This window comes from Halorhabdus sp. BNX81 (assembly GCF_029229925.1).
GTDB lineage: Archaea > Halobacteriota > Halobacteria > Halobacteriales > Haloarculaceae > Halorhabdus.
Map to the genome: position 1 here is coordinate 2,238,015 of NZ_CP107254.1, position 52,910 is coordinate 2,290,924.

Consider the following 52,910-nt stretch of genomic DNA (forward strand, 5'->3'; position numbering starts at 1 on the left):
CCGAGTCAGACCGTCCCGGCGATCGGCAGGACGACGAACGTGGCGTAGGACATGGCCGTCGCGACCGTCGGGCCGATGATCCAGAAGGCGACGAACCGGACGACGACCGACGGATCGAACAGTTCACCAGGCTCCTGTAATTCCTCGCCCGATTCCTCACCGATGGCCGGCACGTCGTCGCCGGTTTCGGCCGCGAGAGCGTCGACGGAGGGCGTCGTATCGATATCCCCGCGGGCGAGTTCAGTCGCCGTCGCCGGGCGCGTCGCCCGCCCCCACCCGAGGCCGACGATCGTCATGACCGTCGACAGCGCCAGGCTGATCGGGATCCCCATCGCCGAGGCGACCGTGGTGATCGTCGCGCCGATGACCATCACGACCATCGCCGCCAGCAGGGGGAGGTCAGTGATCCCGTTGCCGACGGACTCCATCGTCCGCCGGGCGATAGTGAACGACCCGAGCCCGATCGTGGCCGTGCCGAGAATGACGGCCGGACCCGGCTCGAGCAGGCCACCGCCGACCAGCGGCGCGACGGCGTTGGCCACGTTCGACGCGCCCGCACTGAAGGCCATGTAACACGCGATGAGAAGGACGACGATCGTACTCACGAACTCACGTGTCGTGGTTCCCGGCCCGAGTCGCGGCATCGGAACGAGGCCGGATCGCTCGACGGTGACGAGAGGGCCCTCGGACTGCTCGAGGGCAAAGTACTGGTCGAGATACGGATAGACGTATCGGCCGACGATCGAGCCGAGCCAGAAGCCGACGACGGGGGCGATGAGCCACCAGACAGCGATCTCGCCCAGGACGGCCCAGTCGAGCGTTTGGGTCGCGAGGCCGAGACCGGCGATCGCGCCGACCGCCGTCATCGAGGTCGAAACGGGCACGCCGTAGAGATTCGCCACGAGCATCCCGAGCCCGATGAACGTGAGGACGACGATGCTGGCTTCGATCGAGAATGCGGCCTCCGGGACGATATCACCGCCCAGTGTCTCGATGACTTTCCGACCCACCGTCCAGCCGCCGAGGAAGACGAAGCCGGTCATCAGCGCCGCTGCGCCCGTTTTGCTGACGACGTTCGCGCCGACCGAAGGCCCCCAGGCCACGCCGGTCGAGGACCCGCCGATGTTGAATCCGACGAACCCCGCTGCCGCGAGTCCGACGAACAAGAGGAGAGAAATCATATGGAACTGTTCCCGCGTAAGCAGTGTATATGTTCTGGAACGGAGAGCGGAGATCGACGTTATAGTTTTATCACGCTGTCGACCGTATTGAGCGTATGATCTCCCGCGTTCTCGTCCCGATGGACGACTCCGAGATGGGCGAGAGAGCACTCAGATACGCCCTCGAATCCCATCCCGATGCTGAGGTGACGGTCCTCCACGTCGTCGGCGAGCCATCGCCGATGATGGGCCAGGCGGTCCGACTGGCGCTGGAAGACGACATCCAGGAGACCGCCGAGGAACTCGCCGAATCCCTGCTCGATCGCGCTCGCGAGATCGCCGCCGAGTACGACGCCGAGATCGAGACCCAGGTTGGCTGGGGGAACCCGGCGAAGGTGATCGTCGCCCGGGCCGAGAACTTCGATACCGTCGTCATCGGCAGCCACGGCGGGTCGCTAACCGAGCAACTGTTCGTGGGCAACATCGCCCAGAAAGTGTTCCGCCGGTCGCCCGTCCCCGTGACGACGGTTCGATGAGCCGCCGAAAGGGAAGTTTCCCAAGAGGACGGTCCAGCGTGCGTCCGGCAAGGATAGGTCCACACGGGGATACAGGCCCCACCCGAATCACTCCGGCGTGACGTCGAAAACGACCTCGAAGGCGACGGTCCGCTCCCCGTTCGTGGCCAGCCGAAGGTCGGCGTAGGCGTCGATCGATCGTTCGGCGAGATAGAGTTTCAACCCGCTCTTGCGCGTGACCGGCTCGAAGAGTGCCGCCTCGACTTCAGGCGGAAGGGTGGCCGGCGTAGCCGTAAACCGGACGACGACTCGACCATTGTCCGGCTCGCATGCGCAGTCGATCCGTCCACCCTCCTCGGTGACACTGCCAAGGGCTTCCAGCAGCAACGCGAGATCCTGCTCGACGGACTCGCCGGCCAGCACGTCGGGGCCCGCCTCAAGCGTGGCCACGGTGACGGCCGCGTCCACCGCAGCCAACCGGCTCGCCCGCTCGGTCACATTACAGACGTTGGCGACCGGCGAGGGGTGATCGATCCCGGCTGCCGGGCCGAGCCGATCGACGTGCTCGGCGACTGTTTCGATCGTGCGAACGCGATCAGCGACCGTCTCGATGTTGGCGCTGGCGGTGTCAAGCTCGACGGCGTCCCCGTCCACAGTACTCCGGAGTTCGTCCAGCGCGAAATTGATGACTGTGACCGAGTTGTTGACGTAATGGCGAAAGACAGTCGTCAACTCACTCCAGCGTTCGCGTTCGTCCTCCAAGGCCGTGAGTCGTGATTCGGCACGGGTCGCCTCCTCGGCGCGGGTGAGCGCTCGCGCCTCGAAGGCCCCGACCGCGGCCCCGAGAGCCGAACCCATGCCGAGGGAAACTTGCACGATGTGGAGCAGTTCCTCCGCCGTGACCTGTTCCTGGGCGAGCGGCTGGGTGATGACGAACACTGCCAGCAGCGTCACGGCACCGAAGGCAGTCAACACGAGGATGCGTCGGTTTCGGGCCGGGGAAAACGACTGGTCGGACAGCCAGTACCCGACGTACACCAGCCCGATACCCCCACCGCCGGCGACGGCGAGGTTGCTCGCGATGTGGAGGGTCGGGACGGTGTTGATCTCGTGGGTGAGAAAGTGGACCACGGCGAAGCTAACGAGACCCGCACCGCCGACTGCGAGGACGGCCGCTACCTGTCTCGTTTGCATTATCACTGAATGGTTCGTCCCGGCCAACAAAAAGACACACCACGGTTTTCTACCGGACTGGACTCTGTATCGGACGCTTCCAGCTCCCGTACTCCATCTCAGAGGCGTTCGTACCCGTAGTAAGTCCCGGTCGTGATGTCGTTCGCCACGGGGCCGATGCTGAGGGTATCAACCGGTATCCCCCAAGGCAACGAGGACGGTGAGCAGCACCATCAGCGTCCGATACGGAGGGGTTTGATGAGACCGCGCGACAGCCGCTGCTGTGGGGACCGCGTGACGATACCGGCCGCTAGCCGCTTGCGTCGGTCGAAGACACCCATGGCCCCGACATCAAAGCGGAGCCAACCGAAATGTTATGCAGAAGGCGTTCGCGTTGGGAAAGCCTGGCCGACGGAATCGGTCGCCGTTCCTCGCGCGACAGGAAGGCCGGTGGCCGTTACCGCGTCCGCTCGGACGGGTTCGCCAACATGCGACCGCCACAGACCGCACAGGCGACCGGGCGGCGGTCGGCTGTTGTTTCCCACCCGCATTTCGCACACTGGAACGTGTACGCCGGCTCCGCGGCATCGTCGTCAGTTCCCATTGTCCTCCTGTGTCTCTCTCGCGATGGAAACCGATTTCGGAAATTATTGCTGGGATACCGCCGGGGCCCGACACCTTGATCCGTGACTGTGGCTGGATTGATCCGCAAGAGCAGTCACGTTCCAGTCGTCCATTTATAAACCGCGAAATATATCGAGGGAAACGCTATACTGGGTTCGTCCCCTACCTCTCCCCATGGACAGTGAGCGTGAAGAGTCGATCACGCCAGCGGGCAAGAAATCGGCCGTCACCGTGGAAGATCACCTCCGGAACGCACTCAACGCGACTGAGGACGAAAACGTCGAGTACCACATCCACACCGCGCTGGAGATGCTGACTGGCGATTGAGCGAGGGAGTAGATCGGTATCTGGAAGGGTGTGTGGGGGCGCTTCCACCGGAGACAGGAGGCCGGTCGTGGGTCGGGGCGACGATCCCGGGAGGTGATTGTGGGGGCCCCGCCGGTGTCGCATGCTCGGTCCCCGATCGTCCAGCGGGTGGTGGTTTTGGTTTCGTATCTGGCGAAAACGATGGCTATCGCCGTGGCACCACGACGCGATACTGGACGCCCACAGCGAGTGAGTGCTCGCCCGGAGTGCAACGCACGATGGCCGCCCGTCGACAGCGTCTATGGGTCGAAATGTGAACGCACGCGGCACAAACTATCGAGATGTTCACATATGGCAAAAGTACGCAGTTAGGAGCGTGTGAAAGGAGGGGGGTTGGGGGTGCCGCGCTGGGTCACTTCGGTGTGGTACTCTTGACGATGTGCCGTTCGCCAGTGTCCGGGTTCTCCCACACGAGATGGATCGTCGTGCCACTGAATTCGTTGGTGACGTTACCAGGACCCGCGTAGCCGCTTGCGGAGATCCGGATCTTCGCGCCGGGCTTCAGTTCGCTCTGAAGGGAGCTCCCGGTCGACGTCTTGAAGTCAGCCAACGCATACTCGGTCCCACCGATATCGACGACGAACTCGGAAACTGTGATCGCGGCACCGCCGTCATGCACCAGGGAGATTCGATCTTCCGTAATGGATCCGGGGGACGTGGTGTCCTGGGAATACATTTCCCAGTAGGTCTTGGGCGGACTATTCGAGTCCGCCCCCATGTTCAGCACGAACAGCCCGATGACCACAGCGAGAATGACGGTGATCCCCATCACGAGGACGACCTCAACTGACGATAGATCGCGATCTTCGCCCAAGAATAATTTTTTCAGTGTCATGAACACACTATATAGGACCCGGGAGTATATAATATAGATCAATCGTTCTCACCCAGTGAACACCGGTTTTAGACGGTTTACTGCCTACTCTCTCCGAACATCCCCTCAAATATCGAATATATAGTCGGCCCGCGCCAAATTCGATCGCTGATTGCGCAAGGAGGGGCTGGCGGCCGTTCGTGCTGGTTCCGTCGCTCGTCGGCTGCCTGGGATATCACTGCGCGCCGTCGGCCCGCTCGCTTGATACGATATTTCGACTTTCGATGGCCAGATACGCAAATTAGTACGCTAATCTCGGAGCGTAGTATCTGGGGCTTCACTGAACGGCTCACAACCGCGATAAGCGCTTGTCGAACCGTTCAAGACAGTTGAACAGACTACCGCTTATCTTTCCTGAAGGCCTTCGAAAAAGAGCGAGAGTATCCAGTAGCCTGTTCCAAGTGTAACGATCACACCGATAATACCGATCAGGTAATCCCCTACCAGAAGTTCCCTTGCCATCCCAATAGCAAATATACCAACTATTCCGAGAAGCAGTCCTAAGAGCCCACGGTGAAGTGATGACGCTAATTGGTCAGTCTTGGATTCTGGGGAGGGCATGTCAGTGTAAAATACTACACACGACTTGTTGAGCATTTCGGTGCTTGGTCAAAGCTTCAATGGGCAATACGCAGACCTCCAGAACGGGTATCTCACTACACAGGGGGCTAAATCAAGTCGCTCGCTCCGGGCGCTCCGCTCCCGATGGTCGCTCCGCTTCGATCGCCGTGCTCGTACGATCTCCGCCTTCCGGGTTCTCCTCGCTCAGTCCGGCTTGCCGGTCCGGGCTGCCTGGCTCGACTTGAGGTTCGATCGGGGCCGCTCCGCTTGCGCGTCGAGCAAGTAGGGGCTGCCGGCTCGCTACGCCTGCGGCTGCCGCGACAAAATATCGCTATGGTAGGCTTTCCATTTTCTTGTTAGCGTACGCGCTCGCTTCGCGAGCGCGTTTCACTGCGAGCGAGCCGAAGGCTCGCGAGCAGATGTTTTTGGTCCAGCTTTTTGCAAGGAGGGGTGCCGACAGGCACCCCTCCGCAGTAAAAAGGTGGTTGTAGTGGGGCCACCGACAACTCGCTTCGCTCGTTGTCGAGCACTCAGTTTTCGTCGCTCGCGTTGCTCGCTCCGAAAACTGAGAACGCCGAGATTCGAACGAAGGAAGACGGTCCTGCGCTCGTCGTTTGGTCTCACTCCGTTCGACCTCACGACGAGTCGCGGGCTGCGACTTCCAGGCTCGAATCTCGCCGGATCCAGCAATTGCTGCTCACGTATTTGTTCGCAGCAAATGGATGGGGCCGCCGAGATTCGAACTCGGGTCCGACGCACCCCATGCGCCGAGGATACCGCTACCCTACGGTCCCGTGATTCGAAGAATGACTGAGCCGGAGTTAAGGCCTTCGTTTCGTCGCGGAGTTAGACGAGCACGCGTTCCAGTTCGACAACGGTCCCCTCGTCGGCGTCCGGGTCCCCCGCGAGGGTCCCCAGACACACCGCAGCGCCGTTGGGAATGTAGCAGGCGACGAGCGGTTCGGCGGCGGGATCGAGGCCGTCGTCGGCGTCGATGACGCCCGGCGCGTAGACGGGGGCACCCTCCGCCACGGATTCCGCGGCACTCGGGGCAATCGTGACCGACGGGAGATCAACCAGCGCGCGTTCGGCGGGCTGGACCACCTCCCGTAGTGGGTCGGGGTCGTCGTCCTCGCGCCACCACGCCAGGGCGTCGACGAAGTCGTGCATCGTCACCAGATCGCTATCGTCGAAGGGGTCGGTCGCCGTCCGGCGGAGATCGCCCATGTGCGCGCCGGTGCCCAGCGCCAGCCCCATGTCGTGACAGAGTTTCCGGATGTAGGTGCCACTCTCACACCGGATCGAGATGAGTGCGCGGCGATCCTCGGCTTCGAGGACGTCCAGGCTGTGGATCTTCCGGGAGCGCAGCCGACGGACGACGGCGCTTTTCTTCGGCGGTTTCTGGTAGAGTTCGCCCTCGAACTCGTCGGCGACGGCTTCGAGGGTGGCGGGGTCGGCCAGTCGTTCGTGGAGTTCGAGCACGGCGATGTACGCCTTGTCGCTATCGTCGAAGACCTGGGCCATGCGGGTGGCGTCGCCGAGCAACATCGGGAGACAGCCGGTGACTTTTGGGTCGAGCGTCCCGGCGTGGGCCGCCCGCTCGACGGTCGCAAGATCGCGCACCCAGGCGGCGACCTGGTGGGCAGAAGGACCGGGGGGCTTATCGAGGTTCAACACGCCGAAAGATAGGAGTTCGGCCGGCGATCGGTCCGCGGGTGGCCCTCGGAGTGTCATATTAGAAATCGTACTCGATGCCTTCGATGGGGGCTTTGCCCTCGTCGCCGTTGGCTTCGTAGGACTCGACGGCGTGGAGCACGACGCTCAACATCCCCTGGGGGCTCCATCGGGCGGTGTTGATCGCCAGGTCGTAGATGGAGAGGTCCTCGATGTCGATGTCGTAATACTCCCGATAGCGGTGGGCTTCACTTTCGGCGCGTTCACGAGTTTCAGTACGGGCCTGTTCGACCGGTTTGTTCTCCCGTTGGGAGATCCGTTCGGCACGAACGTCGAGTGGGGCATCGAGCCAGAGTTTGAGATCGGCGTACTCGCCGGCCATCCAGCCGGCAAGTCGGGATTCGAGCACCATATCTTCCCGATCGCGGGCGACATCTCGGAGTCGCCGATCCAGATCGCGATCGATCTCGTCGTCCTCTTCGGCCTGCTTGTTGAGTTCCAGCGGCGTCATGCCGCGTTCCTCGGCGAGCGAGCGGAAAATGTCGCCACCGCTGACGTGATCGTGGTCCAGTGCGTCAGCGAGGCTCACGGCGAGCGTACTCTTTCCGCTCCCGGCCGGCCCGGAGACGGTGATCAACATACCTGACGTGGGACAGTGAAGCTAAAAGAGGTTGCGTCTCGCCGGCGAGAAAGACCGAACTGTCCGGGTGGCCCTGGCAATCACGTCGGCGATGTCTGGACGTTCAGGGCCTTGCGGATGATCTGGGTGAAACTGAGCGAGCAGATGAAATACCAGAACAGCCACGCCGGCCACGGACCGAGCGTCCCGGCACCCCAGCTCTCTTTCGCGCCGAAGAAGGGCATGACGATGGCGATCCCGTCGACCGAGAGCTTCGGAACCTGCCAGTACATCCACAGGAACACCGGGATTGTCAGCAGCATGATCCAGACCATCGGGCGGAACTGCTTGGTAAACGCCCCCAACTGATCGCTCATCATCTCCATCTGTTCCTGCTGGATGCGATCGAGTTCCTCCTGATCGTCGCGCTCTTTGGCAGCCTCACGGCGCTCTTTGAGCTCCTCCATCTTTTCCTGGTGCTGGCTCATCCCGCTCATGTCCATGAGGTTGTCCTGCAACAGCGTCGACCACAGTCCCGTTAGCGTCGCCAGTACCAGAATTGTGAGATAGAACATCCCCTCGCCGCCGAGTACCGTTATGAGGTTCCCAAGCAGGAGGTCGAGCGTCCCGCCGACCACGTTCCGGACTGACGTCAGCGAGTAACCCAGAAACAGGGCGATGACGCCGACACCTGCGAGTTTGTCCCAGGTCGACCACCCGCCATCGTCGTCATCACTGTCGGGGTCAGCTGCTGCAAGGGCGTCGTGGACGCCGTCGGGGTCGTCGATGACGAATCCGTCACCGTCGGCGTCGACGAGTAAGCCGGTCTCGATGAGGCGGCCCCACTGGCCGCTGGTCAACTCGTCACTAACGTCACCCCACGCAACGGTTCCCTGCTCTTCGGCTGTTGCCAGCACCGTCTCGATCGCTGCCTCCATGCTGGCGTCTTCGGCCACGAGCCGATCTATCTTCTCGCCTGTACGTGCCATTATATTCCCTCTTTGGACTGGGGGTAAATCAACGTTTTAGTTCGTCTTCGACAGCGGCCTCGAGGTCAGCCCAGACGGCATCGAGGGACTGTTCGCCGTCGATCTCGACGAACGCCTCGCGGTCGCTGTAGTAGTCGATGACGGGTTCGGTGTTCTCGGCGAAGACCTCCAGTCGATTTCGAACGGCGTCTTCCTGATCGTCCTCCCGTTGGATCAACTCGCCGCCACAGTCGTCACAGACACCCGCATTTTCGGGCTGATCGAACTCGACGTGGTAGTTCTCGCCACAGTCCGAACAGACCCGGCGACCGGTGAGCCGATCGACGAGTGCCGACTCACTGACTGACAGCGAGGCGATCACGTCCAGGTCGGTCATCGATTCGAGTTCCTCGGCCTGCTCGAGGTTGCGGGGATACCCGTCCAGCACGAACCCGTCAGCGCTGGTCAACGCTTCCTCGACGATAGCGGTGACGACCTCGTCGGGGACGAGTTCGCCTCGGTCCATGTACTCGCCGGGCGTGTCGTACGCCAGGCCGAGGTCGGAGATGTCCATCTCCTTGTTCGACCGAAGCGCGTCACCGGTCGTGACATGTTCGACGTCGAACGCGGAGACGAGGTTTGAACTCTGCGTACCCTTGCCTGCGCCTGGTGGCCCCAGGAGCAAAATCTTCGGATTGCGCATAGTCGCCGGTTTGCGACGGGTGGTTAACTAAGTGACGTTCTCTCGCCACCCCGCGTCGATCAACGGCCGTCACTACGCGCTGTCGAGTTCGTGGACCGTCACGTCCTCGAAGCGGGCTTCGGTCGTCAGGTCCTCAGAGTGGCTACAGACGGCAAGCCCCACGTAGTAGGGGGCGTCGAGTTCGATCGGCAACTGATCGAGTGGTTGCCACTCCTTGCCGTCCGTCGAGAACGATAACGTCACACCCCGCTCGTCCACCACGAGCTGATACCACTGGAAGGCATCGTAGGGCTCCTCGTACTGGGTACTCTCGGCGTTGGCGCCGGTACTGGTCCGCCAGAGCGTCTCGCTTCCGTAGTCACGGGTCGCCCCGATAAACGCGAGGGCATCGTCGTGGCCCAGCCCGTCACGGACCATCAGGCCGGCTTTGCTGTACTCGTGGACCCCCTCGAGGTCAGCCAGGCGGCCCTGGATGCGAACGGGCTCGGACGTCCTCGCGTGGACGAAATGGAACTCGTCGATATCCTGCCAGATATCCCGACCGTCGCCGACGACGGTCCAGACATCGGTTGGAGCATCGTACTCCGCCTTCCCGGGAAGGGAGACATCCCCGATGTCCTCGTTGGTCGTGAGCGAGATGGATGCGCCCGGCGTTGTCGTCGACGGTTCGATGATCGGACAGTCGGTGATCTCGAAGCGTGCACCACCCGCCTCGCTCTCGGTGACGTCCAACTCCCATCCCTGCTGTGCGACTGTCTCACTGACGATCGTGAGACCAGTCCCGCTCCCCTCCTCGGCCGTGGTGTAGCCCTCTTCGAAGATACGGTCGCGCTCCTCGGACGGGATGCCGGGGCCGTCATCAGCCACGAAGAACCCACGCCCCATCGTGCCGACCCGAACGGTCACCTCGGGACCGGCGTGATCGACAGCGTTTTTCAGCAGGTTTTCGACGAGCGGCCGGACGGTCTCGGTCTCGGCGACCACTTCTGTGCCGTCGGCCATGTCGATTTCGACCGTCGCCGAGTCCGGACTGTCGAGTTGCCAGACACTCTCGACGAGCGAGGGGAGTTCGGTCGTCGAGACACCGATGTCGAGTGCGTCGAGCACTTCCTCGGAGAAGGAGCTGTTGTCTCGATCGCCCCGCGAGAGCGAGCTCAGGTCGTCGATGATCTCACCGACGCGATCGGTAGCACGCTCGATCCGGTCGAGGGCTTCGGTCTCGCCCTCGCGGGCACGTTCCAGGGCGCCGACGATGATCTGCAGCGGGGTCCGAAGATCGTGTGAGACGTAACTCGCAAACTTGTCGAACCGGCGGCGCTCTTCCTCGAACCGTTTCTTGTACTGCATCCGTTTGGTGACGTCCTTGGCGTACCCAACCAGGCCGACGATCTCGCCGTTTTCCCGCCACGGGATCTTCGTCGACTCCGACCAGTAATCCCCCCCGGTCCCACTGAACTTTTCTAGCTTGTCGCGGATCGGCTCCCCCGTCTCGACAACGCGAACATCGTCGGCAAGCGCCGCCTCGGAAACCTCTCGCTGGTTGAAGATTTCCGGATCGGTCTTTCCCCTCGCCTCCTCCGGGTCGACCGTATACGGCACGTCGGCAAATCGGACATACCGTCCGTGGGTGTCCTTGGCGAACATCGACATCTTGCCTTCCGCGAGCAACGTCCGGAGAATGCTGCTGTTTGCTGCCTCGTTACGACGTCGCTCGTAGGTAGCGAGCGCGTCCTCGACTGTCTCACGAAGGGCGTCCTCACCGACCTCGATCGGGGTAAGTCGACAGCCACAGCGTTGGCTGACTGCAGCGGCAAGGGACTCATCGATGCCAGCGTAGACGACGATCGGCAAAACATCGTCGACGGCCCGTACAGCGTCGTAGAGTTCGACAAACGTCGACGCCTCGGCATCGAGTGCAAGGACGCAGCCGGCATCATCGCGAGCCGCAAGCGTCGACTCGATCTCGGATAGTCCATCCACCTTGACGACATCGTCCACACCCGCCCCAGCGAGTGCTGATCGGGCAGCATCGAGTTCGGTAGATGATCCACCCACGGTCAGCACCGTCGTCGGATCTGTAAGGAGACAACTCATCCGGTCTTGACGGACGGCTACGCAATGCAAGTAAATAATACCCCGGGCTTTTTGTTATCCGGCGTGGCGATCGGCGGCGGGCCACTGCCAATCGTCCGAAAGCGGTATTCAGGACGAGCCGGTTGCCCCGTGAAACGACGAGGGAATGCTTAACCACGCACGCGATCAAATGCCCTGACGATGAACGATCTACTCCGCCGGGCGGCTCGCGGGGAGCGCACCGAGCGACCCCCGGTCTGGCTGATGCGACAGGCCGGTCGCCACCTCCCCGAGTATCGGGAGGTTCGTAAAGAATACGACTTCCTCGAAGCGGTCACCACACCGGAGATTGCCGCCAAGATTACACTCCAGCCATGGGATCGATACCGTCCCGACGGGGTGGTGATGTTCTCGGACATCCTGACGATCCTCGAACCACTCGGGTTCGACTATCACATCGAATCGGGGACGGGTCCGGTCGTCGAATCACCCATCACCGACCCGGCTGACGTCCCGGAAACCTACGACGTGATCGAATCGACGCTTTCGTACGTCGGCGAGTTGCTCGACCGGCTCGATACGCGGGTCGGCAACGAAACCGGACTTATCGGCTTTGCCGGCGGTCCATTCACCCTCGCGTCATACGCCATTGCCGGCCATCCGACCCGGAATCACTATCCAGTCCGGCAGTTCAAGGCTCGTCATCCCGAGGCCTTCGCGGACCTTCTCTCGGTGTTTGCCGACGCCGTTCGGGAGTTTCTCCAGTACCAAATCGACCACGGCGCGGACGTCGTCCAGCTGTTTGACACCTACGCCGGCGTGTTGCCACCGGCGGCCTATCAGGCGTTCATCCAACCGCTTCATCGCGAGATCCTGACAGACATCGATGCCCCGACAATCCTCTTTGTCCGAAACATGGGCGGCCGTCTCGACCAGCTGGCGGCGACGGGCGCGGATGTGGTCAGCCTCGACTGGACGGTCGAGATGGCAACTGCTCGCGAACAGTTGGGAGATCGTCCTGTGCAGGGAAACCTCGATCCGTCCGTCCTCTTCGCCGGTCCGGAAACCGTCCGCGAGCGAACGCGTGAGGTGATCGAAGCGGCCGGGGATCAGGGCCACATTCTCAATCTCGGCCACGGCGTCCACCAGGACACACCGATCGAGAGCGTCGAGGCGTTCGTCGAGACGGCCAAATCGATCGAGCGGTAAGTCCGTTCAGACGGACAGAACGAATCGTGAGTCCTACTAGGGGATTCGATCCACCGCCGATCGTAAATCCGCCGGTTCCGACCACGGAAAACAACGGCCATGGAGTTCGAACAACCGGAACTCGTTCAGGTGAACCCAGCTGTAGGACGCAACGTCCGAGTCACGTTGTTCGATGCTGTCGTTGATCTCATCAAGTGAGATAGCAATTCCGTTCGATCGAGCGTTTTCGACGACCGTTTCTAGTTCCGCTTGCACGCCATCATCGTCGAGGTCGGCGTTACCGGCAATCCGGTTAGCTGCCGCAAATGCGTCCGTCTTTGTTTCCAGTCGACGGTCGGTCATCCAGGCGTAGTCACGCGGGAACACGTAGGTATCCTCGAAGAACGGCGTCTCGCTGATCTTTCCGAGTTCAGTCACCTCGCCGCCGGCGTCCTGTTCGTAGACAGCTGCGATGGCATCGGCATAGGAGGCGATGATGTAAAACCGAATACGGAACACCGGCAGTCGTTCACTATCGATCTCACGCAAATCACCGAGAACAAACGCGTACGAACCGATTCGCTTGTTCAATTCGTTTTCGATCAAACGAAGCCGACGGATATACGGCGATCGAAAGCTGCCAAGAACGAGATACGAGGTTTCGGGCGTCTGCAGATGCGGAACTTCCTCGTTGGCGAACCCGAGGATTGCAGCCGTCTCCTCGGGTTCGAGTTCGATCCCATGGAGTGCCTCGTCGATGTGAGATTTGAGCTCGGCGACATCCGGCGGGGCTGGCATCGATAACGTGTTCCTGTGACTATCATAAAGGCTCTTCGATTAGTTTGGTGTATGCCTGAATTACCAAACTAGTTCACCCAAACCATTAACTGTCAGCTGGGGCTACTAGCAAACGAGAAGAGATGAGTGACGCCACGAGGACGAACGCGAATGCTCCGTTCGAGGAACAGCGGGAGATGTACGAATTACTCTCCCAGGAGACGCGCCACCTCGTGTTGCAGTACGTCCTCGCACATCCCGATCATCTGCCGTCGCTGGCCGAACTCGCGTATCTGATACCGAAGAACAAGGCCGCGATCCGCGATCAAATCCATCGGTTGTGTGAGGAGGAGATCCTCTCGCGATACGACCACCCACCCAACGAGGATTCGCGCGATCTGCCCTCGCAATTCTACGGGCTGACGACAGAGGGCGTCGAGATCCTCGAACAGTACAACTATCTCCGTGGACTGGGGATGGCCCGGGCGCTGTACGACAATACACGCCTTTCCGAAAGGGCTCGGCGACACCGAGATGCACCGCGACCGGAGTTGCCCGAAGCTGTCGACCAGGCACTCCGAATCGACTCCACTGGGAAGTCCGGGGATTTCGAGCGACTGGAAGCGTACATCCGGGATCGGAACGCCCGTATGCCCAGCGTTGACGATCAGGTCGAGGTCGCGACGGCCCTTGCCCGGGACGATATTGGACCGGATCACGACGGGATCAAACGGGCCGGTATCGTCGAGCAGTTCGATATCGATCTGGATTTCCAACCGAATACGGTTCTGAAAAACCTCCTCGACATCGACATTCTGGAGGAACAGCGACCGCCTGGTCCGGACATTTTTGCGATCAGCGAACGGAAAGACGAGATTGTCAACGGGAACGTAACAGGGGAGGCGAAAGAAAGCCTCGAGGCACTCATCGAGCACATCGACGACGAACTTCACGGCGTCGAACTCGACGACGGGGCAGCGGAGTGGTCTGGTCGTGACACGGACTCGAGTGCACCGTCTGTAGCTCTCGCCGACGGCGCAGGACGGACTGTCCGAAGTATCCTCGCCACCACGTTCAACATCGACCCCGAACGCGTCGTCGAACACCTCCGTTCCGGCAATCCGGTGGAACGACTTAACACGGCCGTCGAGGCCATCGAAAGCTCGGAAGCAGTAACGAAGTCCGAAGAGTACGGACGCATCGTCTTCGTTTATCCGACCTATCGATATCGACTCAGTCAAACGGCCATGGAGCTACTGTAAGCACTACAGTTGAACTCGTCAGGAATCTAGTGGCGCGTTCAGACACATCGTTCCCGGTTCGTCCCGACACTGACACTGCCGAAGCTGGTAGACCGCAGGATCGAAATCAGCGATAAATGGTTCGACGAGATCCTCCAGCACGCCGACGAACCGCTCGTCATCGTGCGGGATGGGGACACGGTGGAACTCCAAGCCCGCCTCCTCGGCTTCCTCCCGCAATTCCACGTCGAGTTCCGAGAGCGTCTCGCTCTGTTCGTGCATGAAGCTGATCGGCTCGACGACGACACGCTCGGCATCGGCCGTTTCGATGACGTCTTCGATCTCGGGTTCGGTCCACGGGATGCCCCGATTCTCGTGGTTCTGATAGCCGAGTTCGTACTCGTCGATCCCGAGCAGCCCCGCAACGGTCTCGACGTATTCGGTGACGTAGATGTCGTAGCGACTGCCCTCTTCGAGATAGTGCTGTGGTGTGCCGTGGGCCGAGAACACGAGGGCCGTGTCGGGATCAGTCAGGTCGACGCCCCGCTCCTCGGCCAAGGCCTCAATCCGATCGGCTCGCAGGCGTGGATAGTCAGGATGGCGATGCCACCCCGACAGTTCCTGGAGCGCGGCGAAGTCGCGCTCGTCGGCGGCCGCACGGAGTTCCTCGAGAGCGTCGACGGTCGTCGAGGGACCACACAGCGGATAGATCGGGAGCCCGATGATCCGGTCGTGGCCGTCGGCGATGGCACTGTCGAGCGCCTCGTCGATGAACGGCTCGGTGAACTGCATCCCGATGTAGGTCTCGACCTCGCGGCCACGCTCGCGGAGTCGATCTTCCAGGGCCTGGGCCTGCTTGCGGGCCTGTTCGTTCAGCGGCGACCCGCCGATGGCCTCGTACTCCTCGATAAGCGGGCCGGCCCGGCGCTCGGCCAGTTCGCGGGAGCGCTCGCGTGCCTCGGCCTCGGTCGTATCGCCCTCGATCTCTCGGTTGTTGAAGAAGATGCGTTCGAGATACGAGACGACAGCCTCGCGTTCCGGCGTCGCTGGTTCGCCGAAGTTCAACAGCAGGATTCCGGTCGACATGATCCGTCCTAAGCGCTGGATCGGAAAAGAGGTTTGCCTGCCGGCGGATCGATCGAGTAACACTCGCCGTCCGCGAACGAAGTGAGCGTCTCGAATGCGAGCGGTCGAACCGCGAGTCGTCGGCCTTTTTTGGTGCAGATTTTTGCGCCGAGAGGTGCGCGTTGGGCACCCGAGGCGGAAAAAGGTGCTAGCCGAACATCTGGCGCATCATGGGATGCATCTCCATGAGTTGCTCCTCGGCGATCTCCTCGTAGAGCTTGTAGGTGATACTCACCGTCAGCAGCAGGCCCGTCCCAGTGACGCCACCAACGGTACCCAGCATGTTTGCCATCACGGCGAGCAGGCCGACCAGGGCCCCGCCGATGACCGTCACCTGTGGGATGTAGCGGCCGAGCACCTTCTCGAGGACGCCGGGGCTCTGGCGGAACCCGGGGATCTGCATCCCGGAGTTCTGGATCTGCTGGGCCGTGGCTTCAGGCCCCATGTCGGTGGTTTCGACCCAGAAGACAGCGAAGATAGCGCCGCCGATGATCATGAACGTCAGGTCGACGCCGATCCGGATCAGGATCTGCCAGACGTCCTGGGTGATCTGACCCCCGAAGACGAACCATGCCCATTCCTGGGGACTCTGGATCGGGGCAAGGTAGTAAAACAGCCCGCTCACCGCCTGCCCGTTTTCGTAAGCCCCCAGCCAGGCAGGCAAGCCACCGAGCTGGGAGTTGAGCAGTCGACCCATGAACTGGATGTTCATCTGCAGCGCCCGGACGAGGATCATCGGCAGGACGCTCGCATAGATGAGCTTCACCGGGAATCGACCACGTGCGCCCTTCACCCGAGCGTGGCTGAGTGGGATCTCGACGCGAACGGACTCGGCGTAGACGACGATCACGAAGATCGAAACCGTCGTGAGAATGGCGATGAGCCCGATGTAGTTCTGTCCACTCGTATGGAACAGCAGTTGACCCATCCCTCGAGCTGTCAGCGGTGACGGGATGTCGACGATCCCAAAGATCGCACCGGTCCAGTAGGGAATGAAGCCCCAGTTCCCGGAGATCTGTGGGATACTGATGAGGCCGCCGACGAGACTCTGACTGACGCCGGCGACGATGAACAGCCCGATCCCGCTGCCGACGCCCCATTTGCTGATCACCTCGTCCATGTAGAGGATGAGGACACCGCCGACGGCGATCTGGGCGAACATGAGCCACTTTACCGCCCCAGTGGGCAGTCCCATGACGGATTCGGCCGGCAGGAATTCCGCGGCAAACACCATCGGAAAGCCCGTCAGGACGATCATCACGAGCACCAGCACCTTCTGGAGGCCCTGATACAGGATCTGATCGCGCGGATTGTTCTGGGTGTCCAGCCCGAGCAGATCGGCACCGCCAAGCAGTTGCAGAACGATGCTCGCCGTGACGATCGGCCCGATCCCCAGTTGCATGATCGAGCCCTGCTGGGTGGCAAGGATCGATGAGAACCGACCGAACGCACTCGATCCCCCGGTGCCACTGAGCCCGTAGAGGTTGATATTTCTCAGGAAGAAAAACAGGACCAGCACGCCGGCCGTCCAGCCCAGCTTCCGCTTGAAGGGGACGTGGCCCTCGGGGCGGGCGACCGACGGCATCCGCGTGAGTAGTGGTTCGGCGGTGTCCTTCCAGCTCATGTGTTACTCTGAGTCGGCGTCGGCGTCCTCTTTATCCTGTCGCTGTTCGCCGCGGTCGCTCAGCTCCGTGGTGCCGCCCGCGGCTTCGATCTTCTCGCGTGCCGCATCGGAGAAAGCGTCGGCGACGATGGTCAACTCGTTGCGGACCTGTCCGCCACCGAGCACCTTCACGACATCGACCTCGTAGCCGTCCTCGACGACGTCACGGGCGTCGATCTCGTAGCCGCCATCGGTCTCCTCGGCGACCCCGTCGGCAGCCAGCAAGGCCGCATCCTCGTCGAGCGTCTTGACCTCGACCGTCGAAACGTCGTCCTGGGCCTTCTCCGGTCGCGTGAACCCGCTCTTGCCGATCGGCGGGTAGTTGTGCATCTCGTGTTTATCACGACCGGCCGCTCCGCGACCGCCGCGATGACCGGCACCGCGCCGGTTCTTGTGCGTGCCACCGCCGTGCGTTCGCGAGCCGCGCTGGCGTTTGCTCTTGTCTGTCATTATCGCATCGCCTCCAGCAGTGCGTCGATCTCTTCGGTCGAGTGATCGCCGAGTTGGCCACCCTCTTTGGTGGGGTGTTTGATGCCGTCGTGACCCTTCCGGGGCGGATGCAGACGTAGCGTCGGCGAGAGACCGGCTTCCTGCAGCGTCGTCTCCTCGTCTACGAGCGCCTCGGCAAGCGCCGAGACGTCGTCGTAGTTGGTGTTCCAGCCGACCCAATCGTCGTCTACGTCTTCGCCGCCCTCGGCGGGTTCGGCCCGGCTTTCGAGGAGCAATTCGACCGTCTCCACGGACGGTTCGCCGTGGGCGACCACGTCGTGAACCTTCGTGATCATGCCACGGTAGGCGTCGGTCTCGGGCACGAACGTCGCGTGGTTGACGCGGCCGAGGTTGAGCATCTCTAAGGTGTCGACGACGTCGCCGCTGACGTCGACCTCGCCGCGAAGCTGGACGAGCGCTTCCATCACTCGATCACCTCGCGCTCCTCGAAGGCCCGCTCGGGGACGCGTGCCTCGGCCGTGTTCCGCAGGGCGTTGAACGTCGCCTTCGCGAAGTTGACCGTCGTGCGCGTGTTCCCGCTACTGCGCGTCCAGATGTCCTCGATGCCGGCGAGTTCGAGGACGTGCCGGACGGTCTCTCCGCCCGCCAGCCCCAGACCGCGCGGGGCGGGCTGGAGTTCGACCTCGACGCTGCCGGCCTTGCCCGTGGCGCGGAGCGCGACCGTGTGGGGTCGACCGCAGCCACACTCCCACGAGCCACACCCGCGGGAGACGTCGATGAGGTTCAGCTTGGCGACCTCGATGGCCTTCTGGATCGCGCCGCCGACCTGGTCGTCACGCCCCTCGGCGTAGCCGACGAGGCCGTCGCGGTTGCCCACGACGACGACACACCGGAACTTCACCCGGCGGCCAGAGTCGGTCATGCGCTGGACCATGTTGATGTCCAGTACTTCGTCTTCGAGCCCGGGGACGAGCTGGTCGACGATCTCCGGTTCCTTCAGTGGCAGCCCGGCGTTCAGCGCGTCGCCCATCGAGTCGATCTCGCCGTCGGCGACCTGCTGGCCGAGCCGCGTTCGTGGTTCCCATCCGTCGCTCATAGTTCGATGTCACCTTCGAGTAGCGTCTCCCGCAGCTCTGTGAAGTGTGCGGGCAATTCTGTCGCGTCGAAATCCCTGCTGTAGAGATCCTCGTCGAGGGTCTCGGCGTACTCGGCGATGTGTTCGCCGCTGGTCCGTTCCCAGTCGGCGAGCACGTCGTCGTTGTGGGGGATCTCCAGGCCCGCGTCGATCGCGCCCTCCTGGATCGCGAATACTTTACTTCCTGGCGTCGGCGTGTTGAGTCCGATGTCCAGCACGGCCTCATCGTAGCCGTCCTCGATCGCCCGAAGCCCGGCGAGCAGGCCGGTGAGGTACGCGGCGGGCAGGTTGCCCGTCGGCGCCTCCCAGCCGTACTCGGCGAGGTCGTTCGATTCGGCGGCTGCAACTGTCTCGTCGCCGTTCGGCCCGGTCGTCACCAGCTGCGCCCTGGCCTGGCTGTTCGAGAGCCGCGCAACGAGGCGGGGCTTGCCGGATTTCAGCAGGCGCAACCGCTGATGGTAGTCCGTCCGGGATTCGCGGCGCCGACGCATCGGCACCTTGTATCGTGGTCCTGTCGCCATTCACTGATCACCGTATTGGTCGTCGATAAATCGATCCAGGTCACCGACGTCGTCGAATTCGCCGCCACTGGCCTGGTCGTACAGTTCGCGATACTCCGTCGGCGAGAGGTCGCCGGAATCACGGAGTTCGCGCAGGCGCTCGCGCTGTGCACGGATGCGCGACACCCAGTCGTCCTTCTCGTTCTGTCGGGCACCCGCGGCACCCTTCCGGGAGCCGTGTCCCTTCTGGTGGCCGTAGGCGCGTTTCTCGGCGCGCTCTCTGGCCTGGCTGCGGGAATTGCCCTGCGTTTCCTTCTCGCGGACGAGACCCTGATCGATCAGGTCGCGAACGTCCTCGCGCGTGATCGCGTCGGCTATCTCGCCCTGGGCCTCGGGGTCGAACCAGACGCGGTTCTTCCCGATGTCGAGCACGTCAGCCGCAAGTCGCTTCTGTGCGCTCAGATCAGTCATCGTTCACCTCGACTTCGACGTAGGTGGGGTTGAGGACACGAATGCCCTCGCTCTCGGCTTGTTCCTCGATGCGCTCGCGTTTGCGCGCACCGACTTTCGAGGCGATCCGCACTGCCTGACTGTCGCCGTCCACGCCCTCGAGATCGTCGACGTTGTGGACGCGGACTTCCTCGAACCCGGACGGGTGGAGCCCGCGAATCGCGTTCGGGGTCCGGAATCCAGCCTCGACGGTGTCGCCCTTGCCCTTGATGCCGCGGCGCTGCTTCGAGAGGCCGCCCCGCGGGCGTCGCCAGGATGTCGAGACACGCTTTTTCTTGTGGTGGTCCTGCCGGTTGAACTGCGGCTTGCCCTCGCGTCGACGCTGGACGAGCAAGCGTGCTTCCTCGTCGCTCAACTCGGGCGTCTTTGCGGCGTGACCGCGTGCCTGCAGTTCGGTCTCGACTTCTTCCTCGGTTTCGGCCGCTTCGCCGGCTTCCTCGACCTCGGCCGTCTCGGCTGCCGAAACGTCGAGTTCGCCGACGTCTGCCTGAATCCGGGCGGCGAGGGCGTTACCGATGCCCTCGACCTCGGTCAGATCGGACTGCTCGGCACGGGCGACGTCCTCGACCGTCTCGAAGCCGGCGTCGCGAAGGTTCTCGGCCGTCCCCTCGCCGACGCCGCTGATGTCCGTCAGGCCCTCGTAGGACGAGGCGTCGTCCTCGTCTGTGTCGGCAGCGTCGTCGGAGGCGTCAGTATCTGCACCGTCAGCCGACGCCTCACTCTCTTCGACGTCGGCGTCTTCGACGTCTTCGTCGACCTCGACGTCGCCGACGTCAGCCTTGATGCGGGCGGCCAGCGCGTTGCCGATGCCCGTCACCTCAGTGAGAGCATCCTCGTCAGCTTCACGCAGGTCGTCGATCGTCTCGAAGCCGCTTTCCCGCAGGGCTCCGGCCGTCTCGTCGCCGATACCGCTGACCTCGTTCAGTTCCGTTGGTTCCTCGTCGGCCATCAGGCCTCACCTCGATTCGGCTTTTCCGTGATGTAGACGCCGTCCTGGAACACCCGGACGTCCTTGCCCGGGACACGGGTGAGTTGCTCGATGTCGGCCGCCGTCTGGCCGACGTCCTCGATACTTGGCCCGCGCAGCGTGAGCAGCTCCTCGTCGATCTCGACCTCGGTGTCCCCGTGGATCGGGGTCGTCCGCGGCGCTCGCTCGCCGAGGAAGTTCTCGATGACGATCTCTTCGCCCTCGGCACGCACCTGCATCGGGAAGTGAGAGTAGAAGACTTCCATCTCGTACTCCCAGCCCTCGGTGACGCCGTGGAACATGTTCTGCACGTGGCTCTCGAAGGTCCCGATCGTCGACATCGTCTTCGCATCGTCCTCGTCGGACTCGATGACGACGGCGTCGTCGGTCACCTCGACGGTGATGTCCGGATACCACAACCGGCGCGTGACGCTGCCTTCGGGCCCTTCGACGGTGAGCTCGAGATGGTCCATCTCGGCGCTCGCGTCTTCCGGTAGCTGTAGTTCTGTTCGTGGCATTGTCAGTAGACGTACGCGATCACCTGGCCACCGACGCCCGCCTCGCGGGCCTCGTAGTGGCTCATGATGCCGTGGCTGGTCGTGACGACGAGCGTCCCGTAGTCACGGGCGGGGAGGAACCGCTTCTCCCACTGCTCGAACTCGTCGGCTCCCACTGAATAGCGGGGCTTGACCGAGCCACATTCGTTGATCGCACCGCTCAATTCGACCTCGAACCGACCGGCCTTGCCGTCTTCAACGCGCTCGAAGCCGTCGATGTAGCCGCGATCGTACAGCACTTCGAGGACGCTGCCGGTCTCGTTCGAGGCGGGCTCGACTGTGTGTGTCAGCTGACCGACGCTCTCGGCGTTGTCGAGCCCCGAGAGCGCGGCGCTGAGTGGATCGTTACCCGTCATGTTATCGATACTTCCTGAATCCCATGTCGCGGGAGATCTCCCGGAAACACTGCCGGCAGAGCCAGATGTCGTACTTGCCGATCAGGCCCTGCTCGCGTCCGCATCGCTGGCAGGCTTCGAGCTGGCCGGTCCGCTTTGCGGCCTGCTCGCCGGTCGCTTCCGCGCCCGCGTCGTTGTCTGTCTCACTCTCGCTCATGCGCTCACCTCCACGTCGAAGGTCGACTCGACGAACGCGATGGCGTCCGCGGGGTCGAGTCGATGGTTCGAAGGGATCGACCGGGAGGCCTTATCGCGCTTGGTCACGCGATAGCCCGGCCGCGTCAGGTTCACCGTCACGTCCAGCCCGTAGATCCCGATCGTCGGGTCGTACTCCTGGCTGGGGAAGTCGGTGTGTTCCTCGACGCCGAAGCTGAAGTTGCCGGTCTCGTCGAACTGATCCGCGTCGAGGTCGACCAGCGCAAGCGCCGTCTCGAGGAACTCCTCGGCGGCGTCGTCACGAAGCGTGACTTTCGTCCCGACCGGATCGCCCTGCCGGATCTCGAACTCGCCGACCGTCGCCTTCGCGGTCGTCCGCACCGGCTGTTGGCCGACGATCTCCTCTAGGATCTCCTCGGCGTCGGCGAGTTCCTGGCCACCCTGGCCGATACCCATGTGGACGACGACCTTCTCGACGGAAGGCTCACGCATGTCGTGGAAGTCAGCGTCACGACTCTCGGAGCTCATTCGTCGTCACCTCCGTCAGCTTCTTCGTCAGTCTCGTCGTCGGCCTCCGCAGCCTCGTCGTCTGCTTCGGCCGCGTCGTCTTCGTCCGCCTCATCCGCAGCTTCGTCAGCCTCGTCGGCTTCCTCGGCCTCCACGCCCTCGTCATCTGCAACGAAGTTCTCGTCGATGACGACGACGTACTCCTCGATCGTCTCGATGATCGAGCCGTCCTCACGTTCGATGCGGACGTTGTTCTCGGCGCTGCCGGGCGTGACCTGGATCTCCTCGATCGTCCCGATCTCGCCGGCGTGCTGACCGTCGACGGCCGTCACGAGTGCGCCCTCTTCGTATTCGAAGTGGGCGATGATCTCCTCGCTGTCGTTCTCGACGACGACCGAGTCGTTGCCCTCGTAGGGCGCGTCCTCGGAGACCAGCAGCGACTCGCCGTCGTGCAGCGTCAGCTGGAGGTCCCCGCCGGGGACGAACTGCTTTTGGACGATTTTCCCGAGCTTCGACTGGGCGGAATCCTCGTCGATCGGCGTCAGCGCGAGGCGACCGCCCTCGCCGGGGAACACGCGGTAGAACTCCTCGCGTTCCGTGAAGGCGAGGATGTCGAACATCCCCACCGGGCGGGTCTCGTCGCTTTCGGGGTCGCCGTTGATCAGGACCTGGTCCTGATCGAGCGCGAAGCGAGCCTCCTTGCGGCTGTCGACGTAGCCCAGGACGTCCCGAAGGACGATCAGCAGGGGCACGCCGGCCTCGCCGTGGGGGCCGGCGTCGGCCTTCACGGTGAAGGTCTCGGTCTTGCGCTCGATCGGCCAGCTGTTCGGTACCGAGAGTCGTTTCTGGTGGTTACTCATTGGCTATCCTCCGATTCGAGTCGTTGCTCGCGCACGTCGTCGGAGAGATCGAGGTCGATCACGCGGACGTTGCTCGCCTCGAGTCGCCGGGGCACTTCCTCGCCGTCGGCGGTCTCGAGGGTGACGTCCTCGACGCTGATCGTCGCGTCCCGGAGATCCACGTCGAGCACTTCGCCCTCCTCGCCGGCGAAGTCCCCGCGCATAACCTCGACCGTATCGCCCGCGTTGACGCGGACGCGGCGCTGTCCGTACTCCTCGCGGAGATCCTCGGTCAGCGTCGCGTGCACCTGATCGTGTCGCTCGTGCAGCGGCGCGTTCTCCGTCTGCGTGCGCTGTTTGGATGGTTGTTCACTCATGTCTAGACGATCATCGTTGCGGCCGAGGCGATGGAGCCGAAGCGTTCGGCCACCTCGCGGGCGATCGGCCCGCGGAGTTCGGTGCCCCGGGGATCCTCGTTCTCGTCGACGATGACGGCCGCGTTGTCCTCGAACTTCACGCGCGTGCCGTCGGGTCGTCGGATCGGCTTGCGCTGGCGGACGACGACCGCCTCCAGCACCTGCCGTCGCATCTCCGGGGTGCCCTTGGTCACCGAAACGGTGATCTTGTCGCCCAGGCCCGCCTTCGGGTGGCGGTTCTTCGTGCCCGAGTAGCCGGCGACGCTGATTACCTTGAGTTCACGCGCGCCGGAGTTGTCGGCACACGTGACCAGCGAGCCCTTCTCGAGGCCCTGGGTGACGTCTGCGTTGAGGGCTTCCATCAGTCCGCACCTCCGTGTTTCGCGACCACTGCGTGGGATTTCGTCTTCGACAGTGGTCGGGTCTCTGCGATCGTGACCGTGTCGCCTTCCTCGACGTCCATGCACGGGGGTGCATGGGCCGGAATCCGGCTCCGCCGTTTCATGAGGCGGTCGTATTTCGGGACGGTTACGTCGTACTCTCGCTCGACGACGACGGTCTTCTGCATGTCGGTGGACGCGACTGTGCCTTCGAGCGTCTGCCCGCGCACCGAAAGGGTGCCGTGGAACGGGCAGTTCTCGTCGTCGCAGGTCGCGTCCGGTTGCTGTACGTTCAGTCCTAGCGCCATGTTGAGTCACCTCTGCGTTCGGTCCGTCTGGCCGGCGGGGCCACGAGTCGGTTGCCGTCGACAGTGACGACCAGCTCGCCGTCCGTGGCGGCCGGATCGTCACTCGACAACGTGAACTCGACGGTCGCCGTCGCCTTCGGGACCTGCCACGTCCGACCCCCTCGCTCGATCGACAGCGTCTTGGCCGTCTCGTCGACGACTGTGCCGTCGATCCCGACCAGGTCCGCGTTGGTCGCGGCGCTCACGCGGGCAGGTAGCCCGATGAGTTCGTGCCGCGCAAGGGTGTCGGGGGTGAGTGGCATCGTTATTCGTTTGCCGCGTCCTCAGCGTCGATCGTCTTGATCCGCGCGATCGCCTTCCGGATCTCCTTGATGCGGCCGGGGTTGTCCGGCGCACCACCCGTCGCCTGGACGGCGCGGGCGTTCAGCAGCTCCGTCTGGAGCTCCTCGAGTTCGCTCTCGCGTTCGGCGGCGGTCATGTCGCGGATCTCTTCGGGATGGAGGATCGTCATTCGGCCTCACCCTCCTCGTCTCCGTCGTCCGCGTCAGCTTCTTCTTCGTCCATCTCGTCGAGAAGCTCCTCGGCTTCCGCCTCGGTCTCCTCGTCGAGTTCCTCGTCGACGGACTCCTCGAGTTCGTCGAGTTCGTCCTCGACACCCGCGTCGTCCGGGACGTCGACGTCGTCGAACTCCTCGGCCTCGGCGGCCTCCTCGACGACCTCTTCGTCGGGGGCGTCCTCGGCCGCGTCGTCCGCGGCGTCGGCGGCGTCCGCATCAGCTGCCTCGACAGCGTCGCCCTCCTCGGGCTCGCCGGCCAGCAGCTCCTCGACGGAGCCCTCCTCGACGTCCTCGATATAATCCTCGACTTCGACGTCCTCGTAGATCTCGAAGTCGTCGGGCAACTCGGCCTCGGGCGGGATGATCTTGACGTCCACCCCGATCGTGCCGAGCTTCATGACCGCGACGCCCTGGCCGTGATCGACGATGTCCTCGGCGGGTTCGCCGTTGTGCTTGATGTAGCCACGGTTGAACTTCTCCACGCGGGAGCGTGCGCCCGTGACCTTTCCGGAGAGGACGATCTCGGCACCCTTCGCGCCGGACTCCATGATCCGGTCGATCGTGGTGTGACCGGCCTTCCGGAAGTACCAGCCGCGTTCGAGGGCGTTGGCGAGTCGGTCGGCGACGATCCGAGCGTTGAGGTCGGGTTCCTCGACTTCCTGAACGTCGACCTGGGGATCTTCGAGCCCGAATTCCTCTTCGAGCGTGGTGGTGATCTTCCGGATGTTCTTCCCACCCTTGCCGATCACCATGCCGGGCTTTTCGGCCTTGAGGACGATCTGGGTCCCCATCGGCGTCTTGGCGACTTCCATGCCGCCGTAGCCGGCGCGACCGAGTTCGTCCTCGAAGAACTCGTCGATCTGGGTGCGCTGGAGGCCGTCCTCGATGAACTGCAGTTCGTCCGCCATCAGGCATCACCCTCCTGCTCGCGGCTATCGCCGCTCGCACTGTCCGAGGCTGACGCCTCGCTGAGGATGAGTTCGACGTCGACTTCCGGCGTGTTCCACTCGTTGGCCCGCCCCATCGCGCGGGGCTGGCGGCCCTGCTGTTCGCCGACCTTGTGGGCGGCGACGTGGACGATCTCCATGGACTCGCCGTCCATCCCCGCGTATTCGGCGTTACCGATCGCGTTTTCGAGCAGATCGATGAAGGCCTCGCTGGCCTTCTCCGGGTAGCGGCCGGCGTCCCAACCCTCGATGTCGTTTCGATGGCCGACGCCCGAGTTGTGGGACTTAAAGGGGACCGACTGGTCGCCCTCGATGACGTCCTCTAGGTAGGCGACCGCCGCCTCGGCGGTCATGCCCTTGATCTCCCGGGCGATGGCCTTGCTGTGCTTGTGGCTCATCTGACGCTCCCGGAGCATCGCTTTCGCCGTGGTGTCCGGATCCGCGTCGACTGAGTAGCTGATTCCCATGGATTACTTGAGTGGCACGAACTTCGAGGAGCGGGTCGCCCCGATCCCGGCCTGTCCGTGCTCGACGCTCGTGCGCGTGAGCTGGAACTCGCCCAGATAGTGGCCGATCATCTCGGGCTCGACCTTCACGCGCTCGAAGCTCTGGCCGGTGTAGACCGCGAACGTGATCCCGACGAACTCGGGCAGGATCGGCATATCCCGCAGGTGCGTCCTGATCGGGTCGTTGGCCGTCTCCTCCTCGCCGGCGTCACGGGCCTCTTCGAGCAACTGTCGTTTCTCGTAGGACAGGCCGCGCTTGATACTTCGCCGCTGGCGTGCGGGCAGCAGTTCCGCGACTTCCTCGACGGACATGTCCTGCAACTCCTCGAGCGTGTGGCCACGATAGGTAAACTCGCCCTCGTGACCGATCTGGTAATCGTGTGAGCTCATTCGTCACCACCTCGGCCAGTCCGGCGCGAGGAAATGTCGCCAACCTTCCGTCCCGGCGGCGCGTTCCGCGAGATGGACTTGGGCTGGCCGGGGTGCTGGCGGCCACCGCCACCGAACGGGTGGTCGACCGCGTTCATCGCAACCCCACGAACCCGCGGGTACTTCGTCCCACGGGATTTCATCTTGTGGTATTTGTTGCCGGCCTTCACGAAGGGTTTCTCCGTCCGGCCACCGCCAGCGACCACGCCGATCGTCGCCCGGCAGTCCGGGTCGAGTCGGCGGACGTCGCCGCTTGGCAACTGGACGACCGTCACGTTGCGGTCGTGGGCCATCAACTGTGCCGAAACGCCGCCAGCCCGGGCGAACTTCCCGCCGTCGCCGGGGTTGGCCTCGACGTTACAGATCTGGATGCCCTCCGGGATCTCGGCCAGCGGGAGCGTGTTCCCGGGCTCGATCGCCGCAGTGACGCCGACCTGGATCTCGTCGCCCACGCCGACGCCTTCCGGCGCGAGGACGAGACGCTGATCGCCGTCCTCGAACTCGACGGCGGCAACGGGTGCGCTCCGGGCAGGGTCGTGTTCGATGTCCACGACCGTCCCCGAGATGACGTCGCCGTCGCGCGCTTCGGTGCTCCGGTGTGAGAGATCGGCCTTGTAGCGATGCGAGGGGGCCCGGAACGTCGGGGTCCCGCGACCGCGTCGTTGGCCTTGAATCCGTCGTCCCATGCTCAGAACACCCCGATTCGGGAGGCGACTTCCTCGGCATCGTCGTCAGCCGAGAGGGTCACCTCTGCCTTTTTGTTGCCGTTCATCGTTACCTGTGCGTTGACGTTCACGACACTCACGTCGAACTGCTGTTCGACGGCGTCGCGGATGTCGGCTTTCGTCGCATCGGTCTTGACGATGAACTGGAGCTTGTTCTGGAAGTCCATCTTGTCCATCGCCTTCTCGGTGACGTGGGGATGGTCGATCACGTCGATCGGATCGGTCATCGGTCGGCCACCTCCGCGAGTGCGCTCTCGGTCCAGAGGGTGAGTCGGCCGGCGTCGGTCCCCGGCGCGAGATCCTCGGCGTTGACCTCCCGGGCGGTGGTTACGTCCGCGCCCGCGAGGTTCCGAGCCGCCTTCGACGGCTCTTCGCTCGTGACAAAGAGGATCGACTTCGGCGTCCGGTACTTCCGGCCACGGGTCGTTCCCTGGCCGGCCCGGACTGTCCGGTCGTCCGCGCGCTCGATGTCGGCATCGACGCCGAGCGCTTCGAGCACATCGACGACCGCCTGGGTCTTGACCAGGTCCTCGAAGTCATCGGAGACGACCAGCGGCAGGTCGGTCTCGTCGTCGAAGGCGTGTCCGCGCGCTTCGACCAGTTCGGCGTCCGCCGTCGCGGCGATCGCCGACCGGATCGCGAGTTTGCGTTCCTTGTCGTTCAGTGCCGGTGCAGGGTCGGCCTCGGCCTTGGGCGGGTGGGCGGCCCGGCCGCCGACGGTCTGTGGGACGCGTCGGCTGCGGCCGTCCTGTTGGGGGACGTGGGCCTGGCCGCGACCACTGCCCTGTGACTCGGCGGGCGTCCGCAGGCCCGCGTACTCGTCTGCGCCGTAGTCCTGCTTTCGGTTAGCCTGGGCGGCAAGCACCGCGTTCTTGATGAGATCGGGCCGATGGGGCGTCTCGAAGACGTCCGGCAGCTCGATCTCGTCGTCGGCGTCGCCGTCCAGATCGTGTAGTGTTGCCTGCATTCATCTCACCCTTGATTGGATTCGGTGGAGACGTAGCGCACCTCGGGATCGAGGCGCGGCTGGTCGTTCGGCCGGACGGCCGGGCGCAGGCGAACCAGGCGCTCGTTCGGCCCGGGGATCGAGCCCTTGATCAGCGCGTAATTCCCCTCGACTTCGCCGTAGTTGACGAAGCCACCGTCGGGGGTGACGTCGTCCTCGTCGCCGAAGTCGATGAGGCGCTTGTTGAGTTCGGTGCGCTGGTGGTAGCCGGTCTGGCCCTGCTGGGGCACCGTCGAGCGCACACGGCTGGGATTCCACGGGCCCAGGTTGCCGATCCGGCGTCGCCAGCCCTGGCGGGCGTGTTTGCCCTTTCGCTTCTGGACACCCCAGCGCTTGACGGGGCCCTGGGTACCCTTGCCCTTGGTGACGCCCGCCACGTCGGCGTACTCGCCGGCGCGGAAGACGTCGGTCATGGCGTACTCGCCGCCGTCGGCCACGAGCTCGAGGCCGTGCTCGAGGCGATCGGCAAGCGAACCGCCGCCGACGCGTGTCTCCATCACGTCGGGTTTGTTCTTCGGGACGCTCGGCAGGTCGCCGGGAACGGTGTGCGTAATGAGGCGCACGTCCCCGAGCTGACCCGCATCGAGAGCGTCTCTGATCTGTGCCTCTGCGCCGTCGCGGTCCTGCTCTTCAGGGAGGTCGATGGCCCGGTCGAGATCCTCGTGGAACTCGTCGGTCCAGACCTCCGTGAGCGGTCGCAGGCCGTACGGCGTGTCTTCGTAGGCTCGCAGCGCCACTGCCCGCATCGGCGGGGTTTCGACGACAGTGACGGGCACGGTTTCCTCCATGCCCTCCCGCGGTGAATTGGGCTCGTCGTTGATGACAACGACGTGGCTCATGCCGGCCTTGTAGCCGGCAAAGCCCTGTACGCCCGGCTGGCCCTCATCGTCGGGCCAACTGTTGAACCGCGGCGTCTCACTGGTCGCCCGCGTGCGCGGACCGTAGCCCAGCGAGCCTTTGCGTGGTCTGCTTGGTTGTGGCATCGGATTCTCACTCCGTGAGTGTCAGGGGGCCGAGGGTGGCGAACATCGCTTCTTCTGTTCGCACGACCTCGCTTCCCTGGTTGGGAACCGTATTGAGCCAAAGGTCGAATCGGGGTCCGTCCGATCCTGATCCAGTGACCGCGTCTCTGGTTCCGTCCCCGGTGTCGACGGCTGCCGCCAACTCGTCCACGGAGGACGGGTCGACAGCACCCGGTTCGACGCCGAGGATGGCCGGCAAGCCGCGCTCAGGCGCGCCAAAGGCGACTGTCATGTCGCCCGCGTCCGCGATTGTCCCGACGAGTCGCCCGAGTCGCTCGGTCGTGAGCGACTGGCCGTGTCGGGACGCGGCGATCCGTACGCCGGCGTCGGGCCGCGAGAGCGCAGCGTCAAGGTTCGCACGGTCGACCTGATAGCCCGGTGGGGGCTGATCGACGATCTTCGCGCGAACCGGTCGTCTCGAAGAGATCCTGACGGTGACGCGTTCCCCCTCCTTTATCGTCCGGTCGCCCGGAACGGCGAGGGAGATCGGGTGTTGCATGCCGCAATTGACCCGGACGCGCCCATCAGATCCGACCTCGGTCACGATTCCCTGTCTTAACGACCCCGAATCGTCCGATCCGGAGCCGGTCTGGGTCGCAACGCGGAGCGGCGGCAAGACGCCGACGCACTCCAGTTCGTCCCGCCTGTCCCAGACCTCCTTTCGGAGGTATGGGGGTGTGGCGGCGTACCGCAGCACGGTTTCGACGAACCCGTCGCCCCATCTCCCCGCCCCGTCAGGGTCGGGGTAGACGGTGAGTCGATCGACCCGGAAGACGGTGGCCGCGCGGGCCACGTAGCCGATCTTCCGGGTCGCCTCACGTTTGTCCTCCGCCTCGCGGCAGAGCGACGACGGCACGAGTGCGTTGAGCGTCATGCCGTGACGCTTCCACGTCACGCCACTAGACTGTGCCGATTACTCGCGGGCGGCATCGTAAAAGGATGCCGCTTCCAACCGGTCGTGAGACGCTCTCGCAAGGGATCGCGCCCCACGCGAGTCGGTGACGCGACGGGGCGCTCCCGTCCACGTGATTCGGAAGCCTTATATTTCTCTCCGGCCCCAGTTTGGAATGCACCGTGCGACGGTGGTGTAGTGGTATCACAGGACCCTGCCACGGTCCTAACCCGAGTTCAAATCTCGGCCGTCGCACTTCTACCGAGCGCAAAACCGCGAGCGACCGCTTTGCGTGTCGCTCGCTTCAGCGCGAGGGTGAATGCGGTAATAGAGATTTGAACTACGCGAGTCGCAGCGCGAACGAAGTGAGCGACCGTCTCGCCATCGAGTTCAAATCTCGGCCGTCGCACCTTCTTCAACCACAATCCGCGCGGAGCTACGTCTCCGCGCAACCCCTGGTTGTGTAGTGCGAGAAGCGAGATTTGAGCACGCCAGTAGAATCAGTCAGCATGATCCCTACATGACAATGATACAGTATACATATTAAAATAACATTACTTCCGCAAAGGCGGACTAACAGTTATGTTATGTCAGTGGGTTGCTAGACAAGATGGCTGAGACAATTACGATCACCCCGGACGAGAGAAAGCAGCTCACTACTGGAGACCCAAAGAAAGCTCCAAAATATACGTTTTTCGCCCTTAACAATGCGGTGAAATATTCATCTGCCAACCAGCGACCCACTGTCGGGAAAATCACTGAAATCTACGAAGAGTTTGAACAGGAACACCCAAACGGTGACTTCCAAGACTGGCGGAACTACTATTATAACCAGTATAACGGACGGCAACGGATTGATGATGCCACTGACAAGGCCTACAATATGTTCCTCACAATCCGGGCCGCGATTGATGATATAGACCGTGAGGACATACGTGACTTCATCGAAGGATTAGTACTCAACGGTACGTACTCTAATCAGAACGCGCGAGAGGCTGTAATTCAGAAGCTTCTTGAAAGCCGATCAGAAACCGAGCGGCTTTCACCAGATGAGGGCCCCGATGGATGCGAGCTTCAATGGGGAGATAGGTACGTCTCCATTCAACCGGAGGAGATACGGTCAGAAACTTTGTTTGACCGCGAGGACGTGATCGTGTTTTACTTCTCGGAAAATGCGAGTGATAACGGCTTGAAGATAGACGTTAGTAAGTCGAATATGACGCTTGACGAGTTCTAGTGTTTATTTTAGGTTTAGCTCATATTCCTCACCGTCTCGGACTTTACGGAGCAATTCTACTGCGGCATCCGAATATCTATGATTCGGTTCTTGTCGGTGGAAGGCAATATCCATGTGGTACTGGTTATCACTTTCTTTTATATTTATGCCTCGTTCTTCCTCGATCTCGTTAATTAACTGGTTAGCATTGTGCCACGTGTCCCATCCAAGTTCATTCGCAACATCGGACAGTCTGTATCGATACAAGATATTGAAATCCATTGGATTATCAAGCGTGCTAACCCCGAATAAGGTCCCGAAGGATTCACCAGAGTTCGCAGCACGTTCAAGTGATTCGTAATTAATTTCAATTTCCTCACGGGGTGCTTTGGTTTTTATTATATCGTAGGTATTGGCCATCACTGTGCGAAGGAGTTTCAAATTGACTCCCTCGATATACCCACCTTGGCCAAAGGCGTTGAATACCCAGTCGAATCGCTGAGACTGGATGTAATTCACGCGCATAGAATTACCGTCAATAGTCGGGATGCGTTTCTCCCGCTCAAAAGTATCGACGCCGGAGATATCCGGTTCCCAGTCAAGGAAGTAGATATTATCAATAAGGCCATCTTCTGGCGACAGTATTTCGTCAATATCAGACAACAATCGGCGTACATTTTTGTCCCCAACGCTGTATCCAGCGATTAACACCGGATGCTCGGCAAAGTATGTGAGCAGTTTTGCTGAGAGGTATTTCTTTGTTTCAGTCCATTCATTGTAGTCGTCATTGGTCAAAATTAGACTCTCTGGTTCTGAAATACATCCGTGGATTTTCAATATTTCGCCGATGCTCTGGTAGTCTGATCGTAGGATTTCTTCGCCAATGACGGGTTGGTAGTCCGGGAAGAGAACTTCGAGAAACGGATCATAGTTTGTGGTAATAATGGCATGTGGTTGGATTTGTTGAAGGAGTTTGATTTCTTCGCGGAGGTTATCGTCCTTGATCTCGTCGATTGATTCAGGAGTGAGTTCTTGGAAGTACTTGGAAATTTTATATTTAAGGTATATATCGCTGGGGTACTCACGGGAGCGAAGTTCATCTGGGAACTCATCTTTACCGTCTCCCCATGCCCAATCGTAGTAGTACTCTGAAAGAGTAGTACCAATCTCAGGGTAAGTATCGCCGCGTTGTAGGTAATAATCGATAGAGTGAGGGACCTCAGGGCAGTCTTCAGCTGCGGTTTCAAGGAGTGATTCCCAACTGGGACCGTCAAAGTAGCGAATGGAAAGACCAGTCCCGATGAAAAGAATAGGTTGACATTTTAGCTCTTCAACCCGCTCCAAGACGTCTGTTTTCCGGTCTTCAATGTATTCCCCAAACTCCTTCATGAGGTTAAAGACATCTACCAGATATTATAATTCTTCGCACGACTTTTTGAGCGGTGTTCAGATACGCACCGAGCAAAGAGTTTGTTTCTGCTGGCTATCCAGTCGGACCCTGGCGGAATGAAAGGGCGATCCAGTTTCGGGAACCCCGACGAAGTAAGCACTGCAGGGCGTGAAGCGCCCGAAGCGCGCAGCGAGGCGCGGGACCGAAACTGGCGAGGGCTTTCAGAGAAGACTCAAATATTTTCTATTCTGAAAGCAACCAAAGACCAACCATGTCGTTTATTCAGAGTCCGTATCCGCAAGCATCCGTGCGGCAGTCCGTCGCAGACGGTCCGGATCGCCACCGGTGATCTCGGCGACTTCCTCGGGCGTCTCTGGCATCTCGTCAGCCATGACCGTATCAGTCCATTGTATATTGTGGTATAAGTTTCTAGGGGCCGATCCCGAAAGAGAGAACTCTCCAATCCACAAGCGACGCGTTTCATCGCGTCGCAACAGCCTACATCACTCGATCAGCAGACGATCCCAAATTCTTCTCAGGACCACAATACCACCAGTGAGGACGGAAAGAGCACCGCCAAGAAGGACAGCAGCCATGCCGACCAACACCAGCGGGAAGCCCCACGAGGTGCCGTCGAAAGCGAGCAGACTAGAGGAGTAGCGGTCACCCTGGTACAGTATCACTTTCCCACTCAGGGTATCTACCAGCTCGGTATCGTTGCAAAACTTCGTCGTGTTACCCGCGAGTGTTTCCCTGAAAAGGTCCTGCTCGGCAGACGAAAGGTTCTCGAAGGCCACTTCTTCGATAGGCGGGTGCACCGATTCGTCTGCACTCATCTGCTCGATCATTATCATATGTCCCGACGTACAGGCACTGGATTCCTGATACATGCCCACACCATAGGCGAGACCACCGCTGAGCAGGAGACCGAGACCGAGCAGCAGACCCAGCCGCGAACTCGAACCCATATGTCGCCCGTCAATTGGCCCTCATATGTGTTTTCTGGTCAACACACCCCCGTTGAGCCAGTCGATTCTCCCGCCAGAAGACAAATCCAGTTGGAGACGACTGTTGCGAAGTGACCCCAATGTTCATTCCCGAGCCACCGGAATATCCCGTATGAAACGACGACTCGCCATCGGGATCCTCACCGGCGCGTTCCTCGGCATCTTCTGCATCGTCGGCGTCGGCCTCCGGATCGGCTTCGCGGGCAACGAACTGTTCCTGTTCTCGATGTGGTACAATCGGGTCGTGATGGGACTCGTGATCGGGCTGGCGGGTGGGCTCCAGCTCGTCGATTCGAAATACAACGTCTACGTCAGAGGATTGCTGCTGGGACTCATGGTATCCGCGGCGGTCACCTTCACCAGCGAGTTCCGCGACTGGCCGAGTTTCGCCGCCGGCGTGGCCTACGGCGTGATCATCGACTGGGTCGCAACCAGATACAGTTGACCGGTTGAGGAATCAAAAGGACGACCAAGCGAAGGGTTACATCGTAATTTCGGAACCACTGAGTTCGACGATTGCCGACCCATCCAGGAGAAACAGCTCCCGGTCACTCACTGTACGTCTCGAGGAGTTCCCACTCCTCGCGCATGAGTTCACGAACGCCGTGGGTGAGGACGCCCTCGCCCAGCGACGTCGCTCGATAATACGAGTACAACCCCTGGGAATCCGGTTCCTTTCGCTTCCGGTTCTCGACGAGGCCAACATCGACGAGTTCGTCCAGATGATAGTGGAGTGTATTCGATTCGACGTCGAGAGCCCCCCGAAGTTCCGCCGCACTCTTCGAACCACTCTCGACGAGATGGTTCAGGATCCGAAACCGGGTCTCGTTGCCGATCGCCCGCTGCATGTCGAGATACTGCTCGACGGAGAGGAGACTGTGTTCCGGCAGGATGGGATCGCGGTCGTCACCATCCATTGCCCGGCTTGTTTCGGCCATACACGTTCTTCGAGTTAGCTCGATATAAGTGTTCACTGACTCAGCAATAGTAGATATCCTGTTTATTTAAATACTAAGCCGACAGACAACCTGTATGCGAGACAGATTGATCACCGAACTTGGCGATCTTGCCCATTCCAGATTTCTCGTGTATCTCATGGGTCCTTACGAAGCGTTCGACATTGAGAGGGTGCTTCACAGCGACAAAATCTCCGAAGATCTCAAGCTGGATACGATCCCGGAATCCATCGATTTCGGGACGCTTGTTGGGTCTGAAGCTGATCTCGATCAAGACGAAGCCGTGCTGGATTTACTCTTAGAAGTCCGCGACCACCTCCGAACCGATCCAGGAGTGAATGCGTTTCTCGCAATCGATGTTGACGTGCCTCTCGAGGAGATGGACGCCGCAACGCAGAGCATTGAATTCGCTCTGGCAAGCAACGTAGTCGTCTACATTGTTCCGGAGATTGGAGATAACCTTGGGGTAGGAATCGAGGTCGGGTCCGTTCTCGAAGCCATCTTTCAAGAGCGAGAGAACAACACAGCAACGCAGCACGAAGAGCGAGTCCTCTTTGTCCATGAATCAGGTGTCCGTAGCGCGATGATCGCGTCTGTACGAGAACGGTGGGATGCCCGGATTTACGCGTATGATGATCGCGCAGACCTGGTCAAGCAAGTACGCCTTTTCGTTCGAGATATTGCCCGGCGGGAACAATATGGAGACCTGCCTCACTTGGAAGAAAATAGCGAGTGAGCACAAAATGGCGGCTACAAGCCCCGATTTCGGCCCTCGACTAATCGATACTTGGACTTGCTGGAGAATTCTTCGACTCCAGAGTTCGAACAAGCACTTCACCACTATAGCGTCACGTGCCGCGATGCAAGGACGTATCCCCGTGTCGCTCCTTTCATACCCATGACGATTGCTACAGGCGATTCAGTCAGCATCGAGTATACCGGGCGACTCGAAGACGGGACCGTCTTCGACACCTCCCGAGAGTCAGTCGCCGAGGAGACCGAACTGGCCGACGAGCAGCCCGAGCGAGAGTTCACGCCGCTGACCGTCGAAGTCGGCGCGGGGCAGGTCATCGACGGGCTGGAGGACGCACTCATCGGCATGGAGCCGGGCGATACGCCGACCGTCAGGATCCCGCCGGAGAAAGGCTACGGCGAGTGGTCCGAGGAGCGCGTCCGGACGTTCGATCCGGCCGAACTCAGCCAGCAACTCGGTGACGAGCAGCCCGAGGAAGGGATGTACCTCCAGACGCAGGATGGCAATCTCGCCGAAATTACCGAAGTAACGGACGAGGTCATCCGCGTCGACTTCAATCCGCAACTCGCGGGCGAGACCCTGGAGTTCGACATCGAAGTCGTCTCGGTCGCGAACTGAAGCGGTCGATCCACTCAGTAGAGATACTGGTCAGCTTTCTTTGCGGTGAGCGAGAAGTCGGCTGTCGAATCTTTGGAGGGTTCTGAGAAGAACGGATCGTCCGGATCGTGTTTTCCATGACGATTCACGTACTCCCTCACGGCTTTCCGAAGTGCGTCTTGGAGGGACAGATCGTTCTCTGTTGCCACCCGTCGCAACCGTTCGTATTCGCCCTCTTCGAGTCGTGTCTGAACGACAGCCGAAGCTTCGTCGTTCGACATAGTTCGTAAAAGTATATTTACAGGAGCAAGCATTTAGCTCTCTCGGATACGACCACTTACAGAAGTATTCTCTTCCTGAACTCTCATGGACTCCGTTCCTCGAAAGCGGTTCCCTTCGTCGAACGAGTCGAATCGGAGATTCGCCGGTTCGATCCGGTCAGGCCGGATCGAACACCGTCTCGCCTTCGACCTTGTGCGCCTCGACCGCGTCGAGGTCGAGCGTCAGGCCAAGCCCGGGCTTCTCGGGGATCGCCATCGAACCGTCCTCGATGAGGCCGTCTTCCTCGACCAGGTCTGCCCACCAGCCGAGTTCGTAGGAGTGGTACTCGACGGCGAGTGCGTTCGGAATCGCCGCGCCGACCTGCGCGGAGGCCATGGTCGCGATCGGCGAGCCGACGTTGTGCATCGCGACGGGGATGTAGTAGGTGTCGGCCAGGTCGGCGATCTTCCGGGTTTCGCGCATCCCGCCGACGCGGGGGACGTCAGGTGCGATGATGTCGACGGCCTGCTCCTCGAGCAGGCGGCGCTGGCCGTGCTTGCGGTAGACGTTCTCGCCGACGGCGATCGGCGTCGTCGTCGACTGGGTGACGTTCTGCTGGACGTCGTGGTTCTCCGGCGGGACGGGATCTTCGAGCCACCAGACGTCATAGTCCTCGATCTCCTCGGCGAGGCGCTTGGCGCTGCCGCCGGTGTACGTCCAGTGGCAGTCGAAGGCGACCTCGGCGCGCTCGCCGACGCGTTCGGTCGTCGCCCGGACGATCTCGGCCTTGTGCTTGATCTCGGGTTGGCTGAGGTGGCGGTTGGCCGAGTCCTTCTCGTGGCCGCTTGGCACGTCCAGATCGAATTTGATCGCGTCGTAGCCCAACTCCTCGACGACGCGCTCGGCCTCGTCGGCACAGGCCTGCGGGTCGGCCTCGTCTTCTGTGTGGAGATCGCAGTAGACCCGGACGTCGTCGCGGTACTTCCCGCCCAGGAGCTGATAGGCAGGGATATCCAGAATCTTCCCGGCGAGGTCATGTAAGGCGATTTCGATGCCAGAGATGGCATGGATCGTCACGCCGGCGATCGACCCTTCGCCGGACATTTTCTGTACCATGTGTTCGTACAGCCGATCGATGTCGAGCGGGTTCTCGCCGAGGATGAAGGGTTTCATTCGCTCGACGAGTTCGGGAACGGCCGCGCCCCAGTAGGCCTCGCCCGTCCCGACGATACCCGCGTCGGTGTAGACCCGCACGAGTGTCCAGGGGTAGTTGCCGTCGACCATCGTGGTCTGGACATCGGTGATCTCGACGTCGCGCGGGCCGCGGTCGGCGGTGACGCCCATCGTCTCCGAAGAGAGGTCCCGCATCGTGTACTCGGCGTTCGGGTCGCTGAGCTGCGTGTAATCGATTGGCATGGCGGAAATTCGACAGGCGGGCGGTTAATCCTTTTCAAGCCCGGACTGAGAGAGCGCTCGCTCGGGGGCGCGGATAGCAAACCTGGGCGACAGCAACCCCCCGTTCGGGTTACAGTGTTTCGTGGAGCAGGGATCGCGTAACGACATACCACCGTTCGGGTGACCGAACATTCACAAGCGAGTGAACCGTACACGCGAGCAGAGATGACCACAGAGACATCTACACGGCGGCGATTTCTGGCGCTCGGCGGGACGGCACTCGCGTCCGCGATCGCGGGGTGTTCGACATCGCTGTCGGCACCCGAGTCGTCGCCAGCGGAGTCGCCGTCGCCCTCCGCGGCCGGGGAGTCTCCCGAGACGGACACAGCCGAGAGTGCCTACACCCGGGTGTACCGCGAGACCATCCCATCGGTCACGACCGTTCAGACAGCCGCGGGCCAGGGGACCGGCTTCCAGTACGACGAGGGACACGTCGTCACGAACGCCCACGTCGTCGGGACCGCCACCGAGGCCCAAATACGATTCCACGACGGGACGTGGGCGAGTGGCCCAGTGGTCGGGACGGACCCACACAGCGACCTCGCCGTGATCGAACCCGGGACAGTGCCCGAATCCGCAGCGCCGCTCCCGTTCGGCGACCAGCCGCCGACGATCGGCCGGGAGGTCGTCGTCATCGGCAACCCGTACAACCTCGACGGGTCGGTCACGTCGGGGATCGTCAGCGGTACCGACCGGCTGATCCCGTCGCCGGCGGGCTATCAGATTCCGGACGCGATCCAGACCGACGCGGCGGTGAACCCGGGCAACAGCGGCGGCCCGCTGATGGATCTCGACGGTTCCGTGGTGGGCGTCGTGAATTCGAAGCAGGGCGACAGCATCGCCTTCGGGATCTCGGCGGCATTGACACAGCGCGTCGTGCCCGAACTCATCGAGTCGGGGACGTACGAGCACGCCTACATGGGCGTCTCGCTGGACGTGGTCACGCCGCGGCTCGCAGAGGCGAACGACCTGGCGGAGCCACAGGGCCTGCTGGTCGTCCAGACCGTCCAGGGCGGCCCGGCCGACGGCGTCCTCCGGGCGAGCAGTCTGGAGTACGTCGGTGGACGCCAGGTCCCCGTCGGCGGTGACGTCATCCGCGCCATCGAGGGGACGCCGATGGAGACCTTCGAGGACCTGGCGAGCTATCTGGCGCTGGAAACCCGGCCCGGCGATACCATCGCGGTCACGATCCTACGGGACGGTGACGAGCGAACCGTCGAGGTGACGCTCGATGCCCGGCCGGACCGCTCGACGTCACCCCTCCGGTGAGAAAACGACTGCCACGGGCGGTTCGCTCACCGCGAGATTTCCTCGACGTCACCGTCGAGGATCGATTCGACCATCTCGGGCCGGATCGTCGCGGCGTCGCCGCCGATCGTCCGCTTGAGCGCCGCGGTCGCCGCCGCCTGTTCGAGCGCGACCGGGATGGACTCCTCAGTCAGCCACGCCGCGAGGAACCCGCCGACGAAGGCGTCGCCGGTCCCGATCGCGTCGACCGTCTCGGTCTCGAACACCGGCTGGTGCGCGCTCCGTTCGCCGTCAAAGGCGAGCGCGCCCGCCTCGCCCGTCGTCACGATGACGAGGTCGAGGTCGTAGTCGGCGTGGAGGTCGGCGGCGACGGTCTCGGCGTCGCCGTCGTATTCGAGTACTGCCTCCGCATCGCGATGGGCGACGAACAGCACGTCGACGTCGGGGAGGAGATCGGTGAGCGTCTCCCGGGCCGATTCTGGGTCCCAGAGGTTCGACCGGTAGTTGACGTCGAAAACTGTCGTCGCCCCGGAATCCTTGGCCGTCGACAGGACCTCCTTGGTGGTCTCGACCAGCGTCTCCGAGAGTGCCGGCGTGATCCCGGAGACGTGGACGGCGTCGGCCTCGGTGAACGGGGCCGTGGGAAGTTCGTCGAACGTCGCCGTCGTGATCGACGAGCCGGCCCGGTCGTAGATGACCTGCGAGCCGCGGGGGGCCGCGCCCGCTTCGAGGTAGTAGGTCCCGAGTCGGGCGTCGTCACTCTCGTCCCAGACGACGGCCGGGTCGACGTCGTGGGTCCGGTAGGCGGAGGTTACTTTCTCGCCGACGGGGGTCGCCGGGAGTTTCGAGACCCACGTCGCGTCGAGGCCCAGTCGCTGGGCGGCGACGGCGACGTTGCCCTCCGCGCCGCCGACGTGAACGTCGAGCGTGTCGGTGGTCTCGATCGGCTCTGCGGTCGGCGTCGCCAGTCGCAGGAGTGATTCCCCGAATGCGGTGAGTCGCGGCGGAGTCATGGTGAGAGATGGACGGGACGCGGGCTTAAAACGGATGGATTCGATCGATCATAGAATCGCGGTTCTTGTTTGGACGCGTGATGCGAGAGGGACGGAATCGGTGAGAACGCCTCATTTTGCAGTAGCTTCGTTCCGATGGAACAGGCTCACCAATGCCCCAATAATACAGACACTCCCCAGGGCATATCCGGTGATTTTCACGAGTGCAAATGGATCTGAAACAAGCTGTGTTTCAACGGGCTGAACCAAGATGTACTGGTCGTCCTGTCTAACGACTGTTGCGTTCACATGCTTTGATACCGTTTGCTGGCCGTCGAGTACCGTCCGAATGACTGGGTTTGTCCCCGCTGGTCTGACAGCCACGTCCTTGGCAACAGTCTCCGCTGAGACTCTCGCCGCCCGCAGTTGAAATGTGCTATCAGTTATGGATGCGTGGATGCGGTAATAGTGATCATGGAAATCGTCCGCCAGATATCGGACATCGAGAAGATTGATCACCTCCAGTTCGAGAGTCGATTTTGGGCGTGTGAGCGTCTCGTTTCTCGCATCTCGGACGAGATCAATTTGACTCCCGGTTCCGTACGGTACACTTGGGACCTTGTAGAGACGTTCAACAGTCTCATCATTTGTGAGATCAAGCTCCGTTACTGAATATGAGTGCTGTGTGTCGGGGCCCGGACCATTACCGACAACTGGATGCATAACCAGCAGCACTCCGAGAACCAAGCCAGCGAGTTCTTTCATGGAGGGCATATCCGGACACTGTCTCCCGAATGTCATTAATCCCATCGCATCAATCACGTGAGGAGTGGTGCTCCCGAAATCAGCGGGGTTAGACCACCGGATATCGGTGTATTCTACAGCGGATAAACAAGGCCCATACAGCTAAATACGGCTCAATCGCGTGGATGATCGGTCGTGAGGCCGCAGGGACAGTCAGTCGTGGCATATATACTCCCCGGGCAGGTCAGTCACTGTAGGGAGTACCTACGATGGAACGTCACGACACGAAACTCGAAGACGAGGCGCTGTTGATCGAGTGGGACGACGAGTGGGTCGAGATCGGTCCCCTCGACGCGGTACTCGATCTCTTCGACGGGGAGACCTACGAGATCGAGTACGACGACGCCCAGTCGAAGGTCCCGTGGCTCGAAAGCGACCTTGAGGACAACACGCTGTCCTTCGACGTCGTCGAGACCGTGACGGACATGGACTTCGACGACGAGTTCACCGAGGAGGTCGTCGAAGCGCCACTCGATTCTGAGGGCAACCAGGGCCACCCGCTCCGGACCGAGACCTTCGTCGCGAAGATGATCGAGATCTGGGAGGCCCAGGGCGCGAGCGGCGAAGGCGAGGCACTGGGCTCCGGGACGTAGCTCCAGCACCGCGACACCGAGCCGTCAGTTTTCTACCGAGCAGTATGACGGAGCGTGCGATCAGATCGCGTCGGGTTCGATCGCCGCCGTCGCGTCCAGCTCATCGACACCATCTTCGAGCGTCCACGTCTCGACGTGGGTGACGGTCTCGCCGGGCTCGACAGTCTGAATCGGGGCGAGGGATTCGAGTTCCGTCACGTAGTCGTCGGTGTAGACCTCGGTGTCGCTGCCCAGATCGGGGTAGGTCGCGTCGGGATCGTGGGCGAAATCCTTCCGGAAGGCGTGGCCGTCGTTGAGGTAGGCGAGCCAGCCGTCGCCGGCCGCGGTCCCGATCTTGGTCTCGCCAGCGCCGTCGGGATCCTGCTCGAGGTAGAGATACTCCTCGCCGAAGGAGAGGCGGTCGTCGGCCAGGGTCGCGTAGGGCCACAGCTGGATCGAGCGATCGGGCAACAGCGATTCGGGATCGGCCTGGGGGGTGAAGGGAATGACAGCCGTTCCGTTGCCCTTCATCACCGTCAGTGCCCAGGGGGCGAACTCGACCGGCCACTGGCCGGCGTTGGTGAGTTCGTGGGTCACCTCGACGGACGCGCCCGTCTCGGCCATCCGGACGGTCATGGCCTTGGCGACGTTGTCCTCGCCCGGCGACTTTTCGAGTCGGACCCCATCGTCGAGGAGATCGACCGCGACCGGGTCCAGATCCGGGGTGTAGGTTCGCTCGCGGTCTTCGGGGGCATGCCAGAGGCGATGACCGCCCAGTAGCGGCCACTCGTCGCGGACCTCCTCGAAGAGATGGAACTCGTTGGGGCCGTCGACGAACCCGAACTCGGTGATCCGCGGGCCGATAGTTGTCGGCGCGAGCAACTCGATCGTGCCGTTGTCGACGGCGACGGCGTCGTCCCAGCGGTCGTGCGTAACGCGTTCGACGGTTACCTGACTCATGTGATCTCGACGTGTATGGTCCCACGACGGATCCATAATAGTTCTGATAGAGTCCGGGGACTGAGGTCCCAGGACGCCAGCCGACCGCCGGGCCGCTCGCCCTACAGCAACCCGATCGACGCCAGTTCCTCGACGAACGCCGCGGTCTCGGCATCGTCCATCGTCCGCAGGGGATCCCGAAGCGGCCCGGGGTCGAATCCAACATCGCGTTCGGCCAGCGCCGTCTTGACGCCGGCCATGTACGGCCCGCGATCGAACGCGTTCACGACGTCGCGGACGGTCTCCTGAAGCGCCTGGGCACGGGCCGCGTCGCCGTCGTCGAACGCCTCGTAGAGTTCGACGACCAGTTCCGGGAACGCGTTCGAGACCGAGCTCACGACCCCGGAACACCCGAGTTCGAGACCAGCATACAGGAGTGCGTTGTGTCCGGCGAGTACCGTCAGGTCGGGGTTGTCCGCCAGCACCTGTCCGAGCCACGGGACGTCGCCGCTGGTATCCTTCAATCCAGCCACGCCGTCGATGTCGGCGATGTCAGCCATCGCGTCCGTCGAGAGGTGATTGCCAGTCAGCGGCGGGATGTGATAGACGTACACCGGGCGATCGACCGCGTCGGCGATCCGCCGATAGTGGTCGACGGCCGCCTCGGCCGCAAGCGGGAAATAGAACGGCGTGACGACGACCAGGCCGTCCGCGCCGGCCGCGACCGCGCGTTCGGCGTGCCGGACCGTCTCCCGGGTGCCCGGCGCACCGACGCCGGCGATGACGGGCACCTCGTCGCCGACAGCGTCGACGACCGCTTCGACGACCCGCTCGCGTTCGCCCGCCGAAAGCAGCGGGAATTCGCCGTTGGTGCCCAGCGGGAACACGGCGTGGGCACCGTGTTCGACGACGAACTCGGCGTGGGCCGCCGTCGCGGCCTCGTTTACCGTCTCGTCGTCATGAAACGCCGTGATCGTCGGTGGGATGACACCGTGGAGATCAAGTGGATCCGTGGCTCCCGGCGGTGGTGCGTGCGTCGGCATGTACCCGGATTCCGGAGGTCCGATAATAAGGCCTGGGATGGAACGCAGTCGGTCGGCGACGGGTGAGTAGCGACTGGTCAGTCGAGTTCTCGCCAAAGGGTAAACGGGGGGGAACCCCGCGTGTGACACTACGGAGCCGTCTGGCTCCGGTTGTGCGTATGGTCTACATCACTATAAGCGCACAGGACGTTATCAGGGATGGAAACAAACGGCAAATGGCGCCGGAGATCGACTATAGCGCCCGGTTTCACTCGTCAGTGCCGATGAGGGCGTCGATGTCGGCGTGGTCGTCAAGCAGCGTCCGCATCCGGTCGACGGTAGCCGCACTGCGGGTCGGGCCGGTCTGGAGGAGGTCTTCGGTGCGGTCGATCACCATACGCGTGTCCGACTGGAGCAACAGGAGCGGGACACCTTCCTCTTCGGCCCGACCGATGATGGCGCTTGACGGCCGGAAGCCGCCGCCGAGGATGATCGCTTTGATCCCCGAGGCGTCCAGGGCGGCGGTGACGATCTCCGGGCGGTCACCGCTGGTGATCATTACGGCGTTTTGCATCCGGCGGAACTGGGTGAGCGCACTTTCAGCGGACATCGCGCCCACAGTAAAGCGCTCGACGAACAGATCAGTCCCGGCATCGGAAGTCAGGACCTCCGCGCCGAGTCGCTCGGCCAGGTCGTCGACGGTGAGTCCGGCGAGTTCCTGGACCCGCGGGACGACGCCCAGCACGGGGATGTCGTGGTTCTCGAGGAACGGGACGACGTCCGTGGTCAGCTGGTCGAACGCCGCGTCGGGGACGGCGTTGAACAGGACGCCGGCCAGCGAATCCCCGAGCGTCTCGGCGGCGGCGAGGATGTCGTCGACGTCCTCCGGTTCGTCGTATCTCGACAGCAGGACGACCTTGGCATCGATCATCTCGGCGATATCGGCGTCCGTCAGGTCGACGATGCCGCCAGTGGTGAGTCGGTCGGTTCCCTCGAGGACCATCATGTCCCGTTCACCGGCCATCTTCTCGTAGTTCTCGAGCACACGATCCCGGAGTTCCTCGGGTTGCTCACGACCCTGGATGGCCTCCTGGACGAAGGTCGGCGTGTAGACGATCGGCTCGAGTTCGTGCATCTCCGAATCGAGCCCGAGCAGTTCCCGAGCCAGCATCGGATCCTCGTCACGGGTCTTGCCCGTCGCACTCTGGAGACGGGTCCCCTTGGGTTTCATGTAGCCGACGCTGTGACCAGCCGCGTCCGCGAGTTTCGCGATCGCGAGCGTAACTGCGGTCTTGCCGGTCGCTTCTTCGGTCGAGGTGACCAGGATCGGGTCCATGTCAATGCCTTTCGTAGGGCACCGATTTTAAAGTTCCTCCTAGTCGAGGACCTTGCCACTACTTCGAAAGAAAAGCGATCCCCCGATGGGAGGCGGTTACAGCGCTTCCTGGTCGACGGTCGCCCGGATGTCGACCGCGACGACGCCGTCTGGCGTCGCGACCAGCGGGTTGATATCGAGTTCGAGGATCGCGGGGAAGTCAGTGACGAGTTTCGAGATGCGCTGGATCGTCTCGACGACACCGGCCTCGTCCACCGGTTCTCGACCACGCGCACCGCGAAGCAGCGGCGCGGAGTCGATCTCGTCGATCATCTCCTCGGCCTCGGGTTCGGAAACGGGCGCGACCCGGAAGGTGGCGTCTTCGAGCACTTCCACGAAGATGCCGCCGAGCCCGAACATCACCAGCGGGCCGAACTGCGGGTCGCGGTTGATCCCGACGATGGTTTCGGTCCCCGCGTCGAGGTCGGCCATCTCCTGGACCTGGACGCCGAGGATGGTCGCGTCGGGCTGGTAGTTTCGCGCGCGGGCGATCAGATCATCGTAGGTGCTTGCGACCTCGTCGTCCGGGACGGCGACCTCGACGCCGCCGATGTCGGACTTGTGCAGGATGTCCGGGCTGACGATCTTCATCACGACGTCGCCGTCGATTTCCTTTGCGGCTTCGACGGCTGCGTTCTTATCCGAGACGATGGCCCCGTCCGGTGTCGGGATGCCGTAGGCCTCGAGCAGTTCCATAGCCTCGACGCCGAGCTTGTTGGTGTCCCGTTCCTTCGTACGTTCGAGGATCTCGCGAGCGCGCTCGCGATCGACATCGAACGCTTTGGGCTCGGCGTACTCGTGTTGCTGGATCTCGGCGTACTCACGGAGCGCATCGAGGCTGTTGACGCCACGAGCGGGGTCGAAGTACGACGGGATCCCGGCCTCGCCGAGCATCTCGGCGGGCACTTCGGCCGTCTCGCCGCCCATGAGACTTGCGGCCATCGGGACGCCGTACTCCTCGTGTTTCTCGATCATGACCTCCGCAAGGTTCTCGAAGTCGATCGACTGCGGCGAGGAGACGACGATGACCGAGCCGACGTTCGGGTCGTCGAGGACGATGTCCAGCGCCTGTTCGTAGGTTTCCGCGGAGGCGTCACCGAGGACGTCGACGGGGTTGAAGATGTTGGCCTCCGACGGCATCGCTTCCTCGAGCTGTTCGAGTGACTCGTCGGTGAACGAAGCCATCTCCAGGCCCGAGTCGCCGATCGCGTCGGTCGCCATGACACCGGGGCCGCCGGCGTTGGTGACGATGGCGATGTCGTTGCTCTCGGGCATCGGCTGGTCGCCGAGGATGGTTGCGTAGTCGAACAGTTCCTGGACGCTGTTGGCCCGGATGACGCCGGCCTGTTCGAGGCCCGCCTCGTATGCGCGTTCGCTCCCGGCGATGGCTCCCGTGTGGGAGGCCGCGGCCGAGGCCCCGGCTTCCGTCCGCCCGGACTTGACGGCGACGATCGGTGTGTCTTTGGTGACTTCGCGGGCGGTATCGATGAACTCCCGGCCGTTCTCGATGTCCTCGAGATACCCGAGAATGACGTCGGTATCGGGATCGTCCCCCCAGTAGTCGATGAACGACCCTTCGTCGAGGACAGCTTTGTTGCCAAGCGAGACGATGTCGTTGAACCCGACGTTGTGATCGCCGGCCCAGTCGAGGACCGCCGAGATGAACGCGCCGGACTGGCTCATAAAGGAGATGTTGCCCGGGATGGCCGATTTCTCGGTGAACGTCGCGTTCATCCCGACCGACGTCGAGATGACGCCCAGGCAGTTCGGCCCGACGAGGTTGATGTCGTACTCCTCGGCGATCTCCTTCATCTCGTGCTCGCGCTCGACGCCCTCGCTGCCGGACTCGCCGAAGCCGGCGGTAATCACGGCGGCGTCCCGGATGCCGGCCTCGCCGGCCTGACGAAGCACGTCGTTGACGATTCCCGGCGGGACGACGACGATCGCCAGTTCGACGCCATCGATCTGTGTGAGGTCGTCATAACAGTCGAGGCCGAACACTTCCTCGGAACTCGGGTTGACCGGCACGACGTCACCCTCGTATCCGTCGAGGAGATTCTCCATGATAGCACGCCCGACGGCGCCATCGCTTTCGGTCGCTCCGACGACAGCTACCCGTTCCGGCGCAAATAACGTATCTAACTGGCCCATCGTATCTTCTCAGAGTTGGGTATCGCGGGGGAAATATTTACCTGAATCGTCGCCGTCTGTGAGTGAGTGACGTGGGAATACATCGCCTAGAGGAGGTCCTACGCCCCGGAATTGCGGGTCCCGCCCAGCCAGTATATCATGGTCATTTGTGATCGGGGGTCGACGACTCGGCCCCGACGGCCGTCGTCACGCGGGATCGGCGGTGACAGCTCGCACATTTATGTGACTGACTCCCCAACCGAGTGGTATGTCAAGTCAGTCCGATCGGGCGGGTCTCCCCCAGCTCTTGAGGGAACTCACGAGGTCGCTTTCGGCCCTCCAGCGTGATCTCAAGGCCGAGCGGCGGGGCCGAGGTCGGGGGCTCGACCGGCTGCTTCGGTTCACGGCCGACGTGACCATCCCAGCAGCCATTCTGGTACTTGAGACGAACATCAGAACGCTTCGGCTGTTACAGCGAACGCTCCGGATGGTCGAGGATTCCGAGACGGACGGAGACACAGGGACCACTGCGAGCGAGGACGTCGCGTCCGTCGGCCGGTCGGTCGTCGATCGGCTCGACGAGGCCCTCGAAGACGTCCAGTCAGCCGTCGAGGACTCGAATCTCGACGACCGGACGCGACAACACCTCTCGGAAGCCCGGACGCTCAACCAGCAACTCGAAGACCGCCTCCAGGAGCACTCCGAGAGCGAAGCAAACCCGGAGGCGAGCGTCGACGTCGAGGCCGAACTCCAGTCGATCAAAGACGAACACGACGACACGAACGGTAACGGGTCCGATCCAGAGGGTGAGTGAAGATCCGCTTCTGGGACCATTGAACGCATCGCGTTCGAAGGGCCGTATCGAGACAGTCCCCGGGCGACCCACTCGACAGCGCGGCGAGGCGGACCGATCGGACCGCGAACCGCCCCGCGACGTTCAGTGTCAGTCGCTACCCACCCAACGGGAGACCGAAAGTGGGAAAGTCCCGAGTGGGGTAGCCAGTAGCATGCTCTCGCTCGCACTTGCCGGGAAGCCAAACGCCGGCAAGTCGACGTTCTACACTGCGGCCACGATGGCCGACGTGGACGTCGCCAACTACCCGTTCACGACGATCGACGCCAACCGCGGCGTGAGTCACGCCCGGACACAGTGTCCGTGTCTCGATCTCGACGAGCGGTGTGGTAACGATCGCTGTCACGACGGCAAGCGATACGTCCCCGTGGAACTGCTGGACGTCGCCGGACTGGTCCCGGGAGCCCACGAGGGGCGCGGCCTCGGCAACCAGTTCCTGGACGAACTGACCGACGCCGACGCGATCCTCCACGTCGTCGACGCCTCGGGAGCGACCGACGAGGAGGGCGAACCCGTCGAGATCGGCGAACACGATCCCGTCGAGGATCTGGACTTCATCGAAGAAGAGATGGATCTGTGGCTCGCCAGCATCATCGAGCGCAACTGGGAGACCGTCGAGCGTCGCTCCCGGTCGCCGGATTTCGACATCGACGAGGCGCTCTCGGAGTTTCTGACTGGAGTCGGGGCGACGGAACTCGACGTGGCCCGGACGCTACGCGAGTTGGAGTATCCCGAGGATCCACTCGCCTGGACCGACGAGCATCGTGAATCGCTGGCGAGCGAGATCCGGGCGCGAACCAAGCCGATCATCGTCATCGCGAACAAGGCCGACGTCGCCCCGCCGGAGAACATCCAGGCGCTCAAAGAGCGCAACGAGGCGACGATCCCGGTCACCGCCGACGGCGAGCTCGCGCTCCGGCGGGCCGTCGAGGCGGACATCGTCGAATACGATCCCGGTGATCCGGACTTCGAGATCACCGGCGATATCAGCGACGACCAGGAAGCCGGCCTCGAGCGCGTCCGCGAGGTGCTGGAAGCCCACGGCGGGACGGGCGTCCAGAAGGCGCTGGACACGGCCGTCTACGAAGTGCTTGACCAGCTCACAGCCTATCCCGTTCAAGACGAGACCCACTGGACCGACGGTCAGGGTAACGTCCTGCCCGACGCCCATCTCCTGTCGGACGGCTCGACACCGCGAGATCTGGCCTACGCGGTCCACTCGGACATCGGGGAGGGCTATCTCCACGCCGTCGACGCCCGCGAAAAGCGCCGGATCAGCGACGATACCGAACTCGAAGAGGGCGACGTGATCAAGATCGTCTCGACCGCGAAGTGAGCGGTGATTCCGATGGACGTGACGACAGTCCCGCTGACGGCGGTCCGACCCAGTCAGTGTTATCTCAACGCCGAGAAGGTCGCCGCCGTCGCCGAGCGGGTCGACGGCGAGGTGTTCGATCCGGGGCCGCTGCCCGTCTATAATTTCGATGGCGAGCATTACCTGACCGACGGGCACACCCGGGCGTTCGTCGCGCATCTGACTGGGCGCGAACGTTTGGGCGTCACCTACGACGTGAACCTCGCCGCTGACGCGTCGCTTCCCGTCTACCGCGAGTGCATCGAGTGGTGCAACCGGGACGGAATCGAGACGATCACGGACCTCGCCGGACGGGTCGTCGGTCCCGAGACGTATCAAGCGGAGTGGATCGAGCCCTGTCAGGCGATTGCAGCGCGGATCGAAGCGGAGTGAGCGAGACACGCCCGACCCACATCAAGACGAGCCACAGAAACGCGCCCGAAGCGACCCGCGATCCGATCGCCGAGGACGGCGGTGAATGATTTTTGCGGGACGGCGGTGTACGGAGCCGAATCGATCGGTTCGGTATATGTACGTTTGGCGTCAACTGCTGACCTTGAGACTGTCCACTGGGTTTACATGCCACCGATGCGTGATTCGTACCGGGTCGACGACGTGACCCCGTCATCGACCCGGACGGTCACGCCTCGATCGTCTGTGTGATGCTCACGTCCCACCGTGGCTCGCCCGCCGCGGTGAATCCGAACGAATGTCGTCGTCCGATGCCATCAATTGCCGCCCGCCGGGTCCCCCAACCCGGTACGTTCTCACTTCGGGCGTGTGTCTGTACGGAAAGCCGACGCCTCCCGGAAGACTGTCTAACGACGACGGGTCCGTCGTCCAACGACAGCGTATTTGCTCGGCCGGCCTGAACAGGGGATATGGATCTCACGGAGCACGTTTCGGATTTCGCGCGCCGCGACTGGGAGCGTTACGACGGGGAAGAGACCGTCCGATTCGCGCTGATCGGGGCCGGCTGGTTCACCCGCGAGTGGGCGCTGCCCGGCATCGAGCGAGCCGACCACACCGAGGCGACGGTCGTGGTCGACGTCGATCGCGAGCGGGCAGAGGGACTCGCCGCCGAGCACGGCCTGACCGCGCTCACCCCCGAAGCGTTCCACGACGGCGTCGCCGAGTCCGAATACGACGCCGTCTACGTCTGTACGCCGAACGCGACCCATCTGGAGTACGTCGAAACCGCGGCGGCGTTCGGCAAGGACGTGCTCTGTGAGAAACCGATGGAAGCCAGTGTCGACCGGGCCGCCGAACTCGTCGAAGCAACTCGGGAAGCCGGCGTCTCGCTGATGGTCGGCTACCGGATGCACCTCGATCCGGTCGTCCGCCGCTCGAAGGAACTCATCGAATCGGGCGCGATCGGCGACGTTGTGCAAGTCCACTCCAACATGTCCCAGCGGATGGTCGCCGAGTTGGAGGGTGACGCGAGCGACCAGTGGCGACTCGATCCCAACCTCGCGGGCGGCGGCGCGATGATGGACATCGGGATCTACCCGCTGAACACGACGCGATTCCTGCTCGACGCTGATCCGGTGGAAGTCTCAGCGGAAACGGGATCGACCCACGAGGCGTTCGCCGATGTCGAGGAGCGCGTCGCCGTCCGGGCGACGTTCGAGGGTGGCGTCCCTGTCGTCTTCACCGCCAATCACAACGCCTACCACGACAGCTTCCTCCGGGTGACCGGGACGGCGGGCCAGGTCATCATCGATCCCGCCTATTTCGAGCGTGAGCCCCGCGACATGGAGGTCAGGCTCGACGGCGAGCGCCACGCCATCGACGTGACGGACGTCCACCAGCTCGAGGAGGAGTTCGCCTACTTCGCCGACTGCGTGCTTTCGGGTCGCGAGCCCGAACCCGACGGCGAGCACGGACTGGTGGACATGCGGGCGATCGAAGCGGTCTACGAATCGGCCGAGACGGGCGAGACGGTACGCGTCGAGACATAGCAGTTCGGACAAGAGTGAAAGAGCCGCGTATGCTGATGTGACTGGTCGGCCCAGTCTCCGTCGATGGCGACAGGAACGTCCCGACTGACGTAACGCTTATCCATACACAAATTCAACACAATATATGGCAAAAACGGAGTCCCCACCCGAGAAGACGACGGTAAACATCCGGATGACGGAATCGTTTCTGGCGGATGTCGACACGACGTGGGAAGAACAGGGATTCAACAGCCGGAGCGAATTTATCCGGGCGGTGCTCCGTGACGCGCTCAAGCATCCGGAATTCAACCGTGCAGATCTGAAGGCGATGCTCACGAGCGAGGCAGAGATCCGCGAGGGACGCACCCACAGTAGCGACGAGGTGAAGGCCGAATACGGACTCGACGGGACAGCACGCGACGATGAGTGAGTGGGACTGGGAACTTACCGACACGGCGCGACGTGATTTCGACGGACTCGACGAGCACGCACGGGACCGAATCGTCAGCAAACTCGACGAGATCGTTACTGACCAGTGGCGGGACCCGCCTGAATATCTCGAACCGCTCCACGGCGCACCCAACCAGAAGCTCCGGATCGGTCCGTTCCGTCTCGGCTGTCGTGCCGACCAGGCCGAAGGAGCCCTCTACGTTTTGCGGATCCGAAAGCGCGGTGGCGACGCCTACCGTAGTGACGACGATTGATCTATTGGTCTCTGGAGTGAGCGGCCGTTTCAGCACATCAGGGATGAGAGAAGGCAGAACATCGGAGCACAACCGTTAGGACGACGGAACCACAAGCGAGCGCGTGGACGACCTCCTCGCCTGGCTTCGTGAGCGCCCGTACTACGAGGGACAGATCGTCGACGAGCGACGCTTCCCCGGCCGCGAGGCGACCTACGGCGATCTCGACGTTTCCGATCGCCTCGCCTCGGCGCTCGAAGACGAGGGCGTCGACCGCTTCTACCGCCATCAGGCCGACGCGATCGCGGCCGTCCGCGGCGGCGAGAACGTGGTGCTGGCGACGCCGACCGCCAGCGGGAAGAGCCTCGCCTACACCGTCCCCGCGTTCGAGCGGGCGATGGACCACGTCGGGACGACGCTGTATATCGCGCCGCAGGTCGCACTCATCAACGACCAGGCCGAGACGCTCTCGGAGCTCGCTCATGGACTGGGCTTCGGGTCGCGGGTGACGGTCGATCGCTACACCGGCCGGCTCTCGAAAGGCGAAAAGGAGACCGTCCGCGAGCGCCAGCCGACGGTCCTGTTGACGACGCCGGACATGCTCCACTACGGGATCATGCCGCACGCCCATCGGCTGTGGGACTGGTTCTTCGAGCGCTTAGAGACGATCGTTATCGACGAGGTCCACGCCTACCGCGGCGTCTTCGGCAGTCACGTTTCGCTGGTCTTGCGGCGGTTGAATAGATTGGCCGAGCGGTTCGATGCCGATCCACAGTACGTCTGCTGTTCGGCCACCATCGGCAACCCGGTCGGCCACGCTGCGACGGTGACCAACCAGCCCGAACCCTCGTTTCG

Annotated in this window: 65 protein-coding genes and 2 tRNA genes (1 of these 67 only partly in view); 18 read left to right on the forward strand and 49 right to left on the reverse strand. The window is 62.5% G+C overall.

The annotated features are described in order from the left end of the window. Window positions 1-5: 5 nt before the first annotated feature. Complete coding sequence (locus HBNXHr_RS11195) at window positions 6-1,181, reverse strand: inorganic phosphate transporter (protein WP_275882192.1); 1,176 nt, start codon at window positions 1,179-1,181, stop codon at window positions 6-8. A gap of 95 nt (window positions 1,182-1,276) precedes the next feature. Here HBNXHr_RS11195 and HBNXHr_RS11200 point away from each other — a divergent pair, with 95 nt between their 5' ends. Continuing rightward, entirely contained in the window at window positions 1,277-1,696 is a 420-nt protein-coding gene (locus HBNXHr_RS11200; RefSeq protein WP_275882193.1) for a universal stress protein, read from the forward strand. An 87-nt stretch (window positions 1,697-1,783) separates the two neighbouring features. On the opposite strand, the gene HBNXHr_RS11205 is transcribed toward HBNXHr_RS11200, so the two are convergent. Next, window positions 1,784-2,869 carry a hypothetical protein gene (locus tag HBNXHr_RS11205; RefSeq protein ID WP_275882194.1) on the reverse strand — a complete coding sequence of 362 codons (1,086 nt, stop codon included), beginning with the start codon at window positions 2,867-2,869 and terminating at the stop codon, window positions 1,784-1,786. A gap of 436 nt (window positions 2,870-3,305) precedes the next feature. Next, complete coding sequence (locus HBNXHr_RS11210; RefSeq protein ID WP_275737295.1) at window positions 3,306-3,452, reverse strand: hypothetical protein; 147 nt, start codon at window positions 3,450-3,452, stop codon at window positions 3,306-3,308. 194 nt (window positions 3,453-3,646) lie between these two features. On the opposite strand from HBNXHr_RS11210, the gene HBNXHr_RS11215 reads away from it, so the two are divergent. After that, the gene (locus tag HBNXHr_RS11215; protein ID WP_275737296.1) at window positions 3,647-3,799 is read left to right on the forward strand and encodes a hypothetical protein; all 153 of its coding nucleotides are present in this window, start codon (window positions 3,647-3,649) and stop codon (window positions 3,797-3,799) included. A gap of 391 nt (window positions 3,800-4,190) precedes the next feature. On the opposite strand, the gene HBNXHr_RS11220 is transcribed toward HBNXHr_RS11215, so the two are convergent. From HBNXHr_RS11220 to HBNXHr_RS11255, 8 genes are all read right to left on the reverse strand, one after another. Next, the gene (locus HBNXHr_RS11220; protein WP_275882195.1) at window positions 4,191-4,673 is read right to left on the reverse strand and encodes a type IV pilin N-terminal domain-containing protein; all 483 of its coding nucleotides are present in this window, start codon (window positions 4,671-4,673) and stop codon (window positions 4,191-4,193) included. A gap of 384 nt (window positions 4,674-5,057) precedes the next feature. Beyond that, a complete protein-coding gene (locus HBNXHr_RS11225; protein ID WP_275882196.1) occupies window positions 5,058-5,273 on the reverse strand; it encodes a hypothetical protein in 216 nt (71 codons plus the stop codon). A 723-nt stretch (window positions 5,274-5,996) separates the two neighbouring features. After that, window positions 5,997-6,067: transfer RNA gene (locus HBNXHr_RS11230), tRNA-Pro, on the reverse strand. Window positions 6,068-6,119: 52 nt separating this feature from the next. Further along, window positions 6,120-7,007 carry an RNA-guided pseudouridylation complex pseudouridine synthase subunit Cbf5 gene (locus HBNXHr_RS11235; RefSeq protein WP_275882197.1) on the reverse strand — a complete coding sequence of 296 codons (888 nt, stop codon included), beginning with the start codon at window positions 7,005-7,007 and terminating at the stop codon, window positions 6,120-6,122. Window position 7,008: 1 nt separating this feature from the next. After that, the gene (gene cmk / locus HBNXHr_RS11240; protein WP_275882198.1) at window positions 7,009-7,587 is read right to left on the reverse strand and encodes a (d)CMP kinase; all 579 of its coding nucleotides are present in this window, start codon (window positions 7,585-7,587) and stop codon (window positions 7,009-7,011) included. Between the two features lie 80 nt (window positions 7,588-7,667). Then, a complete protein-coding gene (locus tag HBNXHr_RS11245) occupies window positions 7,668-8,555 on the reverse strand; it encodes a DUF106 domain-containing protein (RefSeq protein WP_275737303.1) in 888 nt (295 codons plus the stop codon). Window positions 8,556-8,583: 28 nt separating this feature from the next. Next, window positions 8,584-9,237 carry an adenylate kinase gene (locus HBNXHr_RS11250; protein WP_275882199.1) on the reverse strand — a complete coding sequence of 218 codons (654 nt, stop codon included), beginning with the start codon at window positions 9,235-9,237 and terminating at the stop codon, window positions 8,584-8,586. Window positions 9,238-9,309: 72 nt separating this feature from the next. Further along, the gene (locus HBNXHr_RS11255) at window positions 9,310-11,331 is read right to left on the reverse strand and encodes an ATP-binding protein (protein WP_275882200.1); all 2,022 of its coding nucleotides are present in this window, start codon (window positions 11,329-11,331) and stop codon (window positions 9,310-9,312) included. 180 nt (window positions 11,332-11,511) lie between these two features. Here HBNXHr_RS11255 and hemE point away from each other — a divergent pair, with 180 nt between their 5' ends. Beyond that, window positions 11,512-12,519, forward strand: coding sequence for a uroporphyrinogen decarboxylase (hemE, locus tag HBNXHr_RS11260; protein ID WP_275882201.1), 1,008 nt, complete (start codon window positions 11,512-11,514; stop codon window positions 12,517-12,519). Between the two features lie 36 nt (window positions 12,520-12,555). Here the strand turns inward: hemE and HBNXHr_RS11265 are convergent, their stop codons facing one another. Continuing rightward, window positions 12,556-13,296: a hypothetical protein gene (locus tag HBNXHr_RS11265; RefSeq protein ID WP_275882202.1), complete on the reverse strand. Its 741-nt coding sequence runs from the start codon at window positions 13,294-13,296 to the stop codon at window positions 12,556-12,558. Between the two features lie 122 nt (window positions 13,297-13,418). Between HBNXHr_RS11265 and HBNXHr_RS11270 the strand changes: the two genes are divergently transcribed. Further along, window positions 13,419-14,537, forward strand: a complete 1,119-nt coding sequence (locus HBNXHr_RS11270; protein WP_275882203.1) for a hypothetical protein — start codon at window positions 13,419-13,421, stop codon at window positions 14,535-14,537. An 18-nt stretch (window positions 14,538-14,555) separates the two neighbouring features. Here HBNXHr_RS11270 and hemH read toward each other — a convergent pair whose 3' ends face one another. From hemH to HBNXHr_RS11400, 26 genes are all read right to left on the reverse strand, one after another. Next, entirely contained in the window at window positions 14,556-15,602 is a 1,047-nt protein-coding gene (hemH, locus tag HBNXHr_RS11275; protein ID WP_275882204.1) for a ferrochelatase, read from the reverse strand. Window positions 15,603-15,789: 187 nt separating this feature from the next. Then, window positions 15,790-17,265 (reverse strand): preprotein translocase subunit SecY, encoded by a 1,476-nt coding sequence (secY, locus tag HBNXHr_RS11280; protein ID WP_275882205.1) that lies wholly within the window; start codon window positions 17,263-17,265, stop codon window positions 15,790-15,792. Between the two features lie 3 nt (window positions 17,266-17,268). Then, window positions 17,269-17,754: an uL15m family ribosomal protein gene (locus tag HBNXHr_RS11285; protein ID WP_275737311.1), complete on the reverse strand. Its 486-nt coding sequence runs from the start codon at window positions 17,752-17,754 to the stop codon at window positions 17,269-17,271. After that, on the reverse strand, window positions 17,754-18,218 hold the full coding sequence (locus HBNXHr_RS11290) for a 50S ribosomal protein L30 (protein WP_275882206.1): 465 nt from the start codon (window positions 18,216-18,218) through the stop codon (window positions 17,754-17,756). The genes HBNXHr_RS11285 and HBNXHr_RS11290 overlap by 1 nt, the downstream gene beginning before the upstream one ends. After that, complete coding sequence (locus HBNXHr_RS11295) at window positions 18,218-18,850, reverse strand: 30S ribosomal protein S5 (RefSeq protein ID WP_275737313.1); 633 nt, start codon at window positions 18,848-18,850, stop codon at window positions 18,218-18,220. Before HBNXHr_RS11295 ends, HBNXHr_RS11290 begins: the two co-directional genes overlap by 1 nt. Beyond that, complete coding sequence (locus HBNXHr_RS11300; RefSeq protein WP_275737314.1) at window positions 18,847-19,410, reverse strand: 50S ribosomal protein L18; 564 nt, start codon at window positions 19,408-19,410, stop codon at window positions 18,847-18,849. The genes HBNXHr_RS11295 and HBNXHr_RS11300 overlap by 4 nt, the downstream gene beginning before the upstream one ends. Further along, the gene (locus HBNXHr_RS11305) at window positions 19,411-19,860 is read right to left on the reverse strand and encodes a 50S ribosomal protein L19e (RefSeq protein WP_275882207.1); all 450 of its coding nucleotides are present in this window, start codon (window positions 19,858-19,860) and stop codon (window positions 19,411-19,413) included. It abuts the gene before it with no gap. Further along, window positions 19,853-20,848, reverse strand: a complete 996-nt coding sequence (locus HBNXHr_RS11310; RefSeq protein WP_275882208.1) for a 50S ribosomal protein L32e — start codon at window positions 20,846-20,848, stop codon at window positions 19,853-19,855. Before HBNXHr_RS11310 ends, HBNXHr_RS11305 begins: the two co-directional genes overlap by 8 nt. Then, window positions 20,848-21,384, reverse strand: a complete 537-nt coding sequence (locus HBNXHr_RS11315; RefSeq protein WP_275882209.1) for a 50S ribosomal protein L6 — start codon at window positions 21,382-21,384, stop codon at window positions 20,848-20,850. The genes HBNXHr_RS11310 and HBNXHr_RS11315 overlap by 1 nt, the downstream gene beginning before the upstream one ends. A 2-nt stretch (window positions 21,385-21,386) precedes the next feature. Further along, a complete protein-coding gene (locus tag HBNXHr_RS11320) occupies window positions 21,387-21,779 on the reverse strand; it encodes a 30S ribosomal protein S8 (protein WP_015790041.1) in 393 nt (130 codons plus the stop codon). A gap of 1 nt (window position 21,780) precedes the next feature. Continuing rightward, window positions 21,781-21,975 carry a 30S ribosomal protein S14 gene (locus HBNXHr_RS11325; protein WP_275737318.1) on the reverse strand — a complete coding sequence of 65 codons (195 nt, stop codon included), beginning with the start codon at window positions 21,973-21,975 and terminating at the stop codon, window positions 21,781-21,783. Beyond that, window positions 21,972-22,502 carry a 50S ribosomal protein L5 gene (locus HBNXHr_RS11330; RefSeq protein WP_275737319.1) on the reverse strand — a complete coding sequence of 177 codons (531 nt, stop codon included), beginning with the start codon at window positions 22,500-22,502 and terminating at the stop codon, window positions 21,972-21,974. The genes HBNXHr_RS11325 and HBNXHr_RS11330 overlap by 4 nt, the downstream gene beginning before the upstream one ends. Beyond that, window positions 22,499-23,341: a 30S ribosomal protein S4e gene (locus tag HBNXHr_RS11335; protein WP_275882210.1), complete on the reverse strand. Its 843-nt coding sequence runs from the start codon at window positions 23,339-23,341 to the stop codon at window positions 22,499-22,501. The genes HBNXHr_RS11330 and HBNXHr_RS11335 overlap by 4 nt, the downstream gene beginning before the upstream one ends. Then, on the reverse strand, window positions 23,338-23,697 hold the full coding sequence (gene rplX / locus HBNXHr_RS11340) for a 50S ribosomal protein L24 (RefSeq protein ID WP_275737321.1): 360 nt from the start codon (window positions 23,695-23,697) through the stop codon (window positions 23,338-23,340). The genes HBNXHr_RS11335 and rplX overlap by 4 nt, the downstream gene beginning before the upstream one ends. 2 nt (window positions 23,698-23,699) lie before the next feature. Then, a complete protein-coding gene (locus HBNXHr_RS11345) occupies window positions 23,700-24,098 on the reverse strand; it encodes a 50S ribosomal protein L14 (RefSeq protein WP_008526511.1) in 399 nt (132 codons plus the stop codon). Then, on the reverse strand, window positions 24,098-24,424 hold the full coding sequence (locus tag HBNXHr_RS11350; RefSeq protein WP_275737322.1) for a 30S ribosomal protein S17: 327 nt from the start codon (window positions 24,422-24,424) through the stop codon (window positions 24,098-24,100). The genes HBNXHr_RS11345 and HBNXHr_RS11350 overlap by 1 nt, the downstream gene beginning before the upstream one ends. After that, window positions 24,415-24,726, reverse strand: coding sequence for a ribonuclease P protein component 1 (locus tag HBNXHr_RS11355; RefSeq protein ID WP_275737323.1), 312 nt, complete (start codon window positions 24,724-24,726; stop codon window positions 24,415-24,417). The genes HBNXHr_RS11350 and HBNXHr_RS11355 overlap by 10 nt, the downstream gene beginning before the upstream one ends. Before the next feature lie 2 nt (window positions 24,727-24,728). After that, window positions 24,729-24,935 (reverse strand): 50S ribosomal protein L29, encoded by a 207-nt coding sequence (gene rpmC / locus HBNXHr_RS11360; RefSeq protein ID WP_275737324.1) that lies wholly within the window; start codon window positions 24,933-24,935, stop codon window positions 24,729-24,731. Next, the gene (locus HBNXHr_RS11365; RefSeq protein ID WP_275882211.1) at window positions 24,932-25,888 is read right to left on the reverse strand and encodes a 30S ribosomal protein S3; all 957 of its coding nucleotides are present in this window, start codon (window positions 25,886-25,888) and stop codon (window positions 24,932-24,934) included. The genes rpmC and HBNXHr_RS11365 overlap by 4 nt, the downstream gene beginning before the upstream one ends. Then, window positions 25,888-26,394: a 50S ribosomal protein L22 gene (locus HBNXHr_RS11370; protein WP_275882212.1), complete on the reverse strand. Its 507-nt coding sequence runs from the start codon at window positions 26,392-26,394 to the stop codon at window positions 25,888-25,890. The genes HBNXHr_RS11365 and HBNXHr_RS11370 overlap by 1 nt, the downstream gene beginning before the upstream one ends. A 3-nt stretch (window positions 26,395-26,397) precedes the next feature. After that, the gene (locus HBNXHr_RS11375; RefSeq protein WP_275737327.1) at window positions 26,398-26,823 is read right to left on the reverse strand and encodes a 30S ribosomal protein S19; all 426 of its coding nucleotides are present in this window, start codon (window positions 26,821-26,823) and stop codon (window positions 26,398-26,400) included. Next, window positions 26,820-27,548, reverse strand: coding sequence for a 50S ribosomal protein L2 (locus tag HBNXHr_RS11380; RefSeq protein WP_275737328.1), 729 nt, complete (start codon window positions 27,546-27,548; stop codon window positions 26,820-26,822). The genes HBNXHr_RS11375 and HBNXHr_RS11380 overlap by 4 nt, the downstream gene beginning before the upstream one ends. Before the next feature lie 2 nt (window positions 27,549-27,550). Further along, window positions 27,551-27,814 carry a 50S ribosomal protein L23 gene (locus HBNXHr_RS11385; protein ID WP_275737329.1) on the reverse strand — a complete coding sequence of 88 codons (264 nt, stop codon included), beginning with the start codon at window positions 27,812-27,814 and terminating at the stop codon, window positions 27,551-27,553. Further along, a complete protein-coding gene (gene rpl4p, locus HBNXHr_RS11390) occupies window positions 27,811-28,554 on the reverse strand; it encodes a 50S ribosomal protein L4 (RefSeq protein WP_275882213.1) in 744 nt (247 codons plus the stop codon). The genes HBNXHr_RS11385 and rpl4p overlap by 4 nt, the downstream gene beginning before the upstream one ends. Window positions 28,555-28,559: 5 nt before the next feature. Then, window positions 28,560-29,576 carry a 50S ribosomal protein L3 gene (locus HBNXHr_RS11395; RefSeq protein WP_275882214.1) on the reverse strand — a complete coding sequence of 339 codons (1,017 nt, stop codon included), beginning with the start codon at window positions 29,574-29,576 and terminating at the stop codon, window positions 28,560-28,562. A 7-nt stretch (window positions 29,577-29,583) separates the two neighbouring features. After that, entirely contained in the window at window positions 29,584-30,489 is a 906-nt protein-coding gene (locus HBNXHr_RS11400; RefSeq protein ID WP_275882215.1) for an RNA methyltransferase, read from the reverse strand. Between the two features lie 202 nt (window positions 30,490-30,691). Between HBNXHr_RS11400 and HBNXHr_RS11405 the strand changes: the two genes are divergently transcribed. Both HBNXHr_RS11405 and HBNXHr_RS11410 read left to right on the forward strand, forming a co-directional pair. Then, window positions 30,692-30,762: transfer RNA gene (locus HBNXHr_RS11405), tRNA-Gly, on the forward strand. Window positions 30,763-31,117: 355 nt separating this feature from the next. Then, the gene (locus HBNXHr_RS11410; protein WP_275882216.1) at window positions 31,118-31,744 is read left to right on the forward strand and encodes an MjaI family restriction endonuclease; all 627 of its coding nucleotides are present in this window, start codon (window positions 31,118-31,120) and stop codon (window positions 31,742-31,744) included. A 3-nt stretch (window positions 31,745-31,747) separates the two neighbouring features. Here HBNXHr_RS11410 and HBNXHr_RS11415 read toward each other — a convergent pair whose 3' ends face one another. Together HBNXHr_RS11415 and HBNXHr_RS11420 are read right to left on the reverse strand one after the other, a co-directional pair. Beyond that, a complete protein-coding gene (locus HBNXHr_RS11415) occupies window positions 31,748-33,112 on the reverse strand; it encodes an SIR2 family protein (protein WP_275882217.1) in 1,365 nt (454 codons plus the stop codon). Window positions 33,113-33,616: 504 nt separating this feature from the next. Next, window positions 33,617-34,081, reverse strand: a complete 465-nt coding sequence (locus HBNXHr_RS11420) for a hypothetical protein (RefSeq protein WP_275882218.1) — start codon at window positions 34,079-34,081, stop codon at window positions 33,617-33,619. 151 nt (window positions 34,082-34,232) lie between these two features. Here HBNXHr_RS11420 and HBNXHr_RS11425 point away from each other — a divergent pair, with 151 nt between their 5' ends. Continuing rightward, window positions 34,233-34,565 (forward strand): hypothetical protein, encoded by a 333-nt coding sequence (locus HBNXHr_RS11425; RefSeq protein ID WP_275882219.1) that lies wholly within the window; start codon window positions 34,233-34,235, stop codon window positions 34,563-34,565. Window positions 34,566-34,668: 103 nt separating this feature from the next. Here the strand turns inward: HBNXHr_RS11425 and HBNXHr_RS11430 are convergent, their stop codons facing one another. Continuing rightward, on the reverse strand, window positions 34,669-35,058 hold the full coding sequence (locus tag HBNXHr_RS11430) for a helix-turn-helix domain-containing protein (RefSeq protein ID WP_275882220.1): 390 nt from the start codon (window positions 35,056-35,058) through the stop codon (window positions 34,669-34,671). Window positions 35,059-35,152: 94 nt separating this feature from the next. Here HBNXHr_RS11430 and HBNXHr_RS11435 point away from each other — a divergent pair, with 94 nt between their 5' ends. Continuing rightward, window positions 35,153-35,812, forward strand: a complete 660-nt coding sequence (locus HBNXHr_RS11435) for a hypothetical protein (protein WP_275882221.1) — start codon at window positions 35,153-35,155, stop codon at window positions 35,810-35,812. A gap of 162 nt (window positions 35,813-35,974) precedes the next feature. Then, window positions 35,975-36,448 carry a peptidylprolyl isomerase gene (locus HBNXHr_RS11440; protein ID WP_275882222.1) on the forward strand — a complete coding sequence of 158 codons (474 nt, stop codon included), beginning with the start codon at window positions 35,975-35,977 and terminating at the stop codon, window positions 36,446-36,448. 14 nt (window positions 36,449-36,462) lie between these two features. Here HBNXHr_RS11440 and HBNXHr_RS11445 read toward each other — a convergent pair whose 3' ends face one another. Both HBNXHr_RS11445 and HBNXHr_RS11450 read right to left on the reverse strand, forming a co-directional pair. Further along, entirely contained in the window at window positions 36,463-36,708 is a 246-nt protein-coding gene (locus tag HBNXHr_RS11445; protein WP_275882223.1) for a hypothetical protein, read from the reverse strand. A gap of 157 nt (window positions 36,709-36,865) precedes the next feature. Continuing rightward, a complete protein-coding gene (locus HBNXHr_RS11450) occupies window positions 36,866-38,104 on the reverse strand; it encodes a mandelate racemase/muconate lactonizing enzyme family protein (RefSeq protein ID WP_275882224.1) in 1,239 nt (412 codons plus the stop codon). Between the two features lie 204 nt (window positions 38,105-38,308). Between HBNXHr_RS11450 and HBNXHr_RS11455 the strand changes: the two genes are divergently transcribed. Next, window positions 38,309-39,412: a trypsin-like peptidase domain-containing protein gene (locus HBNXHr_RS11455; protein ID WP_275882225.1), complete on the forward strand. Its 1,104-nt coding sequence runs from the start codon at window positions 38,309-38,311 to the stop codon at window positions 39,410-39,412. A 26-nt stretch (window positions 39,413-39,438) separates the two neighbouring features. On the opposite strand, the gene kdgK1 is transcribed toward HBNXHr_RS11455, so the two are convergent. After that, window positions 39,439-40,404, reverse strand: coding sequence for a bifunctional 2-dehydro-3-deoxygluconokinase/2-dehydro-3-deoxygalactonokinase (kdgK1, locus tag HBNXHr_RS11460; RefSeq protein WP_275882226.1), 966 nt, complete (start codon window positions 40,402-40,404; stop codon window positions 39,439-39,441). 111 nt (window positions 40,405-40,515) lie between these two features. Continuing rightward, window positions 40,516-41,148 (reverse strand): hypothetical protein, encoded by a 633-nt coding sequence (locus HBNXHr_RS11465; RefSeq protein ID WP_275882227.1) that lies wholly within the window; start codon window positions 41,146-41,148, stop codon window positions 40,516-40,518. A 248-nt stretch (window positions 41,149-41,396) separates the two neighbouring features. On the opposite strand from HBNXHr_RS11465, the gene HBNXHr_RS11470 reads away from it, so the two are divergent. Then, complete coding sequence (locus HBNXHr_RS11470; RefSeq protein ID WP_275882228.1) at window positions 41,397-41,780, forward strand: hypothetical protein; 384 nt, start codon at window positions 41,397-41,399, stop codon at window positions 41,778-41,780. Window positions 41,781-41,840: 60 nt separating this feature from the next. On the opposite strand, the gene HBNXHr_RS11475 is transcribed toward HBNXHr_RS11470, so the two are convergent. The 4 genes from HBNXHr_RS11475 to HBNXHr_RS11490 all read right to left on the reverse strand — a co-directional run bounded on the left by HBNXHr_RS11475 (window position 41,841) and on the right by HBNXHr_RS11490 (window position 47,246). Further along, window positions 41,841-42,719: a hypothetical protein gene (locus tag HBNXHr_RS11475; protein WP_275882229.1), complete on the reverse strand. Its 879-nt coding sequence runs from the start codon at window positions 42,717-42,719 to the stop codon at window positions 41,841-41,843. 101 nt (window positions 42,720-42,820) lie between these two features. Beyond that, a complete protein-coding gene (locus HBNXHr_RS11480; protein ID WP_275882230.1) occupies window positions 42,821-43,741 on the reverse strand; it encodes a dihydrodipicolinate synthase family protein in 921 nt (306 codons plus the stop codon). A gap of 247 nt (window positions 43,742-43,988) precedes the next feature. Further along, entirely contained in the window at window positions 43,989-45,056 is a 1,068-nt protein-coding gene (locus tag HBNXHr_RS11485; protein WP_275737348.1) for a phosphotransacetylase family protein, read from the reverse strand. Window positions 45,057-45,152: 96 nt separating this feature from the next. Beyond that, window positions 45,153-47,246, reverse strand: a complete 2,094-nt coding sequence (locus HBNXHr_RS11490; RefSeq protein WP_275737349.1) for an acetate--CoA ligase family protein — start codon at window positions 47,244-47,246, stop codon at window positions 45,153-45,155. A gap of 247 nt (window positions 47,247-47,493) precedes the next feature. Between HBNXHr_RS11490 and HBNXHr_RS11495 the strand changes: the two genes are divergently transcribed. From HBNXHr_RS11495 to HBNXHr_RS11525, 7 genes are all read left to right on the forward strand, one after another. Beyond that, window positions 47,494-48,039 carry a hypothetical protein gene (locus HBNXHr_RS11495; RefSeq protein ID WP_275882231.1) on the forward strand — a complete coding sequence of 182 codons (546 nt, stop codon included), beginning with the start codon at window positions 47,494-47,496 and terminating at the stop codon, window positions 48,037-48,039. A gap of 193 nt (window positions 48,040-48,232) precedes the next feature. After that, a complete protein-coding gene (locus HBNXHr_RS11500) occupies window positions 48,233-49,414 on the forward strand; it encodes a redox-regulated ATPase YchF (RefSeq protein ID WP_275882232.1) in 1,182 nt (393 codons plus the stop codon). Window positions 49,415-49,426: 12 nt separating this feature from the next. Next, window positions 49,427-49,825 carry a hypothetical protein gene (locus HBNXHr_RS11505; RefSeq protein ID WP_275882233.1) on the forward strand — a complete coding sequence of 133 codons (399 nt, stop codon included), beginning with the start codon at window positions 49,427-49,429 and terminating at the stop codon, window positions 49,823-49,825. A 488-nt stretch (window positions 49,826-50,313) separates the two neighbouring features. After that, the gene (gfo6, locus tag HBNXHr_RS11510) at window positions 50,314-51,393 is read left to right on the forward strand and encodes a D-xylose 1-dehydrogenase Gfo6 (RefSeq protein WP_275882234.1); all 1,080 of its coding nucleotides are present in this window, start codon (window positions 50,314-50,316) and stop codon (window positions 51,391-51,393) included. Between the two features lie 124 nt (window positions 51,394-51,517). Beyond that, on the forward strand, window positions 51,518-51,802 hold the full coding sequence (locus tag HBNXHr_RS11515) for a ribbon-helix-helix domain-containing protein (protein ID WP_275882235.1): 285 nt from the start codon (window positions 51,518-51,520) through the stop codon (window positions 51,800-51,802). Next, window positions 51,795-52,076 (forward strand): type II toxin-antitoxin system RelE/ParE family toxin, encoded by a 282-nt coding sequence (locus tag HBNXHr_RS11520; RefSeq protein WP_015790008.1) that lies wholly within the window; start codon window positions 51,795-51,797, stop codon window positions 52,074-52,076. The genes HBNXHr_RS11515 and HBNXHr_RS11520 overlap by 8 nt, the downstream gene beginning before the upstream one ends. 103 nt (window positions 52,077-52,179) lie before the next feature. Further along, window positions 52,180-52,910, forward strand: partial view of a DEAD/DEAH box helicase gene (locus HBNXHr_RS11525; RefSeq protein WP_275882236.1) — the start only. It continues 1,597 nt past the right edge of the window; the window shows 731 of its 2,328 coding nt (coding positions 1-731); the start codon lies at window positions 52,180-52,182; its stop codon lies off the right edge, out of view.

Coding starts and splice junctions, on each gene's coding strand:
- HBNXHr_RS11195 (WP_275882192.1), bottom strand. CDS start 1,181: ATGATTTCTCTCCTCTTGTTCGTCGGACTCGCGGCAGCGGGGTTCGTC.
- HBNXHr_RS11200 (WP_275882193.1), top strand. CDS start 1,277: ATGATCTCCCGCGTTCTCGTCCCGATGGACGACTCCGAGATGGGCGAG.
- HBNXHr_RS11205 (WP_275882194.1), bottom strand. CDS start 2,869: ATGCAAACGAGACAGGTAGCGGCCGTCCTCGCAGTCGGCGGTGCGGGT.
- HBNXHr_RS11210 (WP_275737295.1), bottom strand. CDS start 3,452: ATGGGAACTGACGACGATGCCGCGGAGCCGGCGTACACGTTCCAGTGT.
- HBNXHr_RS11215 (WP_275737296.1), top strand. CDS start 3,647: ATGGACAGTGAGCGTGAAGAGTCGATCACGCCAGCGGGCAAGAAATCG.
- HBNXHr_RS11220 (WP_275882195.1), bottom strand. CDS start 4,673: ATGACACTGAAAAAATTATTCTTGGGCGAAGATCGCGATCTATCGTCA.
- HBNXHr_RS11225 (WP_275882196.1), bottom strand. CDS start 5,273: ATGCCCTCCCCAGAATCCAAGACTGACCAATTAGCGTCATCACTTCAC.
- HBNXHr_RS11235 (WP_275882197.1), bottom strand. CDS start 7,007: ATGACACTCCGAGGGCCACCCGCGGACCGATCGCCGGCCGAACTCCTA.
- cmk (WP_275882198.1), bottom strand. CDS start 7,587: ATGTTGATCACCGTCTCCGGGCCGGCCGGGAGCGGAAAGAGTACGCTC.
- HBNXHr_RS11245 (WP_275737303.1), bottom strand. CDS start 8,555: ATGGCACGTACAGGCGAGAAGATAGATCGGCTCGTGGCCGAAGACGCC.
- HBNXHr_RS11250 (WP_275882199.1), bottom strand. CDS start 9,237: ATGCGCAATCCGAAGATTTTGCTCCTGGGGCCACCAGGCGCAGGCAAG.
- HBNXHr_RS11255 (WP_275882200.1), bottom strand. CDS start 11,331: ATGAGTTGTCTCCTTACAGATCCGACGACGGTGCTGACCGTGGGTGGA.
- hemE (WP_275882201.1), top strand. CDS start 11,512: ATGAACGATCTACTCCGCCGGGCGGCTCGCGGGGAGCGCACCGAGCGA.
- HBNXHr_RS11265 (WP_275882202.1), bottom strand. CDS start 13,296: ATGCCAGCCCCGCCGGATGTCGCCGAGCTCAAATCTCACATCGACGAG.
- HBNXHr_RS11270 (WP_275882203.1), top strand. CDS start 13,419: ATGAGTGACGCCACGAGGACGAACGCGAATGCTCCGTTCGAGGAACAG.
- hemH (WP_275882204.1), bottom strand. CDS start 15,602: ATGTCGACCGGAATCCTGCTGTTGAACTTCGGCGAACCAGCGACGCCG.
- secY (WP_275882205.1), bottom strand. CDS start 17,265: ATGAGCTGGAAGGACACCGCCGAACCACTACTCACGCGGATGCCGTCG.
- HBNXHr_RS11285 (WP_275737311.1), bottom strand. CDS start 17,754: ATGACAGACAAGAGCAAACGCCAGCGCGGCTCGCGAACGCACGGCGGT.
- HBNXHr_RS11290 (WP_275882206.1), bottom strand. CDS start 18,218: ATGGAAGCGCTCGTCCAGCTTCGCGGCGAGGTCGACGTCAGCGGCGAC.
- HBNXHr_RS11295 (WP_275737313.1), bottom strand. CDS start 18,850: ATGAGCGACGGATGGGAACCACGAACGCGGCTCGGCCAGCAGGTCGCC.
- HBNXHr_RS11300 (WP_275737314.1), bottom strand. CDS start 19,410: ATGGCGACAGGACCACGATACAAGGTGCCGATGCGTCGGCGCCGCGAA.
- HBNXHr_RS11305 (WP_275882207.1), bottom strand. CDS start 19,860: ATGACTGATCTGAGCGCACAGAAGCGACTTGCGGCTGACGTGCTCGAC.
- HBNXHr_RS11310 (WP_275882208.1), bottom strand. CDS start 20,848: ATGGCCGACGAGGAACCAACGGAACTGAACGAGGTCAGCGGTATCGGC.
- HBNXHr_RS11315 (WP_275882209.1), bottom strand. CDS start 21,384: ATGCCACGAACAGAACTACAGCTACCGGAAGACGCGAGCGCCGAGATG.
- HBNXHr_RS11320 (WP_015790041.1), bottom strand. CDS start 21,779: ATGACGGGTAACGATCCACTCAGCGCCGCGCTCTCGGGGCTCGACAAC.
- HBNXHr_RS11325 (WP_275737318.1), bottom strand. CDS start 21,975: ATGAGCGAGAGTGAGACAGACAACGACGCGGGCGCGGAAGCGACCGGC.
- HBNXHr_RS11330 (WP_275737319.1), bottom strand. CDS start 22,502: ATGAGCTCCGAGAGTCGTGACGCTGACTTCCACGACATGCGTGAGCCT.
- HBNXHr_RS11335 (WP_275882210.1), bottom strand. CDS start 23,341: ATGAGTAACCACCAGAAACGACTCTCGGTACCGAACAGCTGGCCGATC.
- rplX (WP_275737321.1), bottom strand. CDS start 23,697: ATGAGTGAACAACCATCCAAACAGCGCACGCAGACGGAGAACGCGCCG.
- HBNXHr_RS11345 (WP_008526511.1), bottom strand. CDS start 24,098: ATGGAAGCCCTCAACGCAGACGTCACCCAGGGCCTCGAGAAGGGCTCG.
- HBNXHr_RS11350 (WP_275737322.1), bottom strand. CDS start 24,424: ATGGCGCTAGGACTGAACGTACAGCAACCGGACGCGACCTGCGACGAC.
- HBNXHr_RS11355 (WP_275737323.1), bottom strand. CDS start 24,726: ATGCCACTCACCCCCGACACCCTTGCGCGGCACGAACTCATCGGGCTA.
- rpmC (WP_275737324.1), bottom strand. CDS start 24,935: ATGACGATCCTCCATCCCGAAGAGATCCGCGACATGACCGCCGCCGAA.
- HBNXHr_RS11365 (WP_275882211.1), bottom strand. CDS start 25,888: ATGGCGGACGAACTGCAGTTCATCGAGGACGGCCTCCAGCGCACCCAG.
- HBNXHr_RS11370 (WP_275882212.1), bottom strand. CDS start 26,394: ATGGGAATCAGCTACTCAGTCGACGCGGATCCGGACACCACGGCGAAA.
- HBNXHr_RS11375 (WP_275737327.1), bottom strand. CDS start 26,823: ATGAGCTCACACGATTACCAGATCGGTCACGAGGGCGAGTTTACCTAT.
- HBNXHr_RS11380 (WP_275737328.1), bottom strand. CDS start 27,548: ATGGGACGACGGATTCAAGGCCAACGACGCGGTCGCGGGACCCCGACG.
- HBNXHr_RS11385 (WP_275737329.1), bottom strand. CDS start 27,814: ATGACCGATCCGATCGACGTGATCGACCATCCCCACGTCACCGAGAAG.
- rpl4p (WP_275882213.1), bottom strand. CDS start 28,554: ATGCAGGCAACACTACACGATCTGGACGGCGACGCCGACGACGAGATC.
- HBNXHr_RS11395 (WP_275882214.1), bottom strand. CDS start 29,576: ATGCCACAACCAAGCAGACCACGCAAAGGCTCGCTGGGCTACGGTCCG.
- HBNXHr_RS11400 (WP_275882215.1), bottom strand. CDS start 30,489: ATGACGCTCAACGCACTCGTGCCGTCGTCGCTCTGCCGCGAGGCGGAG.
- HBNXHr_RS11410 (WP_275882216.1), top strand. CDS start 31,118: ATGGCTGAGACAATTACGATCACCCCGGACGAGAGAAAGCAGCTCACT.
- HBNXHr_RS11415 (WP_275882217.1), bottom strand. CDS start 33,112: ATGAAGGAGTTTGGGGAATACATTGAAGACCGGAAAACAGACGTCTTG.
- HBNXHr_RS11420 (WP_275882218.1), bottom strand. CDS start 34,081: ATGGGTTCGAGTTCGCGGCTGGGTCTGCTGCTCGGTCTCGGTCTCCTG.
- HBNXHr_RS11425 (WP_275882219.1), top strand. CDS start 34,233: ATGAAACGACGACTCGCCATCGGGATCCTCACCGGCGCGTTCCTCGGC.
- HBNXHr_RS11430 (WP_275882220.1), bottom strand. CDS start 35,058: ATGGCCGAAACAAGCCGGGCAATGGATGGTGACGACCGCGATCCCATC.
- HBNXHr_RS11435 (WP_275882221.1), top strand. CDS start 35,153: ATGCGAGACAGATTGATCACCGAACTTGGCGATCTTGCCCATTCCAGA.
- HBNXHr_RS11440 (WP_275882222.1), top strand. CDS start 35,975: ATGACGATTGCTACAGGCGATTCAGTCAGCATCGAGTATACCGGGCGA.
- HBNXHr_RS11445 (WP_275882223.1), bottom strand. CDS start 36,708: ATGTCGAACGACGAAGCTTCGGCTGTCGTTCAGACACGACTCGAAGAG.
- HBNXHr_RS11450 (WP_275882224.1), bottom strand. CDS start 38,104: ATGCCAATCGATTACACGCAGCTCAGCGACCCGAACGCCGAGTACACG.
- HBNXHr_RS11455 (WP_275882225.1), top strand. CDS start 38,309: ATGACCACAGAGACATCTACACGGCGGCGATTTCTGGCGCTCGGCGGG.
- kdgK1 (WP_275882226.1), bottom strand. CDS start 40,404: ATGACTCCGCCGCGACTCACCGCATTCGGGGAATCACTCCTGCGACTG.
- HBNXHr_RS11465 (WP_275882227.1), bottom strand. CDS start 41,148: ATGAAAGAACTCGCTGGCTTGGTTCTCGGAGTGCTGCTGGTTATGCAT.
- HBNXHr_RS11470 (WP_275882228.1), top strand. CDS start 41,397: ATGGAACGTCACGACACGAAACTCGAAGACGAGGCGCTGTTGATCGAG.
- HBNXHr_RS11475 (WP_275882229.1), bottom strand. CDS start 42,719: ATGAGTCAGGTAACCGTCGAACGCGTTACGCACGACCGCTGGGACGAC.
- HBNXHr_RS11480 (WP_275882230.1), bottom strand. CDS start 43,741: ATGCCGACGCACGCACCACCGCCGGGAGCCACGGATCCACTTGATCTC.
- HBNXHr_RS11485 (WP_275737348.1), bottom strand. CDS start 45,056: ATGGACCCGATCCTGGTCACCTCGACCGAAGAAGCGACCGGCAAGACC.
- HBNXHr_RS11490 (WP_275737349.1), bottom strand. CDS start 47,246: ATGGGCCAGTTAGATACGTTATTTGCGCCGGAACGGGTAGCTGTCGTC.
- HBNXHr_RS11495 (WP_275882231.1), top strand. CDS start 47,494: ATGTCAAGTCAGTCCGATCGGGCGGGTCTCCCCCAGCTCTTGAGGGAA.
- HBNXHr_RS11500 (WP_275882232.1), top strand. CDS start 48,233: ATGCTCTCGCTCGCACTTGCCGGGAAGCCAAACGCCGGCAAGTCGACG.
- HBNXHr_RS11505 (WP_275882233.1), top strand. CDS start 49,427: ATGGACGTGACGACAGTCCCGCTGACGGCGGTCCGACCCAGTCAGTGT.
- gfo6 (WP_275882234.1), top strand. CDS start 50,314: ATGGATCTCACGGAGCACGTTTCGGATTTCGCGCGCCGCGACTGGGAG.
- HBNXHr_RS11515 (WP_275882235.1), top strand. CDS start 51,518: ATGGCAAAAACGGAGTCCCCACCCGAGAAGACGACGGTAAACATCCGG.
- HBNXHr_RS11520 (WP_015790008.1), top strand. CDS start 51,795: ATGAGTGAGTGGGACTGGGAACTTACCGACACGGCGCGACGTGATTTC.